Below are 53261 nucleotides of genomic sequence, written 5' to 3'. Positions count from 1 at the left end.
CCCGTTCAGCTCGGCCAGCAACTCTGGCACGCGGGCCAAGCAGGCGTTCAAATCGGGTAAATCCTGCTCAAAGGTATGTTCGACGCTCAGACTCTGCCGGCGACTGTCCACCTGCACGGCGCGCTCATCGATGCCCCGCGCCAAGCCCCACAGGCGCTCACCGAAACTGCCGAACTCTCGGGCCAAGACCAATTTGCTCCGTTCGCGCAAATCCGCACAGGTATGGATACCCAGACGCGCCATACGCTCAGCCGTGACCTTGCCAACCCCGTGCAGCTTGTTCACCGGCAGGGCCTGAACAAAGTCATCGACCTGGGCCGGGGTAATCACAAACAAACCATTGGGTTTTTTCCAGTCGCTGGCGATTTTGGCCAAAAACTTGTTCGGCGCCACCCCGGCCGACACCGTGATATGCAGCTCGCGGGCGATCCTCCGCTGGATCTCCTGGGCGATACGGGTGGCGCTGCCGGCAAAATGCGGGCTGGCGGACACGTCTAAAAACGCCTCATCCAGTGACAAGGGCTCGATGACTTCGGTGTAGTCGGCAAAAATCCCATGGATCTGCTGCGACACGGCCTTATAAGCGTCCATCCGTGGCTTGACCACCACCAGGTCTGGGCAGAGTTTTTGCGCCTGCCGGGTCGGCATCGCCGAATGCACGCCAAAGGCGCGTGCCTCATAGTTGCAGGTGGCTATCACCCCGCGCCGCTCGGCACTGCCGCCCACGGCCAAGGGCTTATTGGCCAGGCGCGGGTCGTCACGCATCTCAATGGCGGCATAAAAGCAGTCGCAATCCACGTGAACGATTTTTCTTGAACTCATAACCTGCGGTTTTGACCGTGAAACAACAAAAAAACACCCAGACCCACGGCGCAGCAGTGCCAGCACAACGCATCATACCTGCGCACAATGTAAAAACCCCATCGGCTAATAGCTGCCGGAGAGCACCGCTGATTCCCCCCCGCCAATCACCATCAACGGCGCTAAGCATCTGACAGAAAACCCTTTTTCCTAAATTAGTGGTTGACAGCTGCGCTCACACGAGTAGAATTGCCGGCGCGGGATGGAGCAGTCTGGTAGCTCGTCGGGCTCATAACCCGAAGGTCGTAGGTTCAAATCCTGCTCCCGCAACCAAACATTAAAAGGCCACTTAACTAAGTGGCCTTTTTTGTGCTCGGCGTTTAAGGCACAGCTAAGCTATTGATCCAAAAAGCAAATTAACGATTGACCGCGCTGCGCAAATGAGTAGAATTGCCGGCGCGGGATGGAGCAGTCTGGTAGCTCGTCGGGCTCATAACCCGAAGGTCGTAGGTTCAAATCCTGCTCCCGCAACCAAACAATAAAAGGCCACTTAACTAAGTGGCCTTTTTTGTGCCCGGCGTTTGGCCATACCGTTACCAGTCGCACTTCGGCGCCAAGCCGCAACCATTCAATTGGCTTCTGCATTGGCAGTCTGACCGCCCTACCCCATTCGACTTAGCGCCTGGAGCGACAACCCAGACGATATCAGTACCCGCCTCATGCACAGCGCATTACAGGCCATTCAAGCCCGGCAGCCAACGCAGCTTTGATCTGGCGCAACGGCACCCCGACGCTTAGCCGTTAGGCTGAGCCCCCGCCCGCGCTCAGCCTAACGGCTAAGCACGGCGCAATTTGGTTACACTAGGGCCTCTGCGCAGACGCGCAAAATGCCTGACCAAGGACCCATGATGAGCTGGAAAAACACTGAAATCCGCTTCGGAACCCTGTCCATCGGCCTGCATTGGCTGATGCTGCTGTTGATCGCCGCCGTGTACGCCTGCATTGAGCTTAAAGGCAACTTCCCCAAGGGCAGCGAGATCCGCGACAGCCTCAAGCAATGGCACTTTATGCTCGGCTTGGCGGTCTTTGCCTTGGTTTGGCTGCGCATCGCCGCCCGCCTGATCAGCACCCACCCACAGATTCAACCGGCGATATCGGCCGTACAAGACAAAATCGCCAAGCTGATGTACCTGGCGCTCTATGCGCTGATGATCGGCGCTCCACTGGCCGGCTGGTTGATGCTCAGCGCCTACGACAAGCCGATTCCGTTTTTCGGTCTGCAATTGCCGGCGCTGCTCAGCCCAGACCAAGCACTCGGCGGGCAGATCAAAGAACTGCACGAACTGGCCGGCACCCTGGGCTACTGGCTGATCGGCCTGCACGCCGTCACTGGGCTTTATCACCACTACATCCGCCGCGACAATACCCTGCGCATCATGTTGCCGGCACGTAAATAAGCCACGGCCCAAGATGCAAAAAGGCCTTGCCGATTAACTCGGCAAGGCCTTTTTTGTTGCCCCTGGAAAAGCCTTAAAACTCGACCTGAGCGCCCAGTTCAATCACCCGATTGAGCGGTAGCCTGAAGAAGCGCAAGTTGCTGTTGGCGTTCTTCAACATAAAGGCGAACAGGGTTTCGCGCCAACGCGCCATGCCCAGACGCCTGGTCGGAATCACCGTTTCCCGGCTAAGGAAATAGGTGGTGCGCATCGGGCTAAAGTCCAAGCCATCCAAATGACACAGGGCCAAAGCCTGCGGCACATCCGGCTCGTCCATAAAGCCGTAATGCAACAGCACCCGGAAGAAGCCATCACCATAGGCATCCACCTCGAAACGCCGGTCCAGAGCCACCCGTGGCGTGTCCTCGCTGACCACCGTCAGCAACACCACCTGCTCGTGCAGCACCTGATTGTGCAGCATGTTATGCAGCAGGGCATGGGGCACGGCGTCTGGACGGGCACTCAAAAACACCGCAGTGCCTTGCACCCGATGCGGTGGATCACTGCGAATACTGCTAATAAACAGCGGCAATGGTAATGCCACCTCATCCAGGCGCTCAAACAGAATCTGCCGGCCACGCTTCCAGGTGGTCATCAGCACAAATAGCACCACGCCTGCGATCACCGGAAAGGCGCCACCTTCGAGTATTTTCGGGATATTGGCGGCAAAAAACAGAGTGTCCACCACCAAGAAACCAATCAGCAACGGAATGGCCCACCAACGCGGCGCCTTCCACATCAACAACATCACCGCCGCCACCAAGAAGGTATCGATCAGCATGGTCCCGGTCACGGCCACGCCATAAGCCGCCGCCAGCGCACCCGACGACTGGAAGCCGATCACCAGCAACACCACGCCCACCATCAGCGCCCAATTGACCACCCCGACGTAAATTTGCCCCTGCGCATGACTGGAGGTGTGCTGGATCTGCATACGTGGGATATAGCCCAGCTGAATAGCCTGCTGGCTCAGCGAGAAGGCACCGGAAATTACCGCCTGCGAAGCGATGATGGTGGCCAAGGTCGACAGCCCGATCATCGGCAGCAACGCCCAACTCGGCGCCAATAGATAGAAGGGGTTACGCGCGGCTTCGGGGTTTTCCAGCAGCAAAGCGCCCTGACCAAAATAATTCAGCACCAGCCCCGGCAACACCAAGGCAAACCAGGCCCGCTCAATTGGCTTGCGACCAAAATGGCCCATGTCGGCGTACAGCGCCTCGGCGCCGGTCAAGGCGAGCACCACAGCCCCGAGAATGGTGATGCCGATGCCCGGATGGCTGATAAAAAACTGCACCGCCCAATAGGGGTTAAGCGCCTGCAACACCTGGGGCTGGCGAATAATCCCGTACACCCCCAGCGCCCCAAGAATCAGGAACCAGGCCACCATCACCGGCCCGAACAGGATGCCGATGCGGGCCGTGCCGTGCTTCTGGATCACAAACAAGCCCACCAGCAGTATCACCGTGACCGGCACCACCCAGTGGCTCAGCCCCGGCAGCGCCACCTCCAAGCCTTCCACCGCCGACAACACCGAGATGGCCGGGGTGATCATGCTGTCACCGTAAAACAGCGCTGCACCGAACAGACCGAGCAACACCAGCACCGATTTCAAGCGCGGGTACGGCAATGCGGCCCGGCGTGCCAGCGCCGTCAGGGCCATCACCCCGCCCTCACCCTGATTATCGGCGCGCAACATAAACATCACGTACTTGAGCGAAACCACCCAGAGCAGCGACCAGACAATCAATGAGAGGATACCGAACACCCCGTTCTGATCGACCGACACACCGTAGTGCCCGGAAAACACCTCTTTCAGGGTATACAGCGGGCTGGTGCCAATATCGCCATACACCACCCCGGTAGCCGCCACCAACAAGCCAAAGCCCGTCGTATGACTGCTGCTATCAACCGCATCTGTAGAAGCCTGTTCGCTCATACCAACCACTCATTACCAAATGTGCGTGAATGCTGCGCGCCTTAGCCAGTCAAGGCAATGCCTGCAGCAATTTGTTGCAAGCGATTATTCGGCGTCCGGCCAGCGCACAACGCTGGCCAAGCCCGCACGCTGCCGCTAGAATTGCGCACTTTTTGATCAGCCGCGCCCACGCGCCCTGAATAAACACCCGAGGTTTACCATGTCCAGCCCCGCCACCCCGAAAGTCGGCTTTGTCAGCCTTGGCTGCCCTAGCGTTAGTTAATCTATACAAATACAACAGACATAAAAAAGGCCCGGTACCGCAGGAAACTCCTACGGCGCCGGGCCTTTTCGTTACCAGCTATAAAGGTGCGGCAAGCTCTCCAGCAGCAGAGCTTGCCGAATCCCCCAACCTTTCAGCTACCCGCCGCGACACGCTAGCCAGCGCATCAAGTGCCTGCCGGCGATCAGCATCAAGCAAGCCACTATCCAAACCAGCGGCCAGGGCCAGAGTTAGATTGGCCTGCAGGCGGATGGCTTCGAGCAGATCATCGGACAGCGATTGGCTGTCTTCCTGCAGTGTGCGCTCGAGCCGCGCGACTATCTCTGCGTGCAATGACCGCCCGCCCTTATTAGCCGCCGCATCAAGCGCCGCCCGCAGGTCATCAGGCATCCGCAGCGGGTAAGGTGATACGGCGTGCCGGTCTCTCATAAGCGCTTCCACTTTTGGATTGTGCAATCCACAAATCGTGTGAGCGGCGAGTATGCCGGGTGGAGTCCTTTGGACTCAATGAGTCCACTTGACACCACAAAGAGCGTGGATTCATATTGATTCCACGTCCAACACGCCAATCGAGAGGGAGCCCATGCAGACTCCAGAGCGAATCACTCCTTATCCATTGCGATTGTCTGATGCCACTCGGAAGACGGTAGAAGAGGAGGCACACAGGAATCGCCGCAGCCTCAATGCCGAGCTGGGCTTACTGATCGAGGAGGCGCTGCTGAGACGTAAGGAAGGGCGGCCGCGCGCCTAAACGCAAGGCCCGTCTCGCGGCTACAGCGGGCTTTGGTAGTCGTGAAACTCGGAAGTAAGCACATGGAAAACAGCACGGATATTAAGCAGCAAGAAACCCAACTGTTCGCGGACAGCCCAGAAACAGCGATGATCTATAACCCGCAGGTCAACCCCAGCAGCATTGATGACGTGATGCTCTGCGCCTTGCAGCGCAATGCCGCCGTGGTCGACATTTTGGTTGCGGACATCGCCGAGCAGGACCACTTCAGCGTCCCCATCGGCGCTGTCCGCAACTTGCTGTGGCTGCTGCAGGGCCAGTTCCGCCAGATGGAGACGATCATGCGCGACTACCGAAAGCCTCAGCTAATCGACTAGCCCCATGAGAGAGGCCGTCAACCGACGGCCTTTTTGATCCCCCAAGAGGATGAGCCTGACCGCTGGATCAGCACCTGCGACCACCCTTAATACGCAAAGCCGCAATGTAAATTAGTTGTTTGGCACTACGTTCTTCAGTACCGAATTAAGAGCTGCTGCTTTGCGCTCAACATCCTTTATGCACTGGCTCTGAGCAGCGCCATGCATTTTCAGACAACTAAGCGCCTGCCCTTCAGTTTCCACACTAGACATATATAAGTTGTACCCAACCGCAAGAAGTCCAAGAGAAACAATTCCGTAGACCAAATAAATCCCCTTCCCCATATCTACTTCCTTTTGTGATGAAAAAATACGATATCGCGAAAGGCGACAGCATCAAAGTCAAAACCGTGGCATTTAATTACCTAAGTATTACTAGACAAACAACCCGCCCAACGCCGCTGGCTCCCAGTTCATGATCACCAGCTCACCCGTGGTTTCGGCCATGCCTTGACGCTGATTGGTGCAGCTGTAGCGGATATCAAGCTGCTCGAAGTGGAGGCCCTCAAAGACCCGGCGGATGTCCGGGTGGTCGTTGATACTGACCATCACCTTGCCTTTGCAGCGCCGCATGAAGTCGGCCATGCGCTCATAGTTTTCAAAGGGGAAGTCCACGCCGTAGCCCGCCGTCTGCCAGTACGGTGGGTCCATGTAGTGGAATGTGTGGGCGCGATCGTAGCGCTCGGCACAATCCAGCCAGGGCAAGTTCTCCACATAAGCGCCGGCCAGGCGCTGCCACGCCGTCGATAGATTCTCCTCGATCCGCATCAGGTTGATGGCAGGGCCTGTCGTGGCTGTACCAAAGGTCTGCCCGGTGACCTTGCCACCGAAGGCGTGGTGCTGCAGATAGAAGAATCGCGCCGCCCGCTGGATATCGGTGAGGGTTTCCGGGCGGGTGATCTTTTGCCACTCGAATATCTGCCGACTGCTGAGCGCCCACTTAAACTGGCGCACAAACTCTTCGATGTGGTTCTGCACCACGCGGTACAGGCACACCAGGTCGCCATTGATATCGTTCAGCACCTCAACGGGCGCGGGCTGCGGGCGCAGGAAGAACAGCGCCGCACCGCCGGCAAACACCTCGACGTAACACTCATGGGGCGGGAACAGCGGGATAAGGCGATCGGCCAGGCGGCGCTTGCCACCCATCCAAGGGATGATTGGGTTACTCATAGAATTGCAAACCTTTAATGTATGGATAAACAGGTGCTAGGCTCCCGCCCGCTTCGTGCACGGAGTGGGGAGCCTTGGCTTGGCTTGCAGGATTGGTCTGCGGGCTGAGTGGCTGACTCGGTGTTGACGCACCGGGTCGGCCGCTTCCTTTTTTCGTTTTGTAAAGACGTCAGGGCACCGGCCAGGCCGCCTCAAGGGCACGCTTCTGCACCGTACTCGTTGGCGCATCCACGCCAGAGAGCCGCCGATACAGCGACACCGCGCGATAGATCGCGCAGCGCTTTGCCACCGGCACCCCCAAAGCCACCATGGCCTCCAACAGGATTTCGTCGCAGCGCGCGCGGGTAATCTTTTGCGGCACCCCATCCTTGGTGGTGGCCAAGTACTCGCAGAGAATGTCGTGCACCACCGCCGCCTGGCCGTATGCGCCCCAAGGCGGGATCAGCGACCAGAGCACCTGCGGCACCGAGGCGCCGTCCGTCAGGTAGCCTGACGGCACATTGACCCACTCGCCACTGGCCTCGCTGCCCACATAGAAGCGGAATGGCTGCGTTACCCGCCAGTGATCGGCGCCCAGCGCCTTACTGGCCTCGGCGTCATAGCGCACATCGAGCGGCGCGGTGAAGGCGGTGAAGCTGCTCACGCCAGCACCTCCCGCGCCTTGACCCATAACGCACGACGCTCGGCACTGCCGTTCTGGCCGCCGTTGATGCGCTTGGTGATGGCGTTGAACAGCCCTTTATCGGCCAGGCTGTTTAGCTCATTCACCCACCAGAACCACGCCGCGGATTCTGCCGCCCACTCGGGCTGCTCAAGCAGTTCAGGGGTTTTCAATAGGCGGTCATCTTGGAACAGCGCCAGGCTGGTTTTTAGGTAGTTAGTGCGGCCGGTGATCTGGATCAGCCCGCGCCCGCAATATTTGGCACCGTCGCCGTCCGCCTCGGGAGTGTTGCCCAGGCGCTCGGCCAGCGGGCCGGTGTCGTACTTGGCCAGATAAGCGCCGCCGCCCAACTCACGCACGTACTGCAGCTGGCCAGACTCGTGGCCGATCTGCGAGAGGAAGGCGGCCATGCGCTTGGGCGTGTTGATTTGCCGGCGCTGCATGGCGGCGTTTAGCGCAGAGACAAAAACGCCCGCTTGGCGGCGGGCGTTGGGCATGATGAGCAGTAGCTGGGCTTGGGTTAGTTGCATGGTTTCTCCAGGCGTAAAAAAACCCGCAATGCGGGTTTGAGTTTTGCTAATGCTTTGCGTCAGGACGCTACGTACAAGTCCACCTCCTCGACAGTTTTGTGCGGACTCGGTGTTTTCTCGCCAGTCAAATTGCCGATCAGCCTCCAGTGTTCATCCAGCTCATGGCTCACAGCCTCCAGCCGAACAACCATGCGCGATCCGGCACTGCGCACGCCAGGGTCCGAGCTGCGCAATAAATCAAACGACAGGGAAGTCATCGCCGCAGTCATGTGCGTGAGGCTTCGTGAGGTGAGCACAAGTAGCTCAGTGAGTTGCTGTTCTTTAGAGGTCATGGGGCAATCCTTGCCGAGCAGTCAAAACGGCAGAGGCATGACGCACCAGGCCGCACCGTATAAAACAGCAAGCGTAATCAAGACGATCTGGATTAGGTTCTGGATCATTTACAAAGTCCTTTTGTAAGAGAGGGGCGTCCAAGCACAACCAGACGATAGCAGCCGCCCAGTGGCTTGTCGTTACTGCCAACTAGGCTTGAGACAGGCTGATATAACTGAGCGCCGCATACGGCAAACGGCTGAGCTCGACGGTGGCCGCGCCGCTGCCCTCTGACACATAAAGATCACGCAAGCCAAACCGTACCGGGTGCGCCGCGACAAGAGTGAGCACACCCTCTGTCAGCAAGACCGAGGCCCCCGAGTCCAAATCTGCGCCGCTGACATGGCTAAGCACAGCGCCCGGCGGTAGCGCTGCCGCCGGATTGATGTGCAGGGTGATCGGCGAGGCGACCGATGCCAGCACGTCGATATAAAAACCGCGCGGCAGTACCGGCCAATCCGGCAGATGAAGGGTGAGGATTCGCGGGCCAGGGTCGGCGTCGGCGTCGGGCCTGACTCGGGCAGCGCGCACCGAGCGGGACGTCACACCCGAGTCGGATGCGGGCATGGCAGCGCTAAAATCGTGCCGCACACAGTCGCCGATAAGTTGCGCCCACTGCTCTGGATGCTCGGCGCCGAGCGCCACAAACGCGGGGCCGGATGGCATGACGTACAGCGCACCGCCGGCGGGCGGTGCGGCGGCGGGGTAATCTTCGCCGAGCACCACCTGCGCGCCCGGCTGTAGCGCCATCAGTAGGCCCGCCGTCAATGCGGCATAGATAACGCTGCCCGGCGGCCACGCGTGTGCGGCCGTACCTTCTTGCGCGCGGGTCAGCGCAGCCGCGCCGCTCACCACGGTGGCATCTACAATCTCCCAACGAGTCGCGCCGAAGTACGCATCGGCGAGAGTCAGGCGATACAGGCCATCGGGCAAATCCAGGGCGCAGGTAAGCGCCTCGGCGTTCAAGGTTATTGGCCGCTGCCAGTTGTTTACATAGTTCATTCGATACCCCTAGAGCCAGCCTAAAATTATTTTGTCTGCCGATAGATCGCAGGCGCGCACAGCGGCGCGCGTGATCGGGCATAGCGCGGCGTCATAGATGGGGCGACCCTCATCGGCGAGACGGATGTTGGCCAGGGTGGCTTGCGCACCCGTCACCCCAGTGGCGTGCAGCACGCCCGATTGCGCGCCATCATGCGCGGCGTTAAAACAGGCGGCGATGCCCTGAAAGCTGCGCTGCCGGGCAAGCGTTGCGCTGCCACCAGCCAGCGCCAGCGTGCCCGGCGCAGGCATCACCAAGGCGCCGGGGGGTGGCTCGATATAAAGCCACCAAAGAGGCGTCACCGACACTGGCGCGCTAGCCGTATGGCCCAGCAGCGTCCACGACACGCCGCCGGACACCTCAGTCTCCATCACCTGCTCGTTGTTCTCGTCCTTGTGCCAGGTCTCGACCACCGTTGCATTGGCCGTGCTGGTATAGGTGCCCGTTATGCTGTGCGCACCAAAGCGCGCCGTGAGCGACTCGTTTACCGTGCGCTGGCGGGTGGTGGTCACGGGTTTCATGGTATCAACCCCGAGATAGTCGCAGCTCCAGACGCCTGGTGCAGACTCATAGGGGGTGCCGGTATAGCCCGGTTTTGCCCAGGTGCCAGAGAGGGTTTCGGTCTTGGATTTGTCGCAGGTAAAATAGCCAATCTCACCCGCCACATACTGCGCGCCCGTTACCAGCCCCGTGCGCGTTTGCGTGCGCGTGGCGGTGCCAGCATCCGCAAAGTAAGGCGCAGTAACCTCAGCAGTAGTCGGTTCTAGCACGTAGGTTACTGCACATGACGCGCTGGTCTGCTGATGGTGCAGCGAGTAGGCGTGACTGCCGCCGTTGGTGCAAGTGCCCAAGCAGTCCTGGACCTGTCGCACCACCGATGCTGTAGCGGTAACCGTCAAGTCAGGCGCCAAGCCCAGCAGCACCTCAAAAAAACCCACGGGCACCGAATCAAACAGAGCGGTCGGGTTACCCGTGCGCGCCAGTTGCGCGGCATACAGACGGCGGGCGCCGTCCGGGGTGGCGTCATAAAAAAAACCGCGCAACTCAAATGTCCCTAGCTCGCTGAGTGGCGAGCCAGAAGATTCAGCGTATATCCCGGCAAGGTCGATGCCAAAATCCGCCATGGACAGCGTGGCAAATGTCGGGCCGTAAACGCCGGCAACCACTAACGCCAACCGTATGCCAGTGCTTTCTTGATAGGCATTAATCTCGACCTGATAGGTTTTTTCACCAAGGCGCACCGGCATCTTGCCGCCTGGACTTACGCCCCGCCGGCCTAGTGAGCGACCGCTGCCCGCCGCCATCAACGGCGGCGCGGGCGGGTCTGGGCGGCCCAAGTCCCACAGCACGCCATTGAGGCGCGGATAATAGCTGTGCGCGGTGTCCGGTATCGGTGGCGGGGCCGGCAACGGAATCACCGGGCGCCCGTCCATGGGGTTTAAATACTCTTGATACCCCTGCCCGCTGATGCGATACACCAGCCCATGCCAAGGGTAAGGGTCAATGCCGTCTATCTCGCACAGCACCGGCCAGTGCGTCGATTCGTTCATTTCTAGGCGTCCAAGTTCACGATGATTTCACGGTTTTCAGCGTCTATAAGCGTCAGCTTTTTAGCCGCGCGCACGCGGAAATAACCGCTGCCGTCGATGGTTTCCACGAAGGTAAAGTCGGTGGCGTATTCACGGCTGCCCGCCGACTCGGTAGCAGGGCTGGCAAGGCCACCCCCCGTACCCGCCGCCGGCGCCTTGTAGTCCGCCCGCCCGCGTTGGGCCGGCAGCGCGCCGCGCGGCACAATCGGCGGCAGCGCCTGGCGCTTGCGCTCAGGCCGCACCAGGCTGTTGATGTCGTCTTGTACGGCGGCGCCGCGCCGCTCTTGCTCCATGCGCGCACCGCTAGCGCGACGGGCCGCTGTGGGGTCGTAGCTGCGGCGCTCCCTCTCGATTCGTGCGCCGATGGCGCGGCGCTCATCGTCAAGGCGGTCGGACATGGTCAAAGCTCCAGCAAGTCATTGGGGATCGCCACGCGGTAGATCGCCGCATGCTCGGTCTGTTGCTCATCGCGGGCGATAGCGGGGATTTCTGGAACGGTCGCGGTAAACCGGCGCGGGAACAGCACCAAGCCGGCGTTTATGTCGGTGTCGTCTTCGCCGTAGTTACCGGCGAACCCGTCTTTTTCGTCGTCATAAATGGGCGAGGCGTTACGCCCGCCGAGCTGTGACGGCAGGGCGTTAGAGCCGAGCGGGCCGGCACCCAGGTCTGGCTGCGCCGGGGTGACGTAAGCCGGTGGGCGCAGCGCATCGCTAACCACACCGCCGCCGCGCATCACCGCGATGCTGAGGGTGGTGATGGCGGTGCCGGCCAGCAGGTCGAACTCGTCGGCGATGCGCGAGCATTTGGCCTGGGCTTTGACGCCTTGGTCATCGAGCTTGAGCGTGTGAATCAGGTCTACGCCCATCACCATGCTGGTGGGGGCGTCCCAACTGATTTGGGTAGCTGTGTGCGCCGCGATGATGGTGGTGGCCGCTTGGTTGAGCAGGCAGGTTATGGCTGATGCCCGGCGCGGCTCGTCGGTCAAATCACCAGGGGCCAGCCCGGTGGTATCACCACCGCCAGGGCTACCACCGCTGGAGCCAACACCCGCACCGCCGCCACCCGTCGAGCCGCCAATCTCACCGCCGACGCTGCCAGCAAAATCGGCGCCGGCCCACTCATCCGCATCAGCACGCGAGGCGTCCACGGTAACGCTGTCGCGGGCGATCACCGCGCCGGCCTGGGCAACGCTGGCCTCGGCAATAACGCTAAGTGCATAGCGCTCGGTGACCGATTGCACCCAGCGCCGACCGGCCACCCAGGAGGCACCCAGCAGCAGACTGGGGTAATAGTTATTGATCCACGCCATCGGCGGCAGGCAGTAAACGCCCGTGGGCGGCAAAGGGCTGTAGCTTGCCGACAGCATGGTGGCGCCGCCGTTCTGCGCGGCGCTTTCGATCATGTCAACGGTCGGCAACTCGGTGGAGTCGCGCCGCCACACGCAAAAGCCCTGCTCGCCTTCAAGCCCGCCGCGGCCTGGATGCGACCAGCCGTAGGTGATATTCCACTGCCACAGCCGAGAAAACCGATAACTCGCCTCGACCTCGACGGTGTTGGTCAGGCTGGTCAAATCCGCATAGCTGACGCTGAGCGAGTCGTAGATTGTCGTGTTAGGCCCGAACTCAAAGTCCGGCGCGCCGGCGTACCAGCTACTGACGCGCAAGGTGCCATCGGCAGCCGAGTCGAGGCTGGCCGGGATGCTGCTCATGCGCTCTTGCAAGTAGTCCCAGCGCGAACGCCCAGCCACCGGATCGAACACGTCCGGCGACCAAAAAGTGCCGGCGGTGAGCATGTCGATTTGTTCGATCGTCAGCGCCTCGCCACGCTGTTGCAACTGGTCGCCGCACTGGCAGCTGAGCTGGCGCAGCAAGGCATTCCAATCGGTCTTTACAATGCGCCCGCTATAGCGCAGCGACTCGGTCGTGATGCCTGCGGCACTGCTGATGTAGTAAATGACAACAGTACGGCCCACCCAGTCAGCCGGCACAACCGGGCCGGGGGCCAGCTGCAGCACCAGACTTGCAACGCCAGCAGCACCGCGCTCACGATCAACCGACACGCTGCCAGTAAGACGCGCCGAAACGTCAGCACCATTGACCAGCGCTCGCAGACGCCAGCGGAATGCCAGGCCCGCGGCGATGGGTGTAAGCACAAAAGGTGGTGCAGAAATTAGGCCGTTTAATGGCGTACTGTTGAGGGGTGATCCACCGAGCAACATCAGACCTCCTCCCAAACAATCTCGGTGCCGAAACTGCCGGTACTGGTACTGGTGCTTTTCGGCGGTTTGCTGGCAAAAACTGAATAGGTCGGCATCCACTGCACCATGTACAGCGTGGCGCCAGGCACGGCGCTGACGGTGGCCACGCCGGCGGCATAAGCGCAGGCCGCGCGCACCCAGTCGCTACCGATCAAGGCCTGCGCCCAGGGCGCAACATCCGGGCGCGGCATGCTGGTCAGTGCAAACACCAGGCCGACATCGACCATGCACTCTTGCGCAGTGAGACACAGCACCAACGGCTGGCTGTAGTCCAAGCCATCGAGACCGGGCGGCATCCAGCCGGCCAAGCTGATGCTGCCGGCGGCCTTGCTCCAGTGGCTCATCTTGACGCCGGCGCCAGCGCTCATGCGCACCACGGCCTCACCCAGCAGCGGCGAGTCCGATTGGTCCGCCGCACCGGCGTGCAGGACGATAGGCAGGCCGCCCAAAGTTACGTTGACCATAAATACTCCGGGCAATAAAAAGCCCACCGAAGTGGGCGCAGGTTATTACGGGCTATCAGTCCGGCCAGGCGGCAGACAAATCGCCGGCCAGCAGGCGATCTTCTAGGGCTTGCCGAGTGCCGATAATGTCGCCGCTGTAGACGGCATAGGCATCGGCCTTAGCAATGATCTTGGCCCGCAGCAGTGGCGGGGCTATCCCGCGCTTGGCGGCCAGCGCATCGGTTAGCGGGCCGCCACCGGCGCGGGCCTCTTGCTCCTGCTTGGGCCAGCTGTCAATTTCATCCTGTGGTATTCCAAACTTCACCACGGCCAGCAGGGCGGACGCGCGGCTATTAATGGCCACCAACTCCACCGGCAGAGGCGCGATATAGGCATCCAGAAAGGCCTGCACCCGTGCTTCGTCGCCCTCGGTGGTTACCCACTCCCCGTCCTGCTGCCATAGGCTAAGGCCGGCGGCGGTAAGGGCCTCGTCTACGCCGACTTTCTGCGTGTTGATGATCGCCATAACCACCCCTTAGGCGTAAGAGCCGAACAACTTAACTTGGCCTGCGGCGATTGCCGTGGCATCTGAGTCGGCAGCCAGGTTAGTGATGGCGAAAGCAATGCCGGTGGTAAACACTCGGCCGAGCACCCCGAAGTCCAGACTTACAGTGGCGCCTGGGGGGATGATAATGGTGAGCACGGGCACGTCTGTGCCAACAGTGGGCGGCGATGCCTTGTTGTGCAGCTTTAGGGCCGCCGATGCCGCGCCGATGTTGGAGGCGTTCAGGCTGACCATCGTGCCCGCCGAAGCTTTCACGATGGTGGCGTTGGTGGTGGCGGCACTGTTGTGCGTCAACGTGGTGGTGATCCCCAGGTTGCCCGACAGCGACACGGTTTGCGACAGGTCGGCCAGCGCAGGGCGCACTGATGCCAGCTGCACTTTCGCTACGCTGGTGCCGTCGCCTGCGCGCAGCACATTGTTAGGGCTGATAGCCACCACCACCGCCGTGTCTGCCGCTACGGCCGCCACTGAGGCGGCCTTGATAGTGCCCATGATGGCGCCTAGCGCATCGATTAATCTCATGTTGGATTAAACCCCTGTACGGTTACATTAAATTGGCCAAAACCTTCCTCGGCGCGGCTGCGCAAGGTCAGCGTGAAGGAGACTCCCGGCACGATCTCGCCCACCGCTGAAGCCTCAAGCTCTTGGCCCGCGATTTCTTCTTGGTCGTTGGGCGCGACCGCCTCGATACCCACAACGGTCAATAGCGAATTTGCCGCTACCCATGGGGCGGCCACCGTCATTATTTGCGGCGCGCCCCAGCCCTCCCCGCCACTGTCGCCGAAATCAAACAACTGCGTGACGCGGTTAGTTTGATTATTAAGCCGCGTCCATGGCTGCCAAAACCCCGCCACTTTAATTTGCGAGTACACATTGCCGGACGGGGTGGCGATATATATCCGGCTCATATAACCGCTGCCGGCTACATCCATATAAATCAGATAACCATTTTCTTGTATGGGTGCAGCACCCAAACCGGTAACAGTCACATAATAAAAATCGGTAACCAATGCAACGCTGTCTAGTGATGCCTCAGTAATAGGATATAAAACGCGCGAAAAGGCAGAACTGGAGCCTTTATTTATATCGCTTAGCGCATCAATAGCCATCAGCCGAGCACCACAAGCCGCCAACTATTGAGCGCCGGGGCCGCAGCAAAAATCACAGTTACGCTATTGAGACTGTTGTGCTGTATCTCGATTAGCCCCTCATCATAATTACCGCTGTTACGGTACAGCTCGGTAATAACGTCGCGGGTATTGAGGTTGTGCGTCACCACATAGCTGGTCGCTGCGCCGTCGCCGAGGGTGACCGCGCCGCGCTTGGCTCTGCCGCTCCAATTCGCCAACTTGAGCGACGTAATGGCGCGCACATCATCGACACCCGTATCGGCTTCATCTTGGGTCGCCAGCTCAACGATGCCCGCAACCGTTTCGCTCGCCACCGGCGCGGACGTGCCAAAGGAGACAAACACCGGCGAGCCCGTACCGAGCACAAAATCGACGGTAGTTTGCCGATAGGTCGCGCCCGCGCTAGTCCCCTCATCAATGGTCACTACCGCACTTTCAAGCTCATCAGCGGTGCTTGCATCGAGCGCACGGGTCATCGGGATGGCTGCGCCGTTCCAGATGTAGATGCCTTGCTCGGTGGTGGTGGTTTGATTGCCCAGCAACACGCGGTCGTTAGCGAGCATGGCCGCGCCATCGATCATTGCCCCAGGCGCAGACAGGGTCACGTCGACCTGCGCCGCCACCCGGCAGTTGTCCTTCCAGGCCAGCCCTTCGAGCGCCGCATTAAGATCAGCCAGGCGCGCAGGTTCGTTAGCGCTGGCTGGCGCTGGCAGGTTGAGGATGCGCGTAGCACTTTGAAAATCGAGCGAGGCGTTTACGGGGATTGGCATGGGATTAGATCCTTATGAGCAGGCGGCATAGCCGGACGTGGGCAGGTCGAAAACCGCCATCGTTTGATTGATAGAGACATGGATTATTTGCGCGAGCATCTGCACGCCGCCGACGGTGTAGACCGAGACAGTAGGCCGGTATCCGAGGTTGTGGTTGATCACCCATACCGCCATCGGGCTGGGTTGATCGTGCTGGTAGGCCGCAGCGGATGCCCCCGCCGGTCCCTGCTCGCCGACTGCGACCAGAACAGCGGGCGCCTGCTGCGGCTCGACCACCAGCGCGAACACCTCAGCCGCAACTAATGCCGCGGCGCACTCAGTCATGGGTTTGCTCCAAGCTGACTACCACCTCACCTTCGGCCCAGCGATCAACACTGCCGTCGCTCATGGTCAGCTCAAGGTCATAGACGCCCTTGAGCCAGGTAATGGCGGCGGTCTGCGCGGCGCTGAGCGTCAGCAGCAGGCGACCGGGACCGGCAATCTCAAGGCCGCTGCCGAGGGTCAGCGCCAGCAGCAACGCGCCGACCGCATCGCGGATATGCAAACGCGCGCTCGCGCCAGTCAAATCAACCGGAGCCTGGTAGACCAAATGGCCGCCGCTGGCGTTTTGCACCGCGCCGTTGAGGTCGTTAAATTCCAGCGTGTCGGCGTCAACGACTGCCGCAATGCGAAATCGCTCGCGCTGCTTGTCGCGGTTTAGCGCGCTCCAGCCTGTAGCGCCCTCAATCCAGCAGGGCCACGCGGCAGGCATGCCGTGGGCCGGTACCGTCAGGCGTAGCGGTGCGGTTTTTTGAATCGCGCCGATGGGCCGATACACATAACTCGGCTGCATCAGCAATAACGGTTTGCGCAGGGTCGCGCCCTGCACAATGCGCAGGTCTAAGCGTGCCGGCTGCATGGCTGAATCCTCGGGTGTAGTGGGTACGTTTAGCGTTTTTGCGTGCGGCCGCGCTTGATGCTTTCCAGCTGCAGGATGCGGGCGAAGCTGTCGGAGTCGGCCAGCAGGCTATGGGTCTCACCGCCGATGTTGAGCGAGACGCGGCCAAGGTCGCGGCCTTGGGCTGGCGCAAGTGCCGCGGAAAGCCCTGGACTCATCGACGGAACACGCGGCATGGCACCGCCGCCAATGGGGCCGCCGGTGGCGAACTTCGGCAGGCGCATGCGGCGGATGTCTTCCATGAACTCAGTGCCGTAATAGCGCACTGCCGCGTCCGGCTGCATGAACTCACCGTTGGAGCCCCACATCAGAATACTGTCGCTGGTTCCAGTGCCGGGGCCGCGAAGCTGACCGCCGCTTGCTAGAGCGGGTAAGTCTGGATAGCTGACCTGAGTTGGTTGCAAGCCGATCGCCTGCATTTCAGGGGTCGGACCAAGTATTACCGGGATGATGATTGGCGTGCCTGCAAGCGCTTGCAGTTGCGCTTTCACGCGCTCAACTTCTTCTGGGGGAAGGTTGAGCGTGATCGGCAGATTTTGTAGCGCGGCAGTGGCCTGCTTTATTTGCTCGATTTCTGCCAGTATTGACTCACGCTTACTGACTGCCACCGCCTCTTCGGCGCTGTTTGCCTCAAGCGCGATGGCTTCTAGGCTTCTTGCGAACCCCTCAAAGCCATAGGTGCTTTCACCGGCAGCGGCCAAGTCCTGCAGCACCTTGAGCGCCGATTTTGCCTGCGCTTTGGCCCCTTCTAAGTCGCCATTTTTCAGCGCCTGTTGCGCGCCCACTTTAAGCGCCTGCGCGGTGCTGTAACTTGGCCCACCGGCGCCGACACCCGCCTTAAGCTCGGCAATGGCCTGCCCGTACTCCTGCTCAATTGCTACGCGGTCCTTGCGGATTTTGTCGATTTCAGCCGTTGCGCGCTGCTCTGCCGCCACCTCTTTCTTTAGCTGCTCCTCTTTGGCCGTGACTTGCTGATCGCGCAGACGGCTTAGGTGGCCGATGTAGGCCGTTTCCAACGCTAAAGAGCTTTGCCGGCGGGCATCATCTACGGCCTTCACCTGCGTCGCAGTTTCCTCGGCGGCCTTGCGGGCATCCTCAGTCATGCCTGTCTGCTCTTCGAGCAGGTCGCGGCGATACTTCTTCCACGCCTCTAGATGGGTGCCAAGCTCAGCATCGCTATACATCAGGTCGGCCAACCCAACTCCGTTGATTGCTGCCTGAAATCGCTTAATTTGCTCTTCTGCGCGGTCAAGCTCTGCCAGATTTCCGGTTATGTTAGCGGCCTCATAGCCAATCGTCTTACCAAGATCACCAACAGCAGCGGCAGAGATGGCGGCCCAGCCCGTTAGTTTTATCAGCCCCTCGGCGATGCTGGTCAGCCCTTGAGTAATGGCGGGATCGGTTAACAGCTTGCGAAGTTCATCAACTGCTTTAATCAGGCCTGACGTATCGCCGCCACCAAACGCTTTGCTGGCGTCGTTTTGTAGCCGGGTAAAGGCTCCCTCTACCGTGTCCGGCAGCTTTGCCGCCTCAGCAGTGAGTTGCGGCAGAGCCTTAAGCGCCAGATCAGTGATTACATCAGCTGTTAGCTTGCCGTCGGCCGCCATACCGCGCAGTGCGCCAACCGACACACCCAAGCCATCAGCCATAGCCTGCATTAAACGAGGCGCTGACTCGGCCACGGCGTTAAATTCTTCGCCACGAAGCACGCCAGAAGAGAGCGATTGCGCGAACTGGGTAAGCGCGGAGGAGGTTTCTTCGCTTGTGGCACCGCTAATTCGCAGAGACTTAGTCAGGGCGTCAGTAACGCCGGCAACGTCGCCCTGACCACGTCCAATGGCGCGCAGAGCTGGCGTTAGGCGCGCATAAAGCGTGACCACATCCGCAAGCGGGGCGCGAGTATCTTGGGCGATCCGGTAAGTATCTGCCTGCGCCGTGTTGAACTCCTTCTGAGAGCCGGTAGCCAACAGCAGCTGGGCTTTCATCTTCTTGGCGGAGTCGGTGATTTGCACATACGCGCGCAAACCCTCGATGGCCGCGTAACCCGCACCCGCAGCACCCACCGCAGCACCAATACCGCCAGAGCCGGAACGGGCCTTTTGCTGCTCACCCGCAAGCTCGCGTAATGACTTACGGGTTTCGTTGATCTTGGTTTTTAGCTGTTGCTGGGCAATTGCCAGCTCCTTGCCGGTCAGGTTGCCACTGGCACGCAGTAGCTGGTAATCGCGCGTTAACTGCTTAATTGCCTCGCCAGCCGAGCGCGCCTGCGTAATCCCCAGATTGCTTTTGGCGGCAGCGAGATTGGCTAGGCGCTGTTCGCGGGCGAGCTGGGCCAAAGCCGCTGCTCGAGCGCGAATGCTGGTTGCTGCTGCGGCAGCGTGGCCACGTTCTGCAGCAGCGGCTTGCTCGGACTGGCTGGTTTGCTGTGCGGCTGCCGCTCTCAAAGCGCGCAGCCACGCCAGCGACTCCGAGACGCGCTTGCGATATGCAGACTCTGCCTCGGCCCGCTGCTTGGCAGAAAGACTGCCGTCAGCGCCTACCAATCGATATTGCTGGCGCAGCTTTACCAGCTCCGCCTGAGACTGCTCAATCTGCCCAACACCTAAAGACTTTTTCGCAGTGGTTAGCGCGGCATCATCCCGCCCCGCGCCTAGCTTGGCGTTATATTCCTGACTTAAGCGGCGCTGCTCGGTAGCTAGGTTGCGGGTATCTACCCCCGACTTTTTAAGCTCAGCTTGCTGCTCACGCAACCGAGCAATCTGCATAGACTCCTGCCGTTCTAGCCGATGCAGTTCATTAGTGGCGTTGCGGTAGTCGGCTTGCATTTGCTTGGTCGGGATAGCAGCACTTGCCAACCCGGCCGCCAGGCCGCGAATATTATCCTTGGCTGCACGTATCTCACGACTAGTAGATTCAAGACTGCTCTCTAACTCACGAAAAGCATTGACCTGCCGCAACGGCTTTTCCACCGCCTTGACCAGCTCTGCGTATTCCTTGCGAAAGCCTGCAACCTCTCTGGTCGCGTCGTCCAAGTTGGCTGTAAGCCGCAGCTCTACTTCACTCATTTAGGGCTCACTTTTTCGAGGCCGACTTGATGGCGGCGAGGTAGTACGACCACGGGTAAAAAGGCGCATTCACATGGCCAATACGCACCAATGAATTAAGCGTGTCGTCCAGATTGGCTAAAGCGCGGGCCGGGGCTTCGTGCTCAGCCGACCCAGCAACGCAAAAAAATCAGGGTTCAGCTCCCGGCAAACGTCGATCACGGCATTAACCTGAGAGGGGCGTAGCTTGTTGATTCGCTCATCGGTTAGATCGGTCATGCGCTTGAGGCTGGAAAGTGAACAAGTTGGGAACAGCACCTCAGCAACCAAATCAACATCGCTCTCTTGCGCGGCAGCCTCAATCCAGTCGCGAACTTGCAACACTGTCAGCTCGCGGCAAATTACTGGCTGCTCGCCCGCCATCACTTCGCGGGTGTTGGTTGTTTGCATACATTTCTCCAGGTAATAAAAAACCCGCCGGGGCGGGTTTGTGATGAATTAATGGCTGACTACAGCAGTTTGATTATGCTGAGGAAACCCCAAAACAGGATCGCCAGTATGATTGCCGCCGGTATTGCCGCAAGCGCCCACATGACCATAAGGCGCACCATCGAGCCGAACGGCATTTCTACATCAACGACTACGACAGGCTGAGCGGTTCGCGCTTTTAATGCCATGGATATGCGGCTTTCCTCCCTGGCTTCGGCTCTGCCTTGCTCGCGCAGCTGCTCTTCAGCATCAGCGCGCGCATACCCGTCATAGTTAATTCCACAGCTAACGCAATCACTAGGACTCCGTTGAATTTCCGCCAAGCTCGGCTCGTAATCACACTTCGGACACTGCATAAGGCTCCCTCCAATTATTAACAGAAGGGAATTTAACCTATAAGCCAAGGGGCAACCATGTCATCAACCAAACCAGATAAAACACTTATCAAACACGCTGTTCGGGAGCGCTACGGATGGGAACGGCCTGCCAATATTTTCGAGCCGATGAAAGCTGTAGCCATCTCTAAAATTTCAGATGGCGCAATTACCCTTGAAAGGGCAAAGCAACTAGATGCCTTCCTAAAGTTAAACCAACACATCGCTTCCATTTTCCCAAACAACGCGCTGTTTAAAGCACTGCGTAGCGCTCTCGAGCCGGGCGGGTGGACAAGTGAAGCTGAGCACGACCTATTGGTTTTCATTGCTGCTACGTATTCAAACGACGAGCCGTTTGATGACTGGCCCTATCAACTGATAACACCGCTGACGCTATTCGGCGACCTTTACCCTTTAATTTTCAACACTCCGACCGAGCCGGTGAGCCTTGCCGGGAAGCTATGCGGTTTTACAGGGTCATTTACCTGTGGATCCAGATCCCAATGTTTCAAGATGGTACTGGACGCCGGTGGCACTCCCTCTGATGGAGGCTGGTATACCGATTATTTCTTTGTTGCAGATAAGCACATTGAGGTGCAAGCCATCTCCAATGGAATGAGCGACGCCTTACGCCACCGGCAAGTATTCGGGGTTATGCAGATCCTGCCAGAGTCTTATTTTCCCGCATCATTAAGCGCTAAAGCCTGCTGACTCACAGGCACCAGAACCCCGCGCACTGCCGGGGTTCTGGTGCTCTGCGGCTTATTCGACGTCGATAATTTCCATGTACTGCGACAGGCCACCGCCGATGCGGGTTGAGTCTTTTTCGGCCTTGGCGGTGAAGTCCATGCCGTTGAAGGCGTCCGCGATCACCGACAGGCTGGCGGGCGAGTGGTTGACCTTGAACACTTCGATGATCACTGGCTTGCCGGAGCGCGCTTCGTTCAAGCCTTCAAACAGCAGCGAGTAGCGCTTGCCCGAGTTGACCAGCGCCTGAATGTTGGCGTGCTTTGGGTAACCGTAGGAAATATCCAGATCAGCAGCATCAACCACGCTGCCCGTTTCCATGATGGTGATGCCGGCCGGGCTAACCAGGTAGTCGACGCCTTCAACGTAAGTAATCGGGCTGCCACCGGTGGTTTTAACAACCACCAGGCCAGCGCCACCAGTCGGACGACTGAGGCGAATCAGCGCCCCCTTGTAGCCCTTATGGACTTCAGAGGTCACGGTGCCGGCAGCAACATCGGTATTGGCGCCATAGACCGCGCGGGTCATGTTGGCGATGTTGAAGTGGCGGGCGTTGTACTTGATGTCCAGCGACTTTATCCGCTGTACCGACGCATCGGTGCCGCCACCCGGCGTGGTGTGGTCGGCATCTTCAATGGTGTCGGTGCTGGCCTCATAGCTCAGGCCAGAGGCGTTGCCGAGGAAGATGTGGCCCTTGGGGTTTTGCAAATCCTTGAGTGAGAGCTTGCCTGCACCCAGAAACGCGCCGCGTGTATCAGCCATGGTGTTGATCCTCTTGAGTGCCGACTACACCGGTGGCTTGCAGCCAGGCTTGGGTTTCGGCGGTTACTTGGATTGATTCGCCAGCGGCGTAGTCTTGGCCGGCGTGTGTATGGGGTTTCAGCAGCACAACGCTGATCGCGGCGGCCTGCTGGGCAGGCACCGTGGTTTTGTTGCTCATGGGTTAGGCTCCGGCGATAACTACGGACAACTCGACCGGGAACAGCACCGTGGCGGCTGAAACGCCGTCACCGGGCGGGTAAAATTCCGGCGGCTTAATGCGCAGGTCGCGCATTTCTGGCGAGCGCCACGCCACCGGCACACCCGGCGAGGGCGTTAGGCAGCGGATTAGGTCGAGGGTTAAATCTTCAAGCGCGGCCTCGTAGTCGATGCCCGCTTGTACGGCGCCGACAACGCTGAAGCCCAGCGGCACAAGTACCGAATGGCCATCAGAAATGGCAGCCTGTGACGGCTTAGCCTGTTGCACGACGATCAGCGGGAAGCCAACGCCCTGCTCTTTCAGCAACTCATTCAGCCAGCCGGTACGCACATTGGTGCCCGCGCTGGTGATGTAGCCGCTGGCAGAACTGATGGTTTCGAGCCGGGCGATTAGCGCGAGGCGCGCAGCTGTTAGCGGGTTCATGGCGACTCCATGCAGGCGGCGGTGAGCATGTGGCCGTCATCTGCGATGATCGTTTCGACTACAAATCGATCACTGCCAATCACGAACAAGCCGCCGCGGCTAACAGCGCCGACCTCCGCATTGCGGCAAGTAATGCCGACCGCCGTGGAGAGGAAAACGCCATCAGGCCCGGCATGCTGCAGGTTACGATCGATGATCAGCTCAATACCGAGCGCCACGCGACCGCTGGCGTCTCGATAGTCACCGCAGCCATCGTTAAGGCTGGCCATGATTGCGGCGTCCATGCTGGCCAAGGCCTTGCCGAAGCCAGCCATGGTTAACGGGTCAGCTTGATGTTGCCGCGCGGGCGACTGCCCATGTGCAACGGATTCGACTGCGCCTCGCCAGCGACACCCTTATCGAACGGCATACGCTCCAGCTTGCCGTAATAAGGCACGCCCAAAGTGTTGACTGTTTCCATGTAATTGGCCGGAGCAAACACGGTTTTGAACAGACCCGGCACACCCTCCGGCACCAAATAGGCGTCATCATCACCAACGAACGGCACACCCGCGAGCTTGCCGCGATAGCGAATCCAGAGTACGCCAGCGAATTCAAAACCCTGCCGGCGATCACCGCGCAGCGAGGCTGCCGCCTCAGTTGCAACGTAGGTCTCTTTAACAGAATCATCCGAGATCAGAGCAGCCCAAAAGTTCTTACCACACCAGGCAATCGCACCGGTACCTGTGGCATTACCCAGCGCATCCTCCTGCATATCCAGTGCCTCGCCGGCACGAACACTTACATCCACAGAACCAAAGTCCATCTTCAGCTTCTGCTGCTTAATGCCAAACTGGTGGAAAAGATCGACCAAAATGCTGCCATCTTTGTCGAGAACCTGACCTTTGATCGCACCGATGCGTTGATATTCGTGGGTAAGGTCAAGCTGCAGCCGGGTTTTGTTCAGGCGCGCATTGACGACATCCTGCACACCCTGCAACTCAGAGCGATTGCCGAAGGCACGAATACCCTGAATCTCGTCGGCCAGAATGCTGAAGGTTTGCGGCAGGTGAACGCAATTGAAGGGGATCAGTTGACGTTTGCTGCCGATGACCACTTGGCCTGGTGCGCCACGCGGGGCTGCCGCTACCAGTTCAAGAACGTCGCCATCCTTTTCGATCTGCTGGGTGACAGTAGGGCTGCCCTCTTCAGTGAACAGCCCCGAGGCGGCGATCTGCCCAGGGATCTGATGTTCTTCGTTGATGGTGGCGAGCAGCGAGGTGACGCTAAACGCGTCGTCTTCAAAAATGGAAATCTCGGCCATGGTGGGCTCCTAAAAATGACAAACCCCGCAAGCGCGAGGTTTGGGGTGTAGGGGGTTAACGGACGGTGACGTTACGGACGAACGACGATACCCAGAGCAAATAGGTCTGCCCGGCCAGCAGCATCAAGCCCGGTCAAAAGCCGCTCAATGACTTCGGCATCACGCAGTACAGCCACCGCACGAATGTCATTGGTGGTGGCGTCTACCGGGGCGAACAGAATGCCGGCGGCGGCGCGGCGGCCATCGTTGACACCGTCATCATCGTAAGGGGCCCACTCGCCGAGGTTGGCATTTACGGCAATGGTGAAGCCATCATTGACTGCGAAGTCGGCAGTGCCGTCCGCCAGGGTGAAGGTCAGACCGCCACCTGTGAACGCAACACCCACGGTGCCGGTGCCAACTTCATAGCCCTCAGGGTTAGCCAGCGCAAACTTGCCGCCGTTGGCAGCAGCCTCGGTGATGGTCACCGCATAGGCGCCGGTAATGGCTGGGCTGCCAACGGTGAAAGAACCCAGGACACCGTTACCCACGTTGCCAGCTTTGGCGGTTGGCACGGCGGCGTTGGCGCTGGTGATCTTGGCGATCAGCGTGCCGGCTGCGACTTTGCCGCTGCCGGCGCTGATGACAACTTCTTCGCGGCTGCGTGTACCGTTGGCCTCCGAAAGGAGGAACTCACCGGCATGTACGCCTTCAATCTTGATCATTTATGCGCTCCTTTCGAGGCGTTAGGTTTGCGGCTGGCATAGATGGCGCCAGGGTCTGCGGCTTTGCTGGCAATCACCGGGAGGTGGTCATCCAGCGGGGGTTTGTTGTTGAGCTCGACTTTGCTGCTGTTGGTGACGACCTTGTCGAACAGCTTCAGGCGCGCGGCATCGGCATCCAGGCCATCGGTAATCAGTTGCTCAGCATCGCCCGGCAACTTGGCCAGCACGCAGACATCGCGCACCGCCTTGGCGCGCACCAGGTGGGCGGTGACGGCAGCCTGGCTTTGCAGGCCGCTGGCCTTGATCAGCGCGGCAGTGACATTGCCCAGGCCGGCAGCCTGGCAATCGGCAGTGAGCTGGGCGGCTAGGGCCGCTGGATCTACCGTCGGCTCGGGTTCAGGTTCAGGTTCAGGTTCAGGCAGCACCGTATCTGTATCCGGCGACGAGCTAGCCAGCAAGTCACGGGCGGCCTGGGGGGTGTTGCGATAGCGGTTTAGGATCTTGCCGTGGGCGCAGTTGCTGACCTGCGGCAGGCTGCCGGCCAGCACCTCGTCCACGAAGCCAAGCTCTTTGGCCTCGCTGGGCGTTAGCCAGGTTTCAGCATCGATCAGGCGCCGCAGTTCAGCCTCATCAATGGTCAGCGGCCGGCGCTGGTAGCTGGCGACAATGCCCTCCAGCGCCTTGTCCATCATGTCTGCCATCTTGCGCAGCTCGTCGCTGCCGCCGGCCATGAACGTCCAGGGGTTGTGAATCATGAACAGGGCGTTGTCGGCCATTTCCACCCGATGGGCGCCACAGGCCGCCACGCTGCCTGAGCTGAAACAGGCGCCAACGATGCGCGAGGTCGCCCGCTTACCCAGCGCCTGAAGCGCGTTGTGAATGGCGATGCCGTCAAAGAGGTCACCGCCGATGGTGTCGAAGAACACCGTCACTGGTGAGACGCCGTCATCCTTGGATTTGAGGTCGCGGATAAAATCGCCGGAGGTGATCCCCCAGTAGCCAATCTCGCCGTAGATGTAGACCTCAATGGTCTTTTGCTCAGCCTCGCCGACCGCGCGGATGCTGTACCAGTGTTCATTCTGCAGGTCGGGGGCGCCGGCCTTGTTCATGATGCGAGGCTGAGCCAGGGTGCAAACCCCAAGCCCAGCCATGGCAACGGCCAGGGCGAGGCGGAAGTTGTGTTTGAGGTTCATGCGGAGTCCTCTTTATCAACCGCCGGGGCGACGGTGTCGGTTGTGTAGTTGAGCCCGAGCTCGGTGGCGCGGGCGTTGTCCTGGGCGTTCTCGGCATCAACCTGCTCGGCGTCATAGCCGGTGCGCAGTACGTGCTCACTGCGGCTGTTGAGCCCGCCTTTGATTTCTTTCAGCTTGCCTTCAACGTCCTGCACCGGATGGATGTAGGCCCAGCCATGTGGCACCCAGCGAGTGCGCAGGTAGTCGCGGCGCTTGGCGGTGTAGTCCACCAGGGCGATGGCACCCGAGAGCACCGCGGTATCGAGCCAGGCGGCCCGAACCGGACGGCAGAGCTGGAACACGTAGACGCCGAACTGCAGCTGCTCGATGCGGCGGCGGAAGTCGTTGAGCAGTACGCGCAGCACCCGGTCACTGATGTCGCCCATGTCGCCGGTTAGCAGCTCATAGGGCAGACCTACACCTGCTGCAGCGGCCTGAAGTTGCTGCCGCATAAAGTCGACATAGGTATTGCCGGCGTCGGGCGGATCGGAAAACTTGACCTCTTCGCCCTCCATCAGCTCCTGCATGCTGCCGGGCTCAAGCCCGACCAGGGGTGCCCCATCGCTGTCGGCCTTGATGGCCTGACCTGTTACCGGGTCAAGAACCGGCTGGCCATCACTGGCCGGTTTGATGATGAAGCCCGCGAACAGGTTGGAGACCTCCTGCCGGAACAGGACTGCATCGTCGTAGTTGTCCAGGGACTTGAGGCGCAGCAACACCGGCGCCAGACGCGGAACACCGCGCAACTGGCCCGCCTCGGTCGGCTCGAAGATATGCAACACCTCGCTGGCCGCAATTCGGTGCAGGGTGTTGTAGGCATAGCTGTTGGCCGCGCTGTCGCCTGGGTGGGCGGCGTACATCCAGTAGGCAACGCGCTGGCCGATGCCGTTGAACTCGATTCCAGCACGGACGATGTTGCCGCCACGAGTCTTGAAGTTCTTTTCAAGCGGGACGTATTCAGCGGCCAGCAGTTGCAGCTGCAACGGGACAGCGTAACCATCTTCACGTTTGCGATACCGGAGCCGCACGAAGCACTCGCCGCTCTCCTCCACCATGCGAGCGATCAGCGCCTGCTGGCCGTAGAAGTCGGTCAGTCCATCCGCGTCAGACTCATCCGTCCAATCCTCCCAGAGCAGGCGCAGGGCGGTACGGACAACCTGATCGGTGATCATGGCGCGAGGCGTGATACCCGTACCGATGATGCTACTGACGCGCTTGTCGATGGCACTGAAGGCATAGGGATCGTTGCGCACGGCAGCGCGTGAACGCTTACGCAGCGCGGGCAACGCCGGGATGGCGACAGCATTGATGGCGCCATCGGGAGCATCCCAACTGGCAGCTCGACGGCCGGTACCGGCGCCTTCGTAACTGGCCCTGATCCGCTTGGGTGTCATTCGGATACGTTCCATCAGATCCCCTTGCCGCGGCTGTAGAGTCGGCTGATACGCGGACGCGCTGAGCCGGCCACTACTTCCTGAGCGGCCTGTTTGACGTATTGCTCTTCGAGCATTCGCAGGCTGGCCAGCTGGGCGCGATCCAGTTGCCGATCACCCTTGCGAACTGATTGCCCGTTTTCGAGGATGTCTTTGATCGACGCTCGGACATCGTCCAGGCGTTGCTGTGCGCTGCTCATGGTGGCCTCGGTCTATCGACGGCTCAGATACCCACTACTTGAGGTACGCCGGCCAGTTGGCTGAGATGGTGCAGCGGATTTAGCCGCTGGCTTGGGTGCGGCTTGGGACTGCTGTGCTGCTGACTCTTCTTCATCTGCCGCACTGGGTGCCGGCGCCACACGCTCGCCAAACAGGCTGCCCTGGCCAACTGCCGCGCGAAGGTTGCTCCACTGAGGTTCGTGGTACCGATGCAGTCCAAGGAACTGGGCGGCGGCCAGGTTGTAAACCATTAGATCGAGGCCTTCGTTTCGCTCTGACTTGGCCTTCACCCAATCAATACGCCTGAAGCCCTTCACGAAGCGAACTACCTTGCGCTCCGCAACACACTGGTCGAAGAACTCGTCAGGAAGATCCGCCGAAAAATGCAGCGACCCCGGGCCTTCTTCCAGGTGGTAGCGGTTGTAAATCCAGTCTTTTGCGGTGTCGGTGCCGATCATCCACAGCTCGGCGCCTTGTTTTTCCGTCCGACCCCGAGACGTAACATCGACCTTAGACGGCCGCTGAGCCACCACCGGGCGACCGCGCCGACTCGACCCTTTCACTGCCAGCACATTCCGCCAGCGCCGCAGGCGGGTGAACTGATACACCTCGTCGGTGTGATGACCGCCGGAGTCGATACACACAGCACAGATGGACAGATCGACGCCGCTGACGTGGCGATAGCGCCCCTTGAGCTTCTCGTCGAGCAGCGCCCAGGTGCGTTCGTCAGCGGGATCCCCAGATATCACCTGGAAGTCCACCGTCCAGCGCTCCATGCCCTCCCCCCAACCCATCACCAACAGCTCCAGACGGTTGTGCTGGGTATCTACTGCAGCGGTGAGGATCAGCGCACCTGCTGGCACCAGGCCGAGCCGGTGTCCTTCTGCCTCGGCACGTTTGCGCAGTTCGGTTGCCTTGGTAATTTCCTCGGCGCTGTCCCAGAGCCTGGAAAGACGGGTGTTGTAGAACACCTGCATGGAGCCGGGGTCGCCCTTCTCCTGCAGCTTCTTGGCCTCGTCGAACTCCTTGGCCATGTCCGTCCAGCTCAACCACCCGGCCGGCGCGTACAACGCACTCAGGGTGAAGCTGACTGTCTCCCCATCGCCCGTGGCATGCGCCCGCCACTCCCCCGCGGCCAGCATCTTAGCCTTGTGGTGCTCTTCGATCAGAGCGCAACCGGCCACGCAGCACTGGTACTGCACCATGCGGTAGTCGTCGGTGTACTTGAGACCTTCCCACTCCAGAACCTGCATGGTTCCGCAGTGCGGGCACGGCACGTAGTAGTAGCGCTGATCGCCCTGCTCGAACAGGTCCGAGATGCGCGAAACACCCTTCAGGGTGGGGGAGCTGCAGTAGTAGAACTTAGCACGCCGGCCAAATGTAGAGCCTCGGGCCTCGGCTTGCTTTACAGGGTCACCGTCGTTGTCGACATCCAGTTCCCAGCGGTCGATCTCGTCCCCGAGGATGTAACGGGCTGACATCTCGGCCAGGTTGGATGCTGAAGCGGCGGTGAGGCAGTACAGGGCACCGCCTTCGAACTCTTTGGTGTCGAGCGTATTCCGTGCGTCGCGGGAGCGGGACTTGGCCACTCGCTCGGTCAGGATCGGAACTGCTTTTATCGTTTTATCGATGCGGCCCGATACGCGCTTGCTCAGCTTCTCGGTGGGCAACAGCACCAGGATGTTGGCCGGCGCCATGTGGATGCACCCGCCGATCCAGTTCAACGCCACCTGCGTCTTCATGAGCTGGGAGGCGATCATGGTGACCACCCGCTTCGCTGGGTGGACCGGTGATAAGCAGCGCATCACGTCACGGGCATAGGGCGTGCGGTCAGTGTGGTACTTGCCAGGCTCGGCTGCGCCGGTGTCGGCCGGGATCATCTGGTACTTGTCGGCCCACTCATCGATCCACAGCTCAGGATCGGGCATCAGCCCTCGGCGGTATGCCGCCAGGTACGCGGCGGCACCATCAGCATACTGTTGTTCCATGGCTCAGTTCGGCTCCTTGCCGCCGTGCTCAATCTCGACATCGAGTTGCAGCAGCCGGTCGGCGTCTTCCAGGGCACGGCGCAGCGCCTGTGTCAGGCGCCGTTCAATTTCCCAGGGGTCAGTGAGGGTGACCAGTTCGCCCGCGATCTTCGGCGGGATACCCATCAGCAGGTCACGTAGTGCGCGCGCAGAAGTGAAAGCGGCGGAATCAACCAGGGCCCGCTCTACCAACCCACCGCGGCTTTTTCGGTGCTCGTCCTCCGCCAGCAATGCGAGCGCGAACTCGCGGCGTGCTCGGGCTTTCTGGTAGTCCGGCGGCACTTCAGTTCCCGCGCCCACCGAAGGCAGTGCCGGGCTTGGCTCCGCACCTGGAGCTATGTGCGCATACACGCCTTTGTCGACGCGCTCCTGGTGGTGCCTGTCGACCACACCTGCTTTGCTCGGGTCGGCGCTGGCAGCCAGTTTGGCGTCGCTCGCATCAGCGTCGACTTTCCCATCGGCCGTGAGCACTAGCCGATCCTGCTTCACCAGCTTGGACACATACGCGCGTGACCAGCCGCGCCGATCCGCGTACTCCGCTTTGGTCATCAACGCCATGAGGAATACCTGTTAACCACAATGAACCACGGGGGTTAACCGGATTAACCCTGTTAACTAACTTGCAGGCCCAGCCACTAGTGCCAAAACGGGGCTCGAATTACCCTTGCGGAGTCAAAATCCCTAGGGGCCCCTGGCGCGCACCGTATCGATGCATCAGCGCCGTCTCGTTGCCAGGGCTCGGGCCATGGCTAGCTCGAACTGCGCGGGCAGCTGGTCGTCAGCCTCCCGCTCGGCGATGGCAAAGAAGTCCAAGGCCTTGTGGTAGCCAGGCTTACCAACAAAGGCCAGCAGCATGCTCACACCCCCTCGCCCTTTGCCTGTGCGCTCAGCGATGCCAATGGGTGAGCGACCTCGATGCATAACAAAGTAGCGCGCCTTGTTGGCTTGGCTGCGCTTGCTGTCAGTGCTGTTTTGATACCTGTCACCCTGCGCACCAAGACCCGAGATAATCCGTTGCAGCTGTCCCCGGTTCACGTTGCCGAACCCATCGAGCTTCATGCCGGCGCCGGGAACCACATACATCCCGCCCGGCAATATGCCGCGAGCGTGCAACAGGCTCTCAGTGCGTTTGTCGGGCCGCGCGCCGCCGTATATCTCGGGCGTTAGCCACTTGCTGGCCGGGGCGGCTTTGTCTGCCTCGTTCTTCATCCAAACGCGCGCCTGCAACTTAGCCTTTGTCGCCGGGAACAACCGCAGGCTGTCGAGCGTGTAACGCGTTGGGCGATCGAACACCGTACGCATCTCACCCTCAAGGCGCTCCTTGACGCACTTTGCCGTCTCGGTCAGCGCCAGTGCTGTCGCATATGGCAACTGATTGCGCTCCAGCTCACTCAACGCCAACAACTGCGCCTGCAGGCCACTCGCCTCGACCTTAATCATTTCTAGCCGGCAGCTCGCAAACACCCGCCTTCTTGGCAAGCCACCGCGCATACAGGCCGCTGGCTACATCGGCACCAAGGCAAGCAACCACACTACCCAGGGCAGCAGCAGCCGAGAGGCTTGAGCCCCAAGCCGTGGCGAACAACACCGTGGCGATGCCGAACATGGCCGAGGCACCGAAGCGCAGCAGTACGCGCTTGATCAATACGCCAACCGCCATGCCGGCCGCATCAGCACGCCACATCTCGCCGGTCAGGCCGGCCAGTGCGACAAGGATCAGTAACCAGGTGGGAAGGTCGGCCAGCGATTGCTGTACCTGCTGCTCAGTCGACATTCATGGCCTCCAAGGCACCAAATAAAAAAGCCCGCTCAGGTGCGGGCAAGGCTGGCGGCCTAAGCAAAGGCCGGCAGCAGGAATAGAAAACCCCGCCGAAGCGGGGTTGGGGTGACCGGTGCGGGAGACCGGTCGAGAGCACCAGCACAGTGCGGGGTGGTTACTGCAGACGCAGCTATAAAACCTGACTACCTTGTACCCCTTGACATGCAATGGCGGCAACGGGGTAAAAACGCCAGTTCCTTTCACGACCGTATAACGACCAACTCACGACATCTTCACGACAAAACGCACAGACGAGCGGTCATCATGCCGCGCCATCTTTTGAGGCCAGCAGCGCCCGGCCATACGACTTGCCAGCAGCCCGCCGACGCTTAACAGCCGCCACCGACTCACGCTCAGCAGCCTTTGCCAGCTTCAACCGCACCTGGCCTGCCGCGTAAGCAGGCACCGCCTGCTCAGCCGTTACCCGCGCAGCAACCACCCCCGGCAACGCCAGCGCCAGCTCAACATGCAGCTCATCGACCCGCGTGCGGTAAGTGCGCACCGACACCGCCAGCAGCCGGCACTGCTCGGCAACCAGTATCCGTGGATGCATGCCATAGCGCAGGCTCGCCAGCCGCTGCAACACCCGGCCTCGCGAGCCAAGGCCCACCGGCTCATCCGTGGCCATCGCCAGCAGCGCAGCATCCACCGCCGCTGTCGCCCGGCTCATCACCACCGCGCACTCGACTGTCGATAGGCAGCGTGAGCCGCCAGTACCGCCACCCGCAGCCTCATCGCTCATTGCCGCCAGTGGTGAGCGAATGCTCACGTCCAACCGGGGGCTGATCACCTCTGCACCCCAGGCGCCCAGCAGGGTTTCCATGGCTTCGATCATGCTGCACCCCCAACCCGACACAAAACAGGCCAACCCAACACAAACCCAACACAGCTAAAACCCTTTAAAAACAATACTTTGACGTTAACTGTGTTGAGTGTGTTGGGTTTGTTGGGTTTTTCAGTCCTCGCATAAGAAAAAAAACATGCTCTTAAATCCGCCGCAATAAACATCACGTACGCGCACACGCGACCATAAACCCAACACACCCAACACACCGCCCGCAAAGCTGCGCCGTTACTGGCCTTAACCTGTGTTGGGTAGCCAAAACCAGCCCGACACACACCCAACACACCCAACACACTTTTGGCCGTAGTCATGCCGCATACCCCTTCACGTGATCCCAAGCATCCACGCTCCACCCTGCCAACCGCGCCTTTGCCCGCCACTGAATAACCACCTGGCCAAGGTCCGGCGCCTTCAAAGATGGGGGCTGGGAAGACAGCGGATCGGCTGGAAAGAAGAACGCCCCGAAGGCTCGGTTGTTGCCATTCGTCCAGGGGATCGACCGGGTTTTCTCAACCTCGGTACTGATGAACAAACTGAACTTTGTCTGGCTCATCGCGTGCTCCTTATTGCGGTGGCACCACTCAAGGAACAGCGCATACAGGTCACTCGACAAGCATGCGCCCCACAACTCAAAACCCAACTCACTGAAGCGCCACTGCGCCAGAAAGGTCTGCCAGGGTGCGCGGCTCAGCGCCACTAGCCGCTCACGGGCAACCGTCGAGGGCGGCCGAGTTCGCTGATCAAACTCGCCCAGGTCAACAGCCAGCAGCCACGCATAGAGCGCCGCGACCCCGCCGCTCTCAAGCTCGCACCCAATGGCCTTCTGCCTAACCTCGGGCAACGTCTCCTCCGGCCACATCACCAGCATCCGCCGGTCACTCTCAGCAATCGGCCATGGCACGATCTCGTTCGAGAGAAACACAGCGTTCATGTGGTTCGATTCTTCCCAGCCGTTGATGAACTTCGACTCCATCCGCACCGTCTTGCCGGTGATCAGATGCTTGATCTTGCCCACCTGGTTGTAACGCTGGTCGCGTGAGACCACTTCCTCGAACACACCCCACAGAATCCCGCTCTGCCAGGCGTTGAAGTTCGACTCCAACTGCGTCTGCCCAACAGTCGCCGCGTACTGGCCGTACAGCATCCCCATCGCGTCAGCAAATAACAGGCTCTTGCCCGAGCCTTCCATGATCGAGTGCATCAGCACCGCGGTGTCCATTTTCGCGCCCAGGTGCTGCAACGGGTAAGCAATCCACTTGGTCAGCCATACGCATGAAGGCACATCGTGGTTACACAGAAACGAAATCAGCCAACGCAAGTTCTCGCACGCAGCATCATCACGCGCAGGCTCCAGCGGCAACCCCTCGAACGTGTTGATGTAGTCCGCACCGCGCCGCATGGTCGGATCGAACACAATGTTGTTCACATCCACTACATGCCGCTCGGCACTGTTCAGCCACAGCGCATAGGCATCGCCCAGCGCCATTTTTACCGCGCCCTCGGGCACACGCCGCTTGTTCTGCTTATCCCAAACGTCCTTGGTGCCGTCGATGTACACATAACGCTCGAGCGGCGGCATACCGAGTGCCCCGCCCTTCTTCCCGGCCATACGCCGCGCCTGTTCAAGGTCGCGCACCCACTCAGCCGTCACCACGCGCTTGTCGACGTTATCCAGCCACTCTTTGGCCAGCGCCTTGCCGACGCGCAGCTCAAAGGCTGATTTCTTCATTGCCGCCGCACGGTCGATATCCCAAACATGCGTAGTACCCTCAACCAGCGAATAACGCCGCAGCACCTGATCACTGGTCAACGCCTCCCCCGCCCCCCCGGTAGCTGCAGGCGCCGCCAGCGCCGCAGGCTCCACAACAGATGGGGTCGGGGGAAGGGTTTGCTCACGATCAGCAATCGCCAGCACAGCGCCTTGCAACTGCTCTGCGACGGACTCAACACCCCAGGCCGAGTGCAAATCATTCCAATCGCTCATGCGGCCACCTCAGCAGGTATCACCGGGAACACCGCAAAACCATTCACCGCATCAGCGGCAGCCTGAGCTTTCGACCGGCCAGGGTTACCCTTCACCGAGGGATCATCGTCCCCGCCAATAATGATGCTGACTGTCGGGTGCAGCCCCCGCAGCGCCTTGGCCACCGGCAGCAAATTACCCGAGTCGATAGCCACCGCCACCGGCCACTCCGGCCCCAACGGAGAGTCGCCGCAAGTGGCCATATGCAAGCTCGCCGCCGTGGCGTAACCCTCGGCGATACCGAGCACATCCGTAGCCGTGCCGGCGATCAAATGAAAACAGCCGCTCTTGCGGCCGTACTTGGGGAAGAGCTTGGTGCCCTGCTCATTGATCGCCTGCAGGCTCCAAAGCTTGCCCGACGCATCACGCAGCGGCACAGCGATCGCACCAGGCTTGAACATCAAAAAGGAGCTGGAGTCGGGCCGAGGCTTGGGCAGGTTATTGAAGAACGCCTTCACCTCGCTGCCCGCCCACACATCACACCGCAACCGGGCGTCATCGATGCTCAGCACCACGGTGTAATCGAAAAACCCAACCCCAAAGCCCTGCACACCCTTGCGGTCGAGGTAGGCACTCTTGCCGGTTGGCTTGCAGTGCTTAGCCCAAATCAGCTGGCAGGCGACTGCAACGGCCTCGCGCATCGCAGTACTCTTCTGCTCATCGGCCTCAATCTCAGCCTGGCGCACAACACGCCGCGCCTCGGCTTCGGCATTCAGCCGGCGCTTTTCTTCGGCCGTCATCGGCTCGCGGCGCGGGGCCCAGCCGTTGTCCTTGGCCCACTTAATGACCGTACCCATGCCGGTGCCGCTCTTCTTGCAGCTCTTCCAGACGGACTTCGCAGCAGCGGCATCAAACGACTTATCGTTCTTGCTCCAGGTGAGCCACTCATCAAACGCAGCCTCACCAAACTCGGCCTTGACCCCCATGGCCACCGCCACCCAGGTCTCTCGGTCATCAGCGGGGATATAACTCAACAACTCTTGCAGATCAGCAACAGTCAGCGGTACGCGATCACTCATACACGCCGCTCCCGCAGCTGCTGGCAATCAACGCACAGCTGGCAACCCGGTATCGCCAGGCGGCGTTTCTCCGGTATGCCTTCACCGCACTCGCCACACTCCAGCGCACTTACGCCGCAGTACTGCACCCGGTTAGCCACCCCCTGTTGCCGCTGCTTTTCTTCAGCCTCACCGGCCAGATCAAACGCTCGCTCATCCATGGGCGTGCTCCTCCGCAGCCTGCCGCGCACCGGCCATGATGCCCAGCAGCTGCGACACCAGCGCCATACCGTGCTTCTCCAGGCGCTCAACTTCGTGCAGCTCCCAGCGGCCATCGGAAACGCCCACGGCCAGTTCGGAAACAAACCCAGACTCAGTTTCCATTACCTTGCCCAACGCCAACAGCGCGTCCTGCGTGGCCGGTACCGCCGTCGGCTGATAGCAAACTACGCCATACACACGCTCAAACCACTGGCGCACGGCATCACCGCGTACAAGCTCTATCACCCGCTCAACGTCAGGTGCGTGCAAGTGATGGCTCGGATAGGAAACCGACAGCCGCTTCTGAAAGGCGTCATACGACTCATTGAGGATGGCGCAAACCGCCGTCAGGCTGCCGCGCATATCGCGGCAATCACGGTCGATGGCTTGCTCAAGGGTACGAACAGGACCAGCGTCCCGAAGTGGATCTATACGCATTGGTGTTAATCCCCCGCCAACGCCATAGACCGAATGCGGGCCGCGCCCTATCATCCAACCTATGACGCAAGCATGTGCTGTGCCTCGTCTAGCCGGCGGTAACCGTGGTAGGGAACCCGCTGGCGCCAAGCCTTGAGGCAATCGATCCGTCGACCACCTCAAAGCACAACCCAAAGCATCCGTGCCTTGGTGTGTAACAGAGCAAACGAGCGCCACGTGCTGTGCCTTACTCGTTTGCCCTGTTACAGCCCAGCCCCGTGGTAGGGAGCTGGGCAATCCGCTGGCGGGGGCAACCCCGCCGGCACCTATTTCAAGCTGCTTTCTTTCGGCCTACCGGCACTAACTCAACAGCTTGATATCCACCTTCAGCCAACTGCTGTACGCGGATATCTCGCTCTGAATTAATCATCTGGGAGATCGATCCCTGAGTGACCCCGATCAAGCTCGCTACTTGAGATTGCGTCCGCCCGCTACAAAAGCTCTTGAGGGGAACGCCAATGTCATCGCTCATTTTTTAAGCCTCGGTAAATCCTCGCAGCGCAGATATTAGTCAGGGAAATTATTCTAAGCAAGCAATTTATCATCCTGACTATTTGCTGAAAATTAGCGACGCCAATATCGTGGACAACATGAACGATAAATACCTGCCTTCGACGGAATGCATCAACGAAGAGGCCGCCCGCCTCAAGGCGATCTATAACGCCCGCAAGCTCGACAACAAGGGTTTGAATCAGGCCGTACTCGCCGAGCTGTGCGACTGGTCGTCTCAAGGTACCGTTAGCCAATACATGACCGGCGGCCTGCCGCTGAACATCGAGGCGCTACTCAAGCTGGCAAACGTACTGCAGTTCAATCCGGCAGAGGTCAGCCCACGCCTTGCCCAGACATATCTGCCTGCAGCTCCAGTCGCAAGCCAAGTAAATGACAACTTTGGTACCTATCAAGCCAGCGCAACGCTTGAACCCGGCCCCGAGCTGAGCCGCCCTTTTCGCCGCACCAAAATAGTAGGAACCGCTCAATTGGGCCCAGAAGGATATTGGGATGCGATCGCCACAACCGATGGGTGGCTAGACGTGCCCAGCAGCGACCCAGACGCCTACTCACTGCGCGTGCGAGGCGACTCGATGGCCCCGGCCATTCGCAGCGGCTGGGTGGTCTGGTGCGAGCCTAACCACGCGTTGATCCCCGGCGAATACGTGATGGTTCGCTGCAACGACGGTCAATGCATGGTCAAAGAACTGCTGTTTGAAAACACCGACGAGGTCAGCCTGATGGCCGTCAATGACGGCTATGGCCGCCTGACCATCGCCCGCCAAGACATCGAGCAAATCCACTACGTGGGCGGTATCGTGCCACCGAGCAAGATCAAATATTAATTTATGGAGCTGCTCCAATGCCGAATTCAGGGCTTAACAGTGATACTGCAATGGTCGAGCTAACCGTCGATCTTATCCATTTGTGCACCCTTCAAACCCGGGCGATCATGAAACTTTCTCACTCAATCTCAATCGACTTAAACGTCTCGATCGAGACGCGGGACTCCGCTAAAGAAGCCTTTGAACTTGTGGATAACATGGTCACCAGACTCAATGAAATGACCAAATCAAAGGTCATCGAGCTAATTGAAAATCCCGACATGGAGCATAACCATGAATGAAAAGGTTGATGTCCGGCTTATCCAAAAGCAGCTCTCTGAGCTAAAACAAGAAAATGACACATTTAGGAAAGGGGCCCATACTGGAGGTGGAAACCCTCCGGGAGGTAGCGGAATGGAAAAGCGAGTTGAGAAACTTGAGTTAGCGATGCCCGACATACAACTCAGGCTAATTCGTATTGAATCGCGCTTGGATCACATGGTATCCAAAGCCGACCTGCTGGAAATGTCAGTTTCGTTCCATAAGTCGCTGAACGAGCAAACGTGGAAGTTCTTGGCAGGCGCTACCAGCATGTCCGCACTATTCGCAAGCATCGCATTTGGCTTGGCAAAAATGCTCAACTGATCCTCCCTGTGCATCAGAACCCCGCCACCGAGCGGGGCTTTTATTGCCCATAAAAATAATTATTAGTCAGGGTATTGAATAAATAAATTTGCTGGGCTAATTTAGCGCCGTATCCCTACCACGGTTACGGAGCGATCCCATGAGAGCACAGCACAGCAACACCCCCTGCAAGGTGTTCATTCACCCAGCAGTGAGCAACCCCAACCGCATCTTCGAAGTGCGCCGCCTGGCGCGTGATGGCGACTGCGAATTCAAAACCGCCACCCGCGCACTTACCCACCGCCAAGCCAGCCAAGGCCCATGGGACGGAGGTAGCGCAGCATGAAACAGATCCTAATCGGCCTGCACGGCCTCGCCCGCACCGGCAAAGACACAGCGGCCAACTATCTGGTAGCACACTATCTGCTGGCGGTTTACGCCTTCGCCAGCCCGCTAAAAACTGCGCTGCAACAGATGTTCAACCTTACCGCTGAGCAGCTGAATGGCGCCCTGAAAGAAACCCCACTGCCCATCATCGGCAAGTCCCCACGCGAGCTGATGCAGCTGCTCGGCACCGAGTGGGGCCGCCACAGTGTGCACAACGATCTGTGGCTACTGCTGGCCCGCCAGAACATGGACAACATGCTCGAGCTGCAAGACGGCTACCTGCCGGGGTTCGTGATCAGCGACGTGCGCTTTGAGAATGAAGCCACGTGGATTCGCGCTCAGGGCGGCACCGTGCTGCACTTGCTGCGCCCAGATGCTGCGGCGGTAAACCCGCACATCAGTGAGGCCGGCGTTGCCATCCACGACAACGACCTTGTTATCCATAACGACGCCGATCTACAGCACCTCTATACCCAACTGGATCACTTGATGCTGATCCTCTCGCGCCGCCAAGCCTTGCGCTCAGCAGCCTGAGGCCAGCCGCCATGAACCGGACTCTAGACGAAGCCGCTGCAGTGCTCGGCATCAAGCCTCGCGCCTTGCGCAAACAGCTGCGCGGGCTAGGTGTACTGACTCAATTGGGCGAGCTGGCCTGCAAATACCGCGACAAAGGCCACCTGTATATCGACCCCCGCAGCCGCTGGAACCCAAGCATCAGGCAGTACAGCCACTACGCCGTGGTGATGAGCACCGAACAGGGCTTGGGCTGGCTGGCACAACAGCTGGGCATCAACGTAACCAACAAGGACGCAGCAGCATGAAGCCAACCGCCACCCAACATGCCATCGGCGCGCTCAAGCTGGTGGGCCTGCACCTTGATCACCCAACGGTCATTGACCCTGCAGTGATGCGCGCAGCCAGTGCCGAGGCCATCGAGCGGCTGCAGGCGCAAACACCTGGGCAAGTGGCCGACCTTGGCCCGCTGTACTGCGCGTTGCTGGCCGTAACACCTCGCGGTCACCTGCCCCACGTCACGCTCACGCTAAACCCGGCCACCCCCTATGGCGCGGTAATTACCGACGCCGCAGGCAGCGTGGTCGCCCGGCAGATCGGCAAGACCATCGACGGCCTTGCCCAGTTAATAGCCACCAGCTTCCCGGTGGGGCGCGGGGAGCCATACAACACGGGAGGCCTGCGTGACGACACTTGAAAAACTGGAGAAAAAGTACCCAGACCGATTCATCACCATAGAAACGTTCATGGCGGACTACTTAAGACACATCAGCTCGCCGCGGTATCTGCTCAGAAAGATCAGGGGAAAGCAGATCGATATCAAGATTTCACCCGCAACAAGCGCCACACGCCGCACTTGGATCATCTACCTGCACGACCTCGCCACCTGGCTTGATCGTCAGGAAGAAGCCGCAAAAGCGGCATAACCCGGCCCTACCACGGCCACCACCAGCAAGAGAGGCACAGCACATGAAAGCTACCGACACCAACGAGTTCTTGAACTCACTCAACGCGGCCGTGTTCGCCCAGCAAGTAGGCCACGCGCTGTCCGATGTCGCCGGCGGCGTGATCGACCACGGCAAGGTTGGCCAAGTCACGCTCACATTCAAGATAAAGCAGATCGGCCAGAGCAATCAGGTCGCCGTCAGCCACACCTTGGATTACGTGCAACCCACCAAACGCGGCAAAAAACGCGAAGACACCACCCTCGACACTCCGCTGTACGTCACCGAAAAAGGCCTTGAACTGTTCCAGAGCAACCCGACGGCCCAGCTCTTCAGTAGTGACCTCACGCCCGTCACCGCTCGCGAAGTTTAAGCGCGCCCCTTAACCACACCGCAGCTAACGCTCACTCAATAAACCAAGGAAGCACCCATGTTTAGCAAAGAAACCCTGCAACACATCGAAGCCCAAGCACTGATCGCTGCCGCCAAGCCCATTGTTATCGATGGCGGCTCCAAGGTTGCCGTACTCCCCGAGTCCGCCACCATGGTCAAGCTCGAACAGTACCAACCCATGCGCGATCGCTTTCGCGGCAACCTGAAAACCCACGCACTGGCCGACTTCGCCAAGTACGTTGAGAGCCACGACGACACTGCCCCCGAAGGCATGGCTTCCCGCGGCTTTGTTGACCAGGACGCCATGGCCGCCACGGTCATCTTCAACCTGGGCGACATGGGTGACGCCGGCCACGCCGACGACACCGCCACGCTGACCCTCAAACCAACCGCCGCCTATTCAGCCCTGCAAGGCATCCTCGGCAAGAACCTGAGCCAACAGGCGCTGGCCGAGTGGCTGGAAGACTGGGCGCAACACGTGCAGGCCAAAGACGGCACCACCGATTTGCAACTGGTAGCCGCCATCAACGCCGTGCGCCGCATGACCATCAAGGCCACCGCCACGCGTGACAGCGTGGTCGGTGACTTCAATGCCAGCCGCAGCGCCATGGACGAGATCGAAGCCAAGAGCATGGACACCCTGCCCAGCTCCTTTGTGTTCACCACCGTGCCATTCGAGGCGCTGCAACCTGCCGCCATCACCCTGCGCATGTCCGTGCTGACCGGCGGTGATGCCCCGGTGCTCAAGTTGCGCTGGGTGGGTGAAGAGTCGCAGCGCGAAGAGTTCGCCCGCGAGTTCAAGGCCGTGCTGGAGAAAGAAGTCGGCGGCTTCGTACCACTGACCATCGGCACCTTCGCCCTCGGCAAGTAACCACCACCAACACCCTGCCGCCGCACTACCACTCGCAGCGGCAGGCTTACAGAGGCACAGCACATGCAAACAACAACCCTTAGCATCTTGGCGGTGATCGCCATCTTCGCCGCCATCGGTCTCCTCTACTGGGGCGGCTACATGTCCGGACGTAAAGACGGTACCGCCGAAGGCTATGCAACAGGCCACAGCGCCGGTAAGTCGGCAGCCTTTGCCGAAGCCGGCGAGTGCGTGCGCCAATACCGCAACGACGCCGAACAACTCAAGAGCCTGCGCGAGATCGAGCGGCGCGACCACCGCACCGCCCTTGAAGCCATCATGCTCGACTGCAATGAGCGCATCTGCCTCTTCGCCCGCCGCGCTAACCCGTTTACCACCGATGACCAGGCGGTGCTTGGCGCCATCGCCAGCAAACTGGAACTAGCCGCCAGCACCTTTGACGGTTTGAAATCCCCCGAGCACGCCCGCTTCGCCCGCGCCCTGCAGCAGAACGCACTCAACATGATTGAGCGGCTGCGCATAGCACTGGAATACAGCGCCGCCCCCCCCGCCCACTTTGAGCACCCCGACACCGCGCTCATTGAGTGGCTGGACAAAGAAGCCAGCTATCACGGCGACCTAGAAACCGGCGAGCTGCGCTTCCTCGTTACCAGCCCGGCCGATGGGTTTGAGCATGTGCGCGACGTGCTGCGCCTGGCCATCCACCAACAGCAAACACACGAAGCCGGCCAAGAGGTGATGGCATGAAGACTCTTTGCATTTATCACGGCAACTGCGCCGACGGTTTCGGCGCTGCCTGGTCGGTACGCAAAGCGCTTGGCGCAGGGAATGTTGACTTCCACGCTGCCGCCTATGGCAAACCAGCGCCAGACGTTGAGGGCCGGTCCGTCATCATCGTGGATTTCTCCTATCCGCTGGAAACCCTGCAGCAGATGGCCGAGACCGCCACATCCATTCTCGTTATTGACCACCACAAGACAGCGGCTGAGGCACTCGCGCAGCTGCCCAAGGCCCCAAGCAGCTTCCTGCTCTGGATGGAATCAACTGACCAGCTCGCGGCACTCTTTGATATGCACCGCAGTGGCGCCGGCATGACCTGGGATTTCTTCTTCCCTGATCAGCCCCGGCCAGCCCTGATCAACCATATCGAAGACCGCGACCTGTGGCAGTTCAAGCTGGAAGGCACCAAGGATGTAATGGCCGCCGTATTCAGCCACCCACAGGACTTTGCCACCTGGGATCTGCTGATGGCAGACCACATCAACGCCCTGCGCTTGGATGGTCACGCCATTGAGCGCAAGCAGCAGAAGGATGTAGTCGGCCTAGTAGCCAGTAACAGTCGCTACATGGTGATCGGCGGCGTAACCGTTCCAGTCGTCAACCTACCCCACACCATGGCCAGCGATGCAGGCGCACTCTTGAGCCAAGGCCAACCGTTTGCCGCCATCTACTGGGACACGGCCGAGGGCCGCCAATTCTCCCTGCGCAGCTCCGATGCCGGCGAGGATGTATCCGCCATAGCCAAACAATACGGCGGCGGTGGCCACCGCAATGCAGCGGGATTCAAGGTGCCTTTCGAGCACCCTCTAGCCTGCAATGCTCCAGCACTTAAGTGCTTTCAGGTTGGCGAAAATGACATTGTTGCTGCCTACACCCCCGAGCAAGCCGTGGCGATACTCTGTGCTTTCGCGGGCTATCACTACACCACCGATGACGCAAGCGAATGGACGGCAGCTCAGCTGGATGCCCCAGTTTTCGAAGAGGACGGCGTCACACCCGCCGACCCATGGCGCACGACTTTCGCCGCTTGCGTCTATCCCCAATACATCACCGGATGGGAGTAACAGCCATGACCTGGATACTCACCCTAACCGGCAAGCGCTTCGAGCTGCTGGCACCCACTGCCGCCATGATCGACCCGATGGACATTGCCCACAGCCTTGCCCACCAGTGCCGCTTCAACGGCCACAGCCGCGGCTTTTATTCGGTTGCACAGCACTGCTGCATCGTCGCGGACCTGGTACCGGAAGAGCACCAACTGGTCGCACTGCTGCATGACGCAACCGAAGCCTATGTCGGCGACCTGGTGCGCCCACTCAAGCAACTGCTGCCCGCCTTTGTCGACATCGAGCACCGCATCTGGCTGGCCATCTGCGAGCGCTTCAACCTCGACACAGAGCTGCCAGCTTGCGTCCACGACGCCGACTTAATTGCGCTGGCCACCGAACGCCGGGACCTGATGCCAGCCCACCCTGGCACATGGGAATGCCTCGCCAACATCCAACCAAGCGCCGCACGCATCAAGCCTTGGGGCACCACCGAGGCGACCGTGAACTACTTCCATCGGCTGATGCAATTGCTCAGCACCACGCACCGCGCCGCTGCCTGAATCCAAGGACAACACACATGAACGCACACACTCAAATCGCCACCCCAACCATCGGCGGCACCCCATTCGCAGGCGGCTTCTATGCCGGCCGCTTCCTGCTGGACGGCACCGAATATGCCCTGATCGTTGCACCCAAAGCACTGGGCGAACATCACCCCACCGCCTGGGGCGAATACGGCCAGAACATCGAAGGCGCCCGCAGCTGCAACGACGGCCGCGCAAATACCGAGGCCATGGCTGCTGCCGGCAGCGCACTAGGCCAGTGGGCATTAACGCTCGATATAGCCGACCACAAAGACTGGTACATCCCAAGCCGCGACGAGCTGGAACTCTGCTACCGCAACCTGAAACCAACCACCCAAGAAAACTGGGCAAGCTTTCGCGATGGCGACAACCCCAGCAGCGTTCCGGTTGGCTACCCCTACACCGAAGAAAGCCCGGCGCAGACCACCGCACCCGAGTTTCAGGAAGGTGGCGCCGAGGCGTTCCAGCCTGAGTGGTATTACGCCAGTACGCAGCACAGCCCGGACTACGCGTGGGTCCAGGACTTCGATGTTGGCTACCAGGACAACGACCCCAAGGGCGGCGCAAGGCGGGCTGTCGCCGTCCGCAGATACAAGGTCAGCCCTTAACCCATTCACCACTTTTTTTGCCGCGCGCGCAGCGCGCGGTCGACGCCATATTTTGAGGGTTGAACCATGAGCCAAATGATCAAACTTACCATCGGCGAAGAACGCTTCAAAACCCGTAACCCTGCACTGGCGCGCCAAGTGCTCGAGCAGTCCACCGGCCTTACCGCATTGCACCAAGTCGCCGGCGAACTGGTCAGCAGCTTTGGCTTTACGCCGCCACAGATCGGCCAGTACTGGCACGGCGAAGGCGGCATCTATGCCGGGCTAGTGCGCGGCGAAAACGGCACGCCTGACTACCACCTGATAGTGCCGACCGATCCGGCTGGGCAAGCAGAGGAAATCACCTGGGGCGCACCCGGCAAGAACGAAGACGGCGCGACCAATGCGCATGACGGGCTTAGCAACACCCGCGCCCTGTGTGAGTCCGAGCACGACCACCCGGCCGCACAGTGGACGGCCGATGTTGAGATCGATGGACACCGCGACTTCTACCTGCCCGCCCGCCACGAGCTGCGCCTGTGCTACCTGAACGTGCCCGAGCTGTTCAGCACCGATGATTGGTACTCCAGCAGCACGCAGTACAGCCCGGACGACGCGTGGATCCAGAACTTCGATGGTGGCAGCCAGCACTACGACCGCAAGGACACCGCAAGGCGGGCTGTCGCCGTCCGCAGAGTGCTCAACCCTTTAACCATTTAACCCTTTAAGGGCGCGGGCGTAGCCCGCGTTTCGCGAGTTTTTCAGCATGGCCCTAGCCCAACACCTGCCGATCTACAAGCTGGCCAGCGATCTATGCAGCCTGGCAGCAGACCTCACCAAGAACATGCGCCGCGAGTTCAAGCGCACCCTCGGTGAAAAGCTGCTGACTGAGTGCATCGAGGTCACCATCCAGATTTTCCGCGCCAACACGGCGGAAGGCCGGGATCGAGTGCAGCACATCCAACAAATTCTGGAACGTATCCAGGTGATCGAACTGATGCTGCGCCTCGCCCTCGACAAACAGCTGATTGGTGCAAACCAATACGCCAGAACAGTAGAAATCACCGACCCGCTAGGTCGGCAGGCAACAGGTTGGAAAAAACATGCCGCAACGTCGCCAGCCGCTTGAGCGCCACGGTGCTCCTGCCAGTGCGATTTTGAATCTGGTCGTGCCGCTGGCCTATATGGCCACCGCTATGCGCACCCAGGTAACCAGTCGGCAATGTCCGGACAGGCCCTGCGCAGTTGCCCCACTGATCGGCCTTGGCCTTCGGCAGGGTGATGTAGATAGCACGACTTGGCGCAGTACAGCCCGAACAACGCGTGGATCCAGAACTTCGATGATGGCAACCAGAACAACGACCACAAGGACAACGCAAGGCGGGCTGTCGCCGTCCGCAGCTTCTAACGATGCCACTGCGGGCCATGCTGACTTTTATTTTGAGGACCTAGTGCAAGCCTACCTGGACTGCCGGCGCAACAAGCGCAGCAGCAGAAGCGCACTGGCTTTTGAGCTCAACCTGGAGCGCAACCTTATGCAACTGCATACCGAGCTGAAAACCGGCACATACCGGCCGGGCACCTCGATCTGTTTCGTTGTCACGCACCCAAAACCAAGAGAGGTTTGGGCCGCTGACTTTCGCGACCGCATCGTGCACCACTTTCTCTACAACCACATCGGCCCGCGCATCGAGCGCAGCTTCATCGCCGATAGCTGCGCCTGCATCAAGGGCCGCGGCACTCTCTACGCCGTCCAACGGCTGGAAGCCAAGGTGCGTAGCATCACCCAGAACTGGCAGCGCCCGACTCATTATCTAAAGTGCGACCTCGCCAACTTCTTTGTGGCCATCGACAAGCGCGTACTGCAGCAGCAACTGGCGGCCCGCATCGAGCAACCCGCATGGCTGGCGCTGGCCTTATTGATCCTCATGCACGACCCCCGTGAAAACTATGCGCTACACAGCACGCCACGCTTACTCAATCGCGTCCCCCAACACAAGCGCCTCACCGCGCAACCGGCACACCTTGGCCTACCGATCGGCAACCTGTCGTCACAGTTCTTCGCTAACGTGTACCTCGACGCGCTCGACCAGTTCGTGAAACACCAGCTGCGCTGCAAGCACTACGTGCGCTATGTCGATGACTTCGTGCTGCTGCATGAAAGCCCGCAACAACTCAACGCATGGCACAAACAGATCGAGGCCTTCCTGGCTGACCGGCTGCACGCACACCTCAACCCAAGCAAGACCATCCAGCAACCGGTAGACCGGGGCATCGACTTTGTCGGCCAAGTCATCAGGCCGTGGCACCGCACCACTCGCAGCCGCACCGTTAAGCATGCCCTGCGCCGCATTGCCACCGTGCCGGCCGCCAACTTACGCGAAACCGCCAACAGCTACTTTGGCCTGCTGACCCAGTCGACCCACAGCCACACCGACCGCCGCAAATTGGCCAAGGCCGTGATGCTACGGGGCAAGGCTGTGAATGCTGCGCTGACCAAGACATTTAAGGGGGCAGCATGAGCACCCGCAAACCCCACAACATGCGCGCCCGCCTGAACCGCTCATGCCGTGCATTGCTCAGCAGCAACAACGTAGCCGTGGTCAACATTGACCCCAGCGGCCGACAGGGCCTGATCAACTGGAGGACTGCCAAGTCCATCGCACCTGGCCGCGCCATCGCCGACGCCGTCTGCGATATCGCCCATCACTGGTGCATTTACGCCAGCGCGCTCTGCATCGACCAACGCGGGCGGCGCTACATCAAGAGCCAGGAAGTCGCACCGCAAGGCATGTACCTCGCCGAGCATCTGACGGACGTGATCGAGGCGTACTACCGGGAGGTGATCGACGGCTGCAATCCGCACCACGTGGTCGGCTCCGGGTGGATCGCCATCCCTAACAACGTGTCCCTGGACGAAGCCCAGGCCGCCAACATCTTCAACGCAGTCGGCGCCTGGCCGGCACAGGAGGCCGCATGATCGGTATCCCAGAAACAGACACCCTTGAGCACAGCCGCATCAGCGCCAATATCAACACCGGCTATCGGCTCACCACCGCAGACGGCCGCCCTGCGCGCCTGGCGATCATTGATGCCGATGGTAACGTGCTTGAGGCAGGCGAAGCGGTAGCCCGCGAAGCTTGGAATGTGTGCATCGCCGTACAGAAAAACTTCTGGATTGGCCAAGGCCACCTGGTGGTGGATAGCTCACCAGCAGGCCAGCCCCTAGAAGCCAAAGCAGCATAAGAAAAGCGCACAAAGGAAAGTAGCAATGAACACTTTAAGGGCTGGCGTCGTGTGGAGCTGCACAGCGTATGGGCCGGGGTTATTGGTTCAAGCCGATTGGCTGGCCCTAGATGGGCAGCTTTACAGGGTTGCCGAGGCGCTTTGGACTGTTGGTGCGGCCGCGAATGGCTGGCATGTGATCCAGTCTATTTGCACGCGAATTGTCGACATTGACGCCGCGATTGCACTTACTAACTGTTAAAGGGAACACGCCATGGGTACAGAAGCCAAGAATGATGTACGCGCTGATTTAAGTTTCTGGTTTGGGTTGTCTTACAGCAGCTTTGCGGTGCTTCCCCGCGCGCTGATGGAAGCCATGCCGGCTGACTGGCAAAGCCGAATGGCTCTTTTACTTAATGAGTACAGTGAAGCATTCCCAAATCAACCAGATATAGGCACAAGGGTGCAGGCTACGCGGGGTAACAAGCTGGCAAAGTTCCCCGAGTGGGTTTTGAACTATCGACACCCAGACCGCGCCGCTATTAGTGCGCTTCGCCGCTAAAACTAAAGAGGAAAGCACACCCATGATTTACTTAGTTGTGCGTGAAATCGAACACGAAACCCGTGACGCGGTTAGGGCATTTACCCATGAGGCAGACGCCCAGGCGTTCCGCGCCAAGCTGGTCGCTTACGATCAGACTCGCCCGGCTTGGCGGGGGGGCGACTACGCCGCCGAAAAAGCACTGTGGGAGGGTCGGCACCCAGCGGGGAAGTGGTTCACCGAGGCCGACAGCTGGGATATTGATGCGATACCTTTAGACGACGAATAGAAAGGAAACCACGCGCCGACGGAGCTTTCACACGACAACGCAACGCACCTTTTAGAGTGCCGTCACCGCATCGTCTATGCTTACAAGGTAAGCGCGAAGCAAGCCAACTAATCAAGGAAACGCCGGCGCAATGCCGGCTTTTGCTTGTTACCCATCCATCCGCTCGCGGGCTACCCACGCACCGCTGCGCCGATCAATCCGTAACAACAGCGGGCGCCCGGCTTTGGGCACGAGCATCACATCAATAACCGTACCTTCCCGCCCCTCATTACCAATGCCACGCATATAGATGACGATCCGCTCAAAGGTATCCATCACCAACTGCCGTACCTGCTCGCGGGCCACGTAATCATTGGCCGCAACTCCAGCAGCTAATGCCGCCCACCGCGCCGCTTGCGCGGGTTCTGCATGTGTCGACCTAGCTGCCAGCTCGCGCTCGAGCTGCTGCACGCGACCCTGCGCGATGCCAAGCTGCTGCTCCAGCTCACGCGCCCGCCGGACAAAGGCCAGAGGCGCAGCGCCACTGTCATCGGCGAGCAGCGCATCGGTGATCTTGCCCAGTTGCCGCTCGAGTTCAACCACCTCACGCCGCACCCCGGCCAACTGCTCCCGCAGACCACGCCCATCGTCTGGCGCTTCGTGCAATCGCTGCAAGTTGAACTGGTCGGCGCAGTAGTTAAGAATCGCCCGCTCAATTGGCACCACGCTGCAGCTACCGCCAGCAGTACAGCCGCCGTTTTTACTGTAGCCAACGCACTGCAACCGCCGATGACCATCAGCCAAACTACCGTCAACCTTGGCGCGAGCCATTAGATTTTGCGCAACCAAAGCAGTACCGCAGTAGCCGCAGTAAGTGCGACCGATACCAGTGATGATGCCCGGTATCTCCCCAGCACCGCGGCGCCGATGTCGCTGGCCAGCTAGCAACTGCAGCTCGTCATATTCCGCATCGGTAAGCAGCGGCGGGTAATAGCCCTCGAGCAAGTAATCCTCGCCATCAACCGTGATCCGTTTGGCGCCACGCAAGGCCGGCAACTTGATCAGACGGTAGATCTGCTGCCCAGCGATGCCCCAGTCGGTCAGCTCATAGCCTTGCTCGTGCATCAGCTTCGCCGCCCGGCCAGCGCCAAGCCCCTGCTGGTAAAGGTCCAGCGCCATGCGAACAGCCGCGACCCGTTCGGGTACCAGCCGCCACTCGCTGCCAGTCCACTCTACCCATTGCGGATCTTTGCCGTTGCGCACAAGCCCACGGTAAGTTCCCGCCACCCAGCCGACACACAGCCGGCGGATGCTGGCTTTAACCCGCTTGCTTTTGGTGTCCGACTCTTCGTGCGCACGGATCATCACCAGCAGGCTGTAGACCAAATCCATCGGCTGCGCTTTAAGGCCGGCGCGGTTGTACTCCCGGCCATCACTGGCGGTCACCACGGTGATACCGGCATTGATGATCTGCGCCAACTGCGCCTGCGCTTGTATCGGCTCGGCACGGCTCAGTCGGTCCAGCCCCTCTACTATAAGCACCGACCCTTCGGGAATCCGCCCCTCACTCACCGCCAACAGGAAGACACCCAGCGCACCCTGCTTGATGTGTTGCTGGTGATAGGCCGATAAACCCTCATCCCTTAACGACAACGACTCATCCAACACTAGGCCCCGGCCGGCAGCCCACGTCTGAGCGTAAAGCATCTGACGATCAGCACTGCCCCCGGTCGATTGCCGAGGATCAGAAAACCGCAGATAGCTGTATACTCGCCCGCTATTTTTTGTCATGCCCTATCCTGAGGAACACCAATATGTCGAAGAAAGCTCCTAGTATAGGGTTTATATCACTCGGGTGCCCGAAAGCCCTGGTCGACTCCGAGCGCATCCTTACCCAGCTGCGCATGGAAGGCTACGAGATAGTCCCGACCTATCAGGACGCCGACGTGGTGGTGGTCAACACCTGTGGCTTTATCGACAGCGCCAAAGCCGAATCCCTGGAAGTAATAGGTGAAGCCCTGGCCGAAAACGGCAAAGTCATCGTCACCGGCTGCATGGGCGTCGACGAAAGCGTGATCCGTAACGTGCACCCCAGCGTCCTCGCCGTCACCGGCCCGCAGCAGTACGAGCAAGTGGTCAACGCCGTGCACGACGCCGCGCCACCGAATAAAGAGCACAACCCGCTGATCGACCTGGTGCCACCCCAGGGCGTCAAGCTCACCCCGCGCCACTACGCCTACTTGAAGATTTCCGAAGGCTGCAACCACAGCTGCAGCTTCTGCATCATCCCCTCGATGCGCGGCAAGCTGGTCAGCCGCCCGGTGGGTGACGTGCTCAGCGAAGCCGAACGCCTGGTCAAGGCCGGGGTTAAAGAGCTGCTGGTGATCTCCCAAGACACCAGCGCCTACGGCGTCGACGTCAAATACAAGACCGACTTCTGGAACGGCCAGCCAGTCAAGACCCGCATGCTGGAGCTGTGCGAAGCGCTCAGCAGCATGGGCATCTGGGTGCGCCTGCACTACGTCTACCCCTACCCCAACGTCGACGACATCATCCCGCTGATGGCCGCCGGCAAGATCCTGCCGTATCTGGACATCCCCTTCCAACACGCCAGCCCGAAAATCCTCAAGGCCATGAAACGCCCGGCCTTCGAAGACAAGACCCTGGCGCGGATCAAAAACTGGCGCGAGCAGTGCCCTGAGCTGATCATCCGCTCGACCTTCATCGTCGGCTTCCCTGGCGAGACCGAAGAAGACTTCCAATACCTGCTCAACTGGCTGACCGAAGCCCAACTCGACCGCGTCGGCTGCTTCCAGTACTCACCCGTTGAAGGCGCACCGGCCAACCTGCTCGACAGCCCGGTAGTACCGGACGACGTCAAGCAAGAACGCTGGGATCGCTTTATGGCCCACCAACAAGCCATCAGCACAGCCCGCCTGCAGCTGAAAATCGGCAAAGAGATTGAAGTGCTGGTCGACGAAATCGACGAAGACGGCGCCATCGGCCGCTGCTTCGCCGACGCCCCGGAAATCGACGGCATCGTCTACATCGACAGCGACCAAGACTTGAAGCCTGGTGACAAAGTCTGGTGTCGCGTCACCAACGCCGACGAATACGACCTCTGGGCCGAAACCCTCGAGGCCTAAGCCCAGCACGTGACACCGGCTTAAACTTAAAACAGCCTGCCGCTGCCCAGCGTGCAGGCTGTTTTAAGTGTGCGCAGCTGCGCGCTTCTGTGGGAGGGGCTTTAGCCGCGATTGGGCTGCACAGATCGTAGGATGGGTTGAGCGTAGCGATACCCATCGCCGACCGAACAGCGCAAAAACGTACGCCACCCACCACACCGGCCTGTCCAACTTGGATTGATCGAGGACGCCCTGCCAACGCCGCAGGCGCCTTGGATTTTGGTGTCGCCATTAGGCCTTTGTTACACCCGATCCAGCGGACTCATCACCCCGAGCCCGCCACGATTGAGCACATGAGTGTAGATTTGCGTGGTCTTCACGTCCGCATGCCCAAGCAACTCCTGCACGGTACGAATGTCCTGCCCGGCCTCCAATAAATGAGTGGCAAACGAATGACGCAACGTATGCGGAGTTGCCGGTTTAATCACCCCGGCTTTGTGAACAGCCTCACGCACCGCCCGCTGAATGGTTTTCTCATGCAAATGATGCCGAAAAGTGCCAGCACCGCGCGGGTCTTGCGAACGATTACCCGAAGGAAACACAAATTGCCAGCCCCACTCCGCCGCCGCATTGGGATATTTGCGGGCCAAGGCAAAGGGTAAATTAACCCGGCCAAAACCATCGGCCAGATCTTGCTGATGCAGCGCACTGACCTCCTCCAGATGCTGATGCAGCCGGATCATCACTAAGCGCGGCAACATGGTCACGCGATCTTTCTGACCCTTACCATCACGCACCAAAATCTCGCCACGGGAAAATTCCACATCCTTGACCCGCAAACGCAGCGCCTCCATCAAACGCAGGCCAGAGCCATATAACAGATTGGCAACCAGCCAATGCACACCCGACATCTGGGCTAACACCCTGGCCACCTCATCACGCGTCAACACAACCGGCAAATGCGCAGGCTTCTTCGCCCGCACAACCCCCTCCAGCCAAGGCAGCTCGAGCTTCAGCACCTCCTTGTAAAGAAACAACAAAGCCGCCAACGCCTGATTCTGCGTCGCCGCCGCCACATTACGGCCAACGGCCAAATGAGTAAGAAAAGCCTCAACCTCCGCCGCACCCATCTCTACTGGATGACGATACTTGTGAAACCGTATATAACGTTTCACCCACTCGGTGTAGATCGTTTCCGTTCGAATGGAATAGTTTCTGAGACGAATTTGCTGACGCACCTGATCCAGCAACCTAGGCTTGTCGTCATCCATGTCGCGCTTCTCCCGAAATGATGTCGCGCTCGCCGCGACCACCTACAAGCTAGACGCTGGCTTACAAGCCGACAAGGAACGTTATCAGACATGCTTTTACGACAAAAAACGCGACATAAAATGTCGCCTAATAATAGTTAGGGTCGCTATGAAATATTTAATATTACCCATATTTATGATATTGACTGGGTGCGATACCTTTTACGGCCTTCGCGTCACTACCGAACCAAGCTTTAACGGAAATTGGGCTTGCTTAACCAATAATATTGACTCCATC

General features: G+C 59.9%; 66 protein-coding genes, 2 tRNA genes and 1 pseudogene (1 of these 69 running past the window's edge). 27 read left to right on the top strand and 42 right to left on the bottom strand.

What is annotated here, in order from left to right:
- Positions 1 to 822, bottom strand: partial view of a DNA polymerase IV gene (gene dinB / locus Q8R10_RS19705; protein WP_305655710.1) — the 5' portion only. 240 nt of this gene lie to the left of the window's left edge; 822 of the gene's 1062 nt are visible here — the first part of the coding sequence; it begins with the start codon at positions 820 to 822; its stop codon lies beyond the left edge, outside the window.
- Positions 823 to 1057: 235 nt separating this feature from the next.
- Here dinB and Q8R10_RS19700 point away from each other — a divergent pair.
- The 3 genes from Q8R10_RS19700 to Q8R10_RS19690 all read left to right on the top strand — a co-directional run bounded on the left by Q8R10_RS19700 (position 1058) and on the right by Q8R10_RS19690 (position 2258).
- Positions 1058 to 1134: transfer RNA gene (locus Q8R10_RS19700), tRNA-Met, on the top strand.
- Positions 1135 to 1258: 124 nt separating this feature from the next.
- A tRNA-Met gene (locus Q8R10_RS19695) sits at positions 1259 to 1335 on the top strand.
- Between the two features lie 374 nt (positions 1336 to 1709).
- The gene (locus Q8R10_RS19690; RefSeq protein WP_305655708.1) at positions 1710 to 2258 is read left to right on the top strand and encodes a cytochrome b; all 549 of its coding nucleotides are present in this window, start codon (positions 1710 to 1712) and stop codon (positions 2256 to 2258) included.
- A gap of 73 nt (positions 2259 to 2331) precedes the next feature.
- Here the strand turns inward: Q8R10_RS19690 and Q8R10_RS19685 are convergent, their stop codons facing one another.
- Complete coding sequence (locus Q8R10_RS19685; protein WP_305655706.1) at positions 2332 to 4233, bottom strand: potassium transporter Kup; 1902 nt, start codon at positions 4231 to 4233, stop codon at positions 2332 to 2334.
- Between the two features lie 340 nt (positions 4234 to 4573).
- Positions 4574 to 4951, bottom strand: coding sequence for an Arc family DNA-binding protein (locus tag Q8R10_RS19680; RefSeq protein ID WP_305655704.1), 378 nt, complete (start codon positions 4949 to 4951; stop codon positions 4574 to 4576).
- Positions 4952 to 5308: 357 nt separating this feature from the next.
- Between Q8R10_RS19680 and Q8R10_RS19675 the strand changes: the two genes are divergently transcribed.
- Positions 5309 to 5602 (top strand): hypothetical protein, encoded by a 294-nt coding sequence (locus Q8R10_RS19675; protein WP_305655702.1) that lies wholly within the window; start codon positions 5309 to 5311, stop codon positions 5600 to 5602.
- A 414-nt stretch (positions 5603 to 6016) separates the two neighbouring features.
- Here Q8R10_RS19675 and Q8R10_RS19670 read toward each other — a convergent pair whose 3' ends face one another.
- From Q8R10_RS19670 to Q8R10_RS19585, 18 genes are all read right to left on the bottom strand, one after another.
- Positions 6017 to 6814: a DNA adenine methylase gene (locus tag Q8R10_RS19670; protein ID WP_305655701.1), complete on the bottom strand. Its 798-nt coding sequence runs from the start codon at positions 6812 to 6814 to the stop codon at positions 6017 to 6019.
- A gap of 169 nt (positions 6815 to 6983) precedes the next feature.
- Positions 6984 to 7457 (bottom strand): DUF1353 domain-containing protein, encoded by a 474-nt coding sequence (locus Q8R10_RS19665; protein ID WP_305655700.1) that lies wholly within the window; start codon positions 7455 to 7457, stop codon positions 6984 to 6986.
- The gene (locus Q8R10_RS19660; protein ID WP_305655699.1) at positions 7454 to 8005 is read right to left on the bottom strand and encodes a glycoside hydrolase family 19 protein; all 552 of its coding nucleotides are present in this window, start codon (positions 8003 to 8005) and stop codon (positions 7454 to 7456) included. Before Q8R10_RS19660 ends, Q8R10_RS19665 begins: the two co-directional genes overlap by 4 nt.
- A 59-nt stretch (positions 8006 to 8064) precedes the next feature.
- Positions 8065 to 8337: a hypothetical protein gene (locus tag Q8R10_RS19655; protein ID WP_305655698.1), complete on the bottom strand. Its 273-nt coding sequence runs from the start codon at positions 8335 to 8337 to the stop codon at positions 8065 to 8067.
- Positions 8338 to 8527: 190 nt separating this feature from the next.
- The gene (locus Q8R10_RS19650) at positions 8528 to 9379 is read right to left on the bottom strand and encodes a hypothetical protein (protein ID WP_305655696.1); all 852 of its coding nucleotides are present in this window, start codon (positions 9377 to 9379) and stop codon (positions 8528 to 8530) included.
- A gap of 9 nt (positions 9380 to 9388) precedes the next feature.
- On the bottom strand, positions 9389 to 10969 hold the full coding sequence (locus Q8R10_RS19645; protein WP_305655695.1) for a hypothetical protein: 1581 nt from the start codon (positions 10967 to 10969) through the stop codon (positions 9389 to 9391).
- Between the two features lie 2 nt (positions 10970 to 10971).
- Positions 10972 to 11406, bottom strand: coding sequence for a hypothetical protein (locus Q8R10_RS19640; protein WP_305655694.1), 435 nt, complete (start codon positions 11404 to 11406; stop codon positions 10972 to 10974).
- Between the two features lie 2 nt (positions 11407 to 11408).
- The gene (locus tag Q8R10_RS19635; RefSeq protein WP_305655693.1) at positions 11409 to 13226 is read right to left on the bottom strand and encodes a hypothetical protein; all 1818 of its coding nucleotides are present in this window, start codon (positions 13224 to 13226) and stop codon (positions 11409 to 11411) included.
- Positions 13226 to 13729 (bottom strand): hypothetical protein, encoded by a 504-nt coding sequence (locus Q8R10_RS19630; RefSeq protein WP_305655692.1) that lies wholly within the window; start codon positions 13727 to 13729, stop codon positions 13226 to 13228. Before Q8R10_RS19630 ends, Q8R10_RS19635 begins: the two co-directional genes overlap by 1 nt.
- A 55-nt stretch (positions 13730 to 13784) precedes the next feature.
- Entirely contained in the window at positions 13785 to 14234 is a 450-nt protein-coding gene (locus Q8R10_RS19625; RefSeq protein WP_305655690.1) for a hypothetical protein, read from the bottom strand.
- A gap of 9 nt (positions 14235 to 14243) precedes the next feature.
- A complete protein-coding gene (locus tag Q8R10_RS19620) occupies positions 14244 to 14795 on the bottom strand; it encodes a hypothetical protein (RefSeq protein ID WP_305655688.1) in 552 nt (183 codons plus the stop codon).
- Entirely contained in the window at positions 14792 to 15382 is a 591-nt protein-coding gene (locus Q8R10_RS19615; protein ID WP_305655686.1) for a hypothetical protein, read from the bottom strand. The genes Q8R10_RS19620 and Q8R10_RS19615 overlap by 4 nt, the downstream gene beginning before the upstream one ends.
- A complete protein-coding gene (locus Q8R10_RS19610; protein WP_305655684.1) occupies positions 15382 to 16173 on the bottom strand; it encodes a hypothetical protein in 792 nt (263 codons plus the stop codon). Before Q8R10_RS19610 ends, Q8R10_RS19615 begins: the two co-directional genes overlap by 1 nt.
- Positions 16174 to 16185: 12 nt before the next feature.
- Complete coding sequence (locus Q8R10_RS19605) at positions 16186 to 16497, bottom strand: hypothetical protein (protein ID WP_305655683.1); 312 nt, start codon at positions 16495 to 16497, stop codon at positions 16186 to 16188.
- Positions 16490 to 17071 carry a hypothetical protein gene (locus Q8R10_RS19600; RefSeq protein WP_305655682.1) on the bottom strand — a complete coding sequence of 194 codons (582 nt, stop codon included), beginning with the start codon at positions 17069 to 17071 and terminating at the stop codon, positions 16490 to 16492. The genes Q8R10_RS19605 and Q8R10_RS19600 overlap by 8 nt, the downstream gene beginning before the upstream one ends.
- A gap of 29 nt (positions 17072 to 17100) precedes the next feature.
- Positions 17101 to 20175, bottom strand: a complete 3075-nt coding sequence (locus Q8R10_RS19595; protein ID WP_305655680.1) for a tape measure protein — start codon at positions 20173 to 20175, stop codon at positions 17101 to 17103.
- Positions 20176 to 20292: 117 nt separating this feature from the next.
- On the bottom strand, positions 20293 to 20604 hold the full coding sequence (locus Q8R10_RS19590) for a hypothetical protein (protein ID WP_305655678.1): 312 nt from the start codon (positions 20602 to 20604) through the stop codon (positions 20293 to 20295).
- Between the two features lie 59 nt (positions 20605 to 20663).
- The gene (locus Q8R10_RS19585; protein WP_305655676.1) at positions 20664 to 20999 is read right to left on the bottom strand and encodes a hypothetical protein; all 336 of its coding nucleotides are present in this window, start codon (positions 20997 to 20999) and stop codon (positions 20664 to 20666) included.
- 57 nt (positions 21000 to 21056) lie between these two features.
- Here Q8R10_RS19585 and Q8R10_RS19580 point away from each other — a divergent pair, with 57 nt between their 5' ends.
- Positions 21057 to 21728: a hypothetical protein gene (locus tag Q8R10_RS19580; protein WP_305655674.1), complete on the top strand. Its 672-nt coding sequence runs from the start codon at positions 21057 to 21059 to the stop codon at positions 21726 to 21728.
- Positions 21729 to 21779: 51 nt separating this feature from the next.
- Here Q8R10_RS19580 and Q8R10_RS19575 read toward each other — a convergent pair whose 3' ends face one another.
- From Q8R10_RS19575 to Q8R10_RS20970, 19 genes and pseudogenes are all read right to left on the bottom strand, one after another.
- Entirely contained in the window at positions 21780 to 22526 is a 747-nt protein-coding gene (locus Q8R10_RS19575; RefSeq protein WP_305655672.1) for a hypothetical protein, read from the bottom strand.
- Positions 22519 to 22704, bottom strand: a complete 186-nt coding sequence (locus tag Q8R10_RS19570; RefSeq protein WP_305655671.1) for a hypothetical protein — start codon at positions 22702 to 22704, stop codon at positions 22519 to 22521. Before Q8R10_RS19570 ends, Q8R10_RS19575 begins: the two co-directional genes overlap by 8 nt.
- 3 nt (positions 22705 to 22707) lie before the next feature.
- Positions 22708 to 23166 (bottom strand): hypothetical protein, encoded by a 459-nt coding sequence (locus Q8R10_RS19565; protein WP_305655670.1) that lies wholly within the window; start codon positions 23164 to 23166, stop codon positions 22708 to 22710.
- Complete coding sequence (locus tag Q8R10_RS19560) at positions 23163 to 23480, bottom strand: hypothetical protein (RefSeq protein ID WP_305655669.1); 318 nt, start codon at positions 23478 to 23480, stop codon at positions 23163 to 23165. The genes Q8R10_RS19565 and Q8R10_RS19560 overlap by 4 nt, the downstream gene beginning before the upstream one ends.
- A 2-nt stretch (positions 23481 to 23482) precedes the next feature.
- Complete coding sequence (locus Q8R10_RS19555) at positions 23483 to 24469, bottom strand: major capsid protein (protein ID WP_305655667.1); 987 nt, start codon at positions 24467 to 24469, stop codon at positions 23483 to 23485.
- 71 nt (positions 24470 to 24540) lie between these two features.
- On the bottom strand, positions 24541 to 25173 hold the full coding sequence (locus Q8R10_RS19550) for a head decoration protein (protein WP_305655666.1): 633 nt from the start codon (positions 25171 to 25173) through the stop codon (positions 24541 to 24543).
- Positions 25170 to 26366: a head maturation protease, ClpP-related gene (locus Q8R10_RS19545; protein WP_305655665.1), complete on the bottom strand. Its 1197-nt coding sequence runs from the start codon at positions 26364 to 26366 to the stop codon at positions 25170 to 25172. The genes Q8R10_RS19550 and Q8R10_RS19545 overlap by 4 nt, the downstream gene beginning before the upstream one ends.
- A complete protein-coding gene (locus tag Q8R10_RS19540) occupies positions 26363 to 27814 on the bottom strand; it encodes a phage portal protein (RefSeq protein WP_305655663.1) in 1452 nt (483 codons plus the stop codon). Before Q8R10_RS19540 ends, Q8R10_RS19545 begins: the two co-directional genes overlap by 4 nt.
- Entirely contained in the window at positions 27814 to 28038 is a 225-nt protein-coding gene (locus Q8R10_RS19535; protein ID WP_305655661.1) for a hypothetical protein, read from the bottom strand. Before Q8R10_RS19535 ends, Q8R10_RS19540 begins: the two co-directional genes overlap by 1 nt.
- Positions 28039 to 28050: 12 nt before the next feature.
- Positions 28051 to 30045, bottom strand: a complete 1995-nt coding sequence (locus tag Q8R10_RS19530) for a phage terminase large subunit family protein (protein ID WP_305655659.1) — start codon at positions 30043 to 30045, stop codon at positions 28051 to 28053.
- A gap of 3 nt (positions 30046 to 30048) precedes the next feature.
- Entirely contained in the window at positions 30049 to 30642 is a 594-nt protein-coding gene (locus tag Q8R10_RS19525; RefSeq protein WP_305655658.1) for a terminase small subunit, read from the bottom strand.
- Between the two features lie 156 nt (positions 30643 to 30798).
- A complete protein-coding gene (locus Q8R10_RS19520; protein ID WP_371133375.1) occupies positions 30799 to 31485 on the bottom strand; it encodes a hypothetical protein in 687 nt (228 codons plus the stop codon).
- A gap of 31 nt (positions 31486 to 31516) precedes the next feature.
- Entirely contained in the window at positions 31517 to 31858 is a 342-nt protein-coding gene (locus tag Q8R10_RS19515) for a phage holin family protein (protein WP_305655654.1), read from the bottom strand.
- Between the two features lie 307 nt (positions 31859 to 32165).
- Positions 32166 to 32738 carry a hypothetical protein gene (locus Q8R10_RS19510; RefSeq protein ID WP_305655652.1) on the bottom strand — a complete coding sequence of 191 codons (573 nt, stop codon included), beginning with the start codon at positions 32736 to 32738 and terminating at the stop codon, positions 32166 to 32168.
- A gap of 316 nt (positions 32739 to 33054) precedes the next feature.
- Positions 33055 to 34596: pseudogene (locus tag Q8R10_RS19505) on the bottom strand (primase-helicase family protein); the annotation flags it as partial.
- A gap of 131 nt (positions 34597 to 34727) precedes the next feature.
- Positions 34728 to 35789, bottom strand: a complete 1062-nt coding sequence (locus Q8R10_RS19500) for a PriCT-2 domain-containing protein (protein WP_305655649.1) — start codon at positions 35787 to 35789, stop codon at positions 34728 to 34730.
- A complete protein-coding gene (locus Q8R10_RS19495) occupies positions 35786 to 35989 on the bottom strand; it encodes a TraR/DksA C4-type zinc finger protein (protein WP_305655648.1) in 204 nt (67 codons plus the stop codon). The genes Q8R10_RS19500 and Q8R10_RS19495 overlap by 4 nt, the downstream gene beginning before the upstream one ends.
- Complete coding sequence (locus Q8R10_RS19490; protein ID WP_305655647.1) at positions 35982 to 36467, bottom strand: phage regulatory CII family protein; 486 nt, start codon at positions 36465 to 36467, stop codon at positions 35982 to 35984. The genes Q8R10_RS19495 and Q8R10_RS19490 overlap by 8 nt, the downstream gene beginning before the upstream one ends.
- Before the next feature lie 310 nt (positions 36468 to 36777).
- Positions 36778 to 36978: a helix-turn-helix domain-containing protein gene (locus tag Q8R10_RS20970; RefSeq protein ID WP_371133374.1), complete on the bottom strand. Its 201-nt coding sequence runs from the start codon at positions 36976 to 36978 to the stop codon at positions 36778 to 36780.
- Between the two features lie 118 nt (positions 36979 to 37096).
- Between Q8R10_RS20970 and Q8R10_RS19485 the strand changes: the two genes are divergently transcribed.
- The 21 genes from Q8R10_RS19485 to Q8R10_RS19385 all read left to right on the top strand — a co-directional run bounded on the left by Q8R10_RS19485 (position 37097) and on the right by Q8R10_RS19385 (position 48609).
- Positions 37097 to 37843 (top strand): XRE family transcriptional regulator, encoded by a 747-nt coding sequence (locus Q8R10_RS19485; protein WP_305655645.1) that lies wholly within the window; start codon positions 37097 to 37099, stop codon positions 37841 to 37843.
- 17 nt (positions 37844 to 37860) lie between these two features.
- The gene (locus Q8R10_RS19480; RefSeq protein WP_305655644.1) at positions 37861 to 38124 is read left to right on the top strand and encodes a hypothetical protein; all 264 of its coding nucleotides are present in this window, start codon (positions 37861 to 37863) and stop codon (positions 38122 to 38124) included.
- A complete protein-coding gene (locus Q8R10_RS19475; protein WP_305655642.1) occupies positions 38117 to 38467 on the top strand; it encodes a hypothetical protein in 351 nt (116 codons plus the stop codon). The genes Q8R10_RS19480 and Q8R10_RS19475 overlap by 8 nt, the downstream gene beginning before the upstream one ends.
- Positions 38468 to 38606: 139 nt before the next feature.
- Positions 38607 to 38792, top strand: coding sequence for a hypothetical protein (locus Q8R10_RS19470; protein ID WP_305655640.1), 186 nt, complete (start codon positions 38607 to 38609; stop codon positions 38790 to 38792).
- The gene (locus tag Q8R10_RS19465) at positions 38789 to 39367 is read left to right on the top strand and encodes a deoxynucleotide monophosphate kinase (protein ID WP_305655639.1); all 579 of its coding nucleotides are present in this window, start codon (positions 38789 to 38791) and stop codon (positions 39365 to 39367) included. Before Q8R10_RS19470 ends, Q8R10_RS19465 begins: the two co-directional genes overlap by 4 nt.
- Positions 39368 to 39378: 11 nt before the next feature.
- Positions 39379 to 39654, top strand: a complete 276-nt coding sequence (locus Q8R10_RS19460; RefSeq protein WP_305655637.1) for a hypothetical protein — start codon at positions 39379 to 39381, stop codon at positions 39652 to 39654.
- Positions 39651 to 40043 carry a hypothetical protein gene (locus Q8R10_RS19455; protein ID WP_305655635.1) on the top strand — a complete coding sequence of 131 codons (393 nt, stop codon included), beginning with the start codon at positions 39651 to 39653 and terminating at the stop codon, positions 40041 to 40043. The genes Q8R10_RS19460 and Q8R10_RS19455 overlap by 4 nt, the downstream gene beginning before the upstream one ends.
- Positions 40030 to 40272 carry a pyocin activator PrtN family protein gene (locus Q8R10_RS19450; RefSeq protein ID WP_305655634.1) on the top strand — a complete coding sequence of 81 codons (243 nt, stop codon included), beginning with the start codon at positions 40030 to 40032 and terminating at the stop codon, positions 40270 to 40272. The genes Q8R10_RS19455 and Q8R10_RS19450 overlap by 14 nt, the downstream gene beginning before the upstream one ends.
- Before the next feature lie 43 nt (positions 40273 to 40315).
- Complete coding sequence (locus tag Q8R10_RS19445) at positions 40316 to 40663, top strand: hypothetical protein (protein ID WP_305655633.1); 348 nt, start codon at positions 40316 to 40318, stop codon at positions 40661 to 40663.
- 57 nt (positions 40664 to 40720) lie between these two features.
- Positions 40721 to 41554 carry a DUF2303 family protein gene (locus Q8R10_RS19440; protein WP_305655631.1) on the top strand — a complete coding sequence of 278 codons (834 nt, stop codon included), beginning with the start codon at positions 40721 to 40723 and terminating at the stop codon, positions 41552 to 41554.
- A gap of 63 nt (positions 41555 to 41617) precedes the next feature.
- The gene (locus tag Q8R10_RS19435; RefSeq protein WP_305655629.1) at positions 41618 to 42301 is read left to right on the top strand and encodes a hypothetical protein; all 684 of its coding nucleotides are present in this window, start codon (positions 41618 to 41620) and stop codon (positions 42299 to 42301) included.
- On the top strand, positions 42298 to 43398 hold the full coding sequence (locus Q8R10_RS19430; RefSeq protein ID WP_305655627.1) for a phosphohydrolase: 1101 nt from the start codon (positions 42298 to 42300) through the stop codon (positions 43396 to 43398). Before Q8R10_RS19435 ends, Q8R10_RS19430 begins: the two co-directional genes overlap by 4 nt.
- A 5-nt stretch (positions 43399 to 43403) precedes the next feature.
- A complete protein-coding gene (locus Q8R10_RS19425; protein WP_305655625.1) occupies positions 43404 to 43943 on the top strand; it encodes a phosphohydrolase in 540 nt (179 codons plus the stop codon).
- Between the two features lie 17 nt (positions 43944 to 43960).
- Entirely contained in the window at positions 43961 to 44575 is a 615-nt protein-coding gene (locus Q8R10_RS19420) for a DUF1566 domain-containing protein (RefSeq protein ID WP_305655623.1), read from the top strand.
- Positions 44576 to 44650: 75 nt separating this feature from the next.
- Complete coding sequence (locus Q8R10_RS19415) at positions 44651 to 45274, top strand: DUF1566 domain-containing protein (protein WP_305655621.1); 624 nt, start codon at positions 44651 to 44653, stop codon at positions 45272 to 45274.
- Between the two features lie 46 nt (positions 45275 to 45320).
- Positions 45321 to 45683, top strand: coding sequence for a four helix bundle protein (locus Q8R10_RS19410; protein WP_305655620.1), 363 nt, complete (start codon positions 45321 to 45323; stop codon positions 45681 to 45683).
- A gap of 322 nt (positions 45684 to 46005) precedes the next feature.
- Positions 46006 to 47076 (top strand): RNA-directed DNA polymerase, encoded by a 1071-nt coding sequence (locus tag Q8R10_RS19405; protein WP_305655716.1) that lies wholly within the window; start codon positions 46006 to 46008, stop codon positions 47074 to 47076.
- Positions 47073 to 47534, top strand: coding sequence for a hypothetical protein (locus tag Q8R10_RS19400; protein ID WP_305655619.1), 462 nt, complete (start codon positions 47073 to 47075; stop codon positions 47532 to 47534). Before Q8R10_RS19405 ends, Q8R10_RS19400 begins: the two co-directional genes overlap by 4 nt.
- Complete coding sequence (locus tag Q8R10_RS19395) at positions 47531 to 47800, top strand: hypothetical protein (RefSeq protein ID WP_305655618.1); 270 nt, start codon at positions 47531 to 47533, stop codon at positions 47798 to 47800. Before Q8R10_RS19400 ends, Q8R10_RS19395 begins: the two co-directional genes overlap by 4 nt.
- Positions 47801 to 48053: 253 nt before the next feature.
- Entirely contained in the window at positions 48054 to 48341 is a 288-nt protein-coding gene (locus tag Q8R10_RS19390; RefSeq protein ID WP_305655616.1) for a hypothetical protein, read from the top strand.
- 22 nt (positions 48342 to 48363) lie between these two features.
- Entirely contained in the window at positions 48364 to 48609 is a 246-nt protein-coding gene (locus tag Q8R10_RS19385; protein ID WP_305655615.1) for a hypothetical protein, read from the top strand.
- Between the two features lie 147 nt (positions 48610 to 48756).
- Here Q8R10_RS19385 and Q8R10_RS19380 read toward each other — a convergent pair whose 3' ends face one another.
- Complete coding sequence (locus Q8R10_RS19380; RefSeq protein ID WP_305655613.1) at positions 48757 to 50379, bottom strand: recombinase family protein; 1623 nt, start codon at positions 50377 to 50379, stop codon at positions 48757 to 48759.
- 23 nt (positions 50380 to 50402) lie between these two features.
- On the opposite strand from Q8R10_RS19380, the gene rimO reads away from it, so the two are divergent.
- Complete coding sequence (gene rimO / locus Q8R10_RS19375) at positions 50403 to 51734, top strand: 30S ribosomal protein S12 methylthiotransferase RimO (protein ID WP_305655612.1); 1332 nt, start codon at positions 50403 to 50405, stop codon at positions 51732 to 51734.
- A gap of 281 nt (positions 51735 to 52015) precedes the next feature.
- Here the strand turns inward: rimO and Q8R10_RS19370 are convergent, their stop codons facing one another.
- Positions 52016 to 52984: an integron integrase gene (locus tag Q8R10_RS19370; protein WP_305655610.1), complete on the bottom strand. Its 969-nt coding sequence runs from the start codon at positions 52982 to 52984 to the stop codon at positions 52016 to 52018.
- Positions 52985 to 53261: the final 277 nt, after the last annotated feature.

Source organism: Pseudomonas sp., assembly GCF_030698175.1.
GTDB lineage: Bacteria > Pseudomonadota > Gammaproteobacteria > Pseudomonadales > Pseudomonadaceae > Aquipseudomonas.
The sequence above is the reverse complement of the archived record's forward strand: the minus strand, read 5'-3'. Positions and strand labels throughout refer to the sequence as shown.

What these genes read in the sequence shown, in the direction of transcription:
- Q8R10_RS19545 (WP_305655665.1), bottom strand. Translation starts at nt 26,366, where the DNA reads ATGAACCTCAAACACAACTTCCGCCTCGCCCTGGCCGTTGCCATGGCT.
- Q8R10_RS19465 (WP_305655639.1), top strand. Translation starts at nt 38,789, where the DNA reads ATGAAACAGATCCTAATCGGCCTGCACGGCCTCGCCCGCACCGGCAAA.
- Q8R10_RS19410 (WP_305655620.1), top strand. Translation starts at nt 45,321, where the DNA reads ATGGCCCTAGCCCAACACCTGCCGATCTACAAGCTGGCCAGCGATCTA.
- Q8R10_RS19620 (WP_305655688.1), bottom strand. Translation starts at nt 14,795, where the DNA reads ATGAGATTAATCGATGCGCTAGGCGCCATCATGGGCACTATCAAGGCC.
- Q8R10_RS19685 (WP_305655706.1), bottom strand. Translation starts at nt 4,233, where the DNA reads ATGAGCGAACAGGCTTCTACAGATGCGGTTGATAGCAGCAGTCATACG.
- Q8R10_RS19575 (WP_305655672.1), bottom strand. Translation starts at nt 22,526, where the DNA reads ATGGCTGATACACGCGGCGCGTTTCTGGGTGCAGGCAAGCTCTCACTC.
- Q8R10_RS19615 (WP_305655686.1), bottom strand. Translation starts at nt 15,382, where the DNA reads ATGGCTATTGATGCGCTAAGCGATATAAATAAAGGCTCCAGTTCTGCC.
- Q8R10_RS19440 (WP_305655631.1), top strand. Translation starts at nt 40,721, where the DNA reads ATGTTTAGCAAAGAAACCCTGCAACACATCGAAGCCCAAGCACTGATC.
- Q8R10_RS19550 (WP_305655666.1), bottom strand. Translation starts at nt 25,173, where the DNA reads ATGATCAAGATTGAAGGCGTACATGCCGGTGAGTTCCTCCTTTCGGAG.
- Q8R10_RS19570 (WP_305655671.1), bottom strand. Translation starts at nt 22,704, where the DNA reads ATGAGCAACAAAACCACGGTGCCTGCCCAGCAGGCCGCCGCGATCAGC.
- Q8R10_RS19445 (WP_305655633.1), top strand. Translation starts at nt 40,316, where the DNA reads ATGAAAGCTACCGACACCAACGAGTTCTTGAACTCACTCAACGCGGCC.
- Q8R10_RS19555 (WP_305655667.1), bottom strand. Translation starts at nt 24,469, where the DNA reads ATGGCCGAGATTTCCATTTTTGAAGACGACGCGTTTAGCGTCACCTCG.
- Q8R10_RS19635 (WP_305655693.1), bottom strand. Translation starts at nt 13,226, where the DNA reads ATGTTGCTCGGTGGATCACCCCTCAACAGTACGCCATTAAACGGCCTA.
- Q8R10_RS19670 (WP_305655701.1), bottom strand. Translation starts at nt 6,814, where the DNA reads ATGAGTAACCCAATCATCCCTTGGATGGGTGGCAAGCGCCGCCTGGCC.
- Q8R10_RS19510 (WP_305655652.1), bottom strand. Translation starts at nt 32,738, where the DNA reads ATGATCGAAGCCATGGAAACCCTGCTGGGCGCCTGGGGTGCAGAGGTG.
- Q8R10_RS19535 (WP_305655661.1), bottom strand. Translation starts at nt 28,038, where the DNA reads ATGAGCAGCGCACAGCAACGCCTGGACGATGTCCGAGCGTCGATCAAA.
- Q8R10_RS19470 (WP_305655640.1), top strand. Translation starts at nt 38,607, where the DNA reads ATGAGAGCACAGCACAGCAACACCCCCTGCAAGGTGTTCATTCACCCA.
- Q8R10_RS19415 (WP_305655621.1), top strand. Translation starts at nt 44,651, where the DNA reads ATGATCAAACTTACCATCGGCGAAGAACGCTTCAAAACCCGTAACCCT.
- Q8R10_RS19495 (WP_305655648.1), bottom strand. Translation starts at nt 35,989, where the DNA reads ATGGATGAGCGAGCGTTTGATCTGGCCGGTGAGGCTGAAGAAAAGCAG.
- Q8R10_RS19565 (WP_305655670.1), bottom strand. Translation starts at nt 23,166, where the DNA reads ATGAACCCGCTAACAGCTGCGCGCCTCGCGCTAATCGCCCGGCTCGAA.
- Q8R10_RS19500 (WP_305655649.1), bottom strand. Translation starts at nt 35,789, where the DNA reads ATGAGTGATCGCGTACCGCTGACTGTTGCTGATCTGCAAGAGTTGTTG.
- Q8R10_RS19475 (WP_305655642.1), top strand. Translation starts at nt 38,117, where the DNA reads ATGAATGAAAAGGTTGATGTCCGGCTTATCCAAAAGCAGCTCTCTGAG.
- Q8R10_RS19370 (WP_305655610.1), bottom strand. Translation starts at nt 52,984, where the DNA reads ATGGATGACGACAAGCCTAGGTTGCTGGATCAGGTGCGTCAGCAAATT.
- Q8R10_RS19630 (WP_305655692.1), bottom strand. Translation starts at nt 13,729, where the DNA reads ATGGTCAACGTAACTTTGGGCGGCCTGCCTATCGTCCTGCACGCCGGT.
- Q8R10_RS19650 (WP_305655696.1), bottom strand. Translation starts at nt 9,379, where the DNA reads ATGAACTATGTAAACAACTGGCAGCGGCCAATAACCTTGAACGCCGAG.
- Q8R10_RS19580 (WP_305655674.1), top strand. Translation starts at nt 21,057, where the DNA reads ATGTCATCAACCAAACCAGATAAAACACTTATCAAACACGCTGTTCGG.
- Q8R10_RS19385 (WP_305655615.1), top strand. Translation starts at nt 48,364, where the DNA reads ATGATTTACTTAGTTGTGCGTGAAATCGAACACGAAACCCGTGACGCG.
- Q8R10_RS19590 (WP_305655678.1), bottom strand. Translation starts at nt 20,604, where the DNA reads ATGCAAACAACCAACACCCGCGAAGTGATGGCGGGCGAGCAGCCAGTA.
- Q8R10_RS19690 (WP_305655708.1), top strand. Translation starts at nt 1,710, where the DNA reads ATGAGCTGGAAAAACACTGAAATCCGCTTCGGAACCCTGTCCATCGGC.
- Q8R10_RS19560 (WP_305655669.1), bottom strand. Translation starts at nt 23,480, where the DNA reads ATGGCTGGCTTCGGCAAGGCCTTGGCCAGCATGGACGCCGCAATCATG.
- Q8R10_RS19390 (WP_305655616.1), top strand. Translation starts at nt 48,054, where the DNA reads ATGGGTACAGAAGCCAAGAATGATGTACGCGCTGATTTAAGTTTCTGG.
- Q8R10_RS19430 (WP_305655627.1), top strand. Translation starts at nt 42,298, where the DNA reads ATGAAGACTCTTTGCATTTATCACGGCAACTGCGCCGACGGTTTCGGC.
- Q8R10_RS20970 (WP_371133374.1), bottom strand. Translation starts at nt 36,978, where the DNA reads ATGAGCGATGACATTGGCGTTCCCCTCAAGAGCTTTTGTAGCGGGCGG.
- Q8R10_RS19595 (WP_305655680.1), bottom strand. Translation starts at nt 20,175, where the DNA reads ATGAGTGAAGTAGAGCTGCGGCTTACAGCCAACTTGGACGACGCGACC.
- Q8R10_RS19645 (WP_305655695.1), bottom strand. Translation starts at nt 10,969, where the DNA reads ATGAACGAATCGACGCACTGGCCGGTGCTGTGCGAGATAGACGGCATT.
- Q8R10_RS19640 (WP_305655694.1), bottom strand. Translation starts at nt 11,406, where the DNA reads ATGTCCGACCGCCTTGACGATGAGCGCCGCGCCATCGGCGCACGAATC.
- Q8R10_RS19605 (WP_305655683.1), bottom strand. Translation starts at nt 16,497, where the DNA reads ATGACTGAGTGCGCCGCGGCATTAGTTGCGGCTGAGGTGTTCGCGCTG.
- Q8R10_RS19435 (WP_305655629.1), top strand. Translation starts at nt 41,618, where the DNA reads ATGCAAACAACAACCCTTAGCATCTTGGCGGTGATCGCCATCTTCGCC.
- Q8R10_RS19600 (WP_305655682.1), bottom strand. Translation starts at nt 17,071, where the DNA reads ATGCAGCCGGCACGCTTAGACCTGCGCATTGTGCAGGGCGCGACCCTG.
- Q8R10_RS19460 (WP_305655637.1), top strand. Translation starts at nt 39,379, where the DNA reads ATGAACCGGACTCTAGACGAAGCCGCTGCAGTGCTCGGCATCAAGCCT.
- Q8R10_RS19660 (WP_305655699.1), bottom strand. Translation starts at nt 8,005, where the DNA reads ATGCAACTAACCCAAGCCCAGCTACTGCTCATCATGCCCAACGCCCGC.
- Q8R10_RS19480 (WP_305655644.1), top strand. Translation starts at nt 37,861, where the DNA reads ATGCCGAATTCAGGGCTTAACAGTGATACTGCAATGGTCGAGCTAACC.
- Q8R10_RS19400 (WP_305655619.1), top strand. Translation starts at nt 47,073, where the DNA reads ATGAGCACCCGCAAACCCCACAACATGCGCGCCCGCCTGAACCGCTCA.
- Q8R10_RS19380 (WP_305655613.1), bottom strand. Translation starts at nt 50,379, where the DNA reads ATGACAAAAAATAGCGGGCGAGTATACAGCTATCTGCGGTTTTCTGAT.
- Q8R10_RS19515 (WP_305655654.1), bottom strand. Translation starts at nt 31,858, where the DNA reads ATGTCGACTGAGCAGCAGGTACAGCAATCGCTGGCCGACCTTCCCACC.
- Q8R10_RS19525 (WP_305655658.1), bottom strand. Translation starts at nt 30,642, where the DNA reads ATGGCGTTGATGACCAAAGCGGAGTACGCGGATCGGCGCGGCTGGTCA.
- Q8R10_RS19420 (WP_305655623.1), top strand. Translation starts at nt 43,961, where the DNA reads ATGAACGCACACACTCAAATCGCCACCCCAACCATCGGCGGCACCCCA.
- Q8R10_RS19625 (WP_305655690.1), bottom strand. Translation starts at nt 14,234, where the DNA reads ATGGCGATCATCAACACGCAGAAAGTCGGCGTAGACGAGGCCCTTACC.
- Q8R10_RS19395 (WP_305655618.1), top strand. Translation starts at nt 47,531, where the DNA reads ATGATCGGTATCCCAGAAACAGACACCCTTGAGCACAGCCGCATCAGC.
- rimO (WP_305655612.1), top strand. Translation starts at nt 50,403, where the DNA reads ATGTCGAAGAAAGCTCCTAGTATAGGGTTTATATCACTCGGGTGCCCG.
- Q8R10_RS19585 (WP_305655676.1), bottom strand. Translation starts at nt 20,999, where the DNA reads ATGCAGTGTCCGAAGTGTGATTACGAGCCGAGCTTGGCGGAAATTCAA.
- Q8R10_RS19485 (WP_305655645.1), top strand. Translation starts at nt 37,097, where the DNA reads ATGAACGATAAATACCTGCCTTCGACGGAATGCATCAACGAAGAGGCC.
- Q8R10_RS19490 (WP_305655647.1), bottom strand. Translation starts at nt 36,467, where the DNA reads ATGCGTATAGATCCACTTCGGGACGCTGGTCCTGTTCGTACCCTTGAG.
- Q8R10_RS19675 (WP_305655702.1), top strand. Translation starts at nt 5,309, where the DNA reads ATGGAAAACAGCACGGATATTAAGCAGCAAGAAACCCAACTGTTCGCG.
- Q8R10_RS19610 (WP_305655684.1), bottom strand. Translation starts at nt 16,173, where the DNA reads ATGCCAATCCCCGTAAACGCCTCGCTCGATTTTCAAAGTGCTACGCGC.
- Q8R10_RS19540 (WP_305655663.1), bottom strand. Translation starts at nt 27,814, where the DNA reads ATGGAACGTATCCGAATGACACCCAAGCGGATCAGGGCCAGTTACGAA.
- Q8R10_RS19425 (WP_305655625.1), top strand. Translation starts at nt 43,404, where the DNA reads ATGACCTGGATACTCACCCTAACCGGCAAGCGCTTCGAGCTGCTGGCA.
- Q8R10_RS19530 (WP_305655659.1), bottom strand. Translation starts at nt 30,045, where the DNA reads ATGGAACAACAGTATGCTGATGGTGCCGCCGCGTACCTGGCGGCATAC.
- Q8R10_RS19455 (WP_305655635.1), top strand. Translation starts at nt 39,651, where the DNA reads ATGAAGCCAACCGCCACCCAACATGCCATCGGCGCGCTCAAGCTGGTG.
- Q8R10_RS19655 (WP_305655698.1), bottom strand. Translation starts at nt 8,337, where the DNA reads ATGACCTCTAAAGAACAGCAACTCACTGAGCTACTTGTGCTCACCTCA.